Here is a 56361-nt window from a genome sequence, read left to right on the forward strand (position 1 = left end):
CCGATGCCGGCGAGGTAGTCGATCCGCTCGATCAATCCCGCGAGGTCGCCGTGCCCGTCGTCGTTCCAATCGAGGAAGGTCTCGACGTCGAGGCAGTACAGCACCGCGTTCTTCCACCAGAGGTCGCTCGTGCGCGCCAGCGTCATGGGGCGACCTCGGGCAGCACGTGCTCACCGAACGCGTCGATGAACCGATCCTGGTCGGTGCCGACGTGGTGCAGGTAGATCGACTCGGGCTCGAGCTCCATGAGCTCGTGGATCCACGCGACGTAGCGTCCGGGATCCGCGGAGACCATCACGGGCCCGCACACGTCGTCGGGGCGCACGAATCGGGTGGCGTCGTCGAACTGTTTCGGCAGCTCCAGGTTCCACGCGAGATCCGATCCGAGCACCCCCGTGCGCCACTGATCGTGGGCGACGGCGATCGCGGTCGCCTCGTCGTCGGCCCACGACAGATGGGCCTGGAAGGCGACCGGCTTGCCGTCACCGCCGGCCTCCCTGAACGCGTCGACGACGGGGCGCAGGGCATGGACGGGCCGCGCGACGGTGATGAGTCCGTCGGCCCACGTGCCGACCACGCGGGCGGTCTCGGCGGAGACGGCCGCCCCGATGAGCGGCGGCGGGGTCTCGGGCAGGCTCCAGACGCGGGCGCGATCCACACGCACGAGACCGTCGTGGGTCACCTCCTCGCCGCGCAGCAACGCGCGGATCACGTCGACGCATTCCAGCAGCCTGGCGTCCCTCTCGGCTTTCACCGGCCACCGGTCGCCGGTCACGTGCTCGTTCACGGCTTCCCCCGAGCCGAGGGCGGCCCAGAAGCGACCGGGGAACATGTCGGCCAGCGTGGCGATCGCCTGGGCGGTCACGGCGGGGTGGTAGCGCTGCCCCGGGGCGGTCACGACGCCGAAGGGGAGGTCGGTCGCCTGCAGGGCGGCGCCGAGCCAGGACCACGCGTGGCCGGAGTGACCCTGGCGCTCGCTCCAGGGCGCGAGATGATCCGAGCACATCGCTGCGCGGAACCCGGCCTGTTGCGCGGCGTTCACCGAGCGCAGCAGCGCGCTCGGTGAGAGCTGCTCGTGGGAGGCATGGAATCCGATCGTGGCCATCGGACCGGTTCCTACCCCGACGCGGGGTCGCGCACGCCTCCCGGGTCCGTGCGTCTCGTGGCGGGTGTTCGCATCGCAGGCTGAGCGCGTCAGTCGTCGCCGAACGCCATGTAGAGCGTGAGCACGCCCACCGTCGTCGCCACCAGAGCAAATGCGATCTGTTCCATCGAGTACCACCGCCTACGCCGCACGACTACCCCGAGCAAGGTCCAGGGAAACGTCGGTGCGGGCTTCCGGCGGGCACGACGGACGTGACGTCATGTGGTCACGCGTCCGGGAAGCTGGCTGCTCTACCGAGCGACGTGGATGCTGCCGGCTTCCGGCGTGAAGAGACTCTCGTGTCCGTCGTCCCACCTGACCCGATACGACACTCGGATCGAGCCTTCGACGACCTCCACGACCTCGCCGTCGCGCGGGGGCGTCCCGACGTGTTGGGAGTCGACGACGATGCGATCGCCGGGCTTCGCCCGATCGCTCGTCGCCTCGCTCCGATCGGCTGACCGTTGCTTCGCTGGCACTTCCGTCACCTCCTCCCTGGGTTCCGGGACTCACTCCGGTTCGGACGCCGGCTCGAGCTCGAGCGCGACCGAGTTCATGCAGTACCGATCGCCGGTGGGTTCGGGGCCGTCGTCGAAGACGTGCCCGAGGTGTCCTCCGCACCGCGCACAGACGACCTCGGTCCGCACCATGCCGAGACTGTCGTCGAGGTGCAGCATCACCGCTTCCCGCTCGATCGGTTCCCAGAAGCTCGGCCACCCCGTACCGGACTCGTACTTCGTCTCCGAGCTGAACAACGGTGCGGCGCAGCCGGCACAGCGATACACGCCGGGCTCCGTCGACGACGCGTGGACGCCGCTGAACGCCCGCTCGGTGCCCTTGTTGCGGAGCACTTCGAACTGCTCGGGCGTGAGACGGCGGCGCCACTCCTCCTCGGCGCGCGGCAAGGACGTCTCGGCCCGCTGCCGGTCCGCCGTGCTCGAGTCGTCGTTCGACATGGCTCCGACGCTACAACGACCTTCGCGGTAACGCCTCGTGCATCGAGTCCGCCCCGATCGAGCCGTTCGTGTCGATGATGATGTTCGCCATCGTGTTCGGCCTGTCCATGGACTACGAGGTGTTCCTGCTGTCTCGGATCCGAGAGGAGTATCTGCGAACCGGGGACAGCAGGCTGTCCGTCGCGGACGGCCTGGCGGCCACCGCACGGGTGATCACCGCCGCAGCCGCGATCCTGGTCGTGGTGTTCGGCAGCTTCCTCGGAGAGAGATCCTTGACGCCGTGATCCCGAACGGTTGAGATGAGTAGGTCAGGTCGGCCGGGCATCCCGCGAGATCTCGCTCGGCTCGAATCGGACCGAAACGACCCTGTTTTCATATGGTTTCGTCTCCAACCACCGCATGCCTTGCGTGTCGATGTCGGTGAAGAGGCTCCTGCCGTGGCCGAGGAGGCCCGCGCACACCCACAGCCGGTACTCATCGACGAGGCCTTCCGTCATCAGCGAATGCGCGAGTGAGAGGCTGCCCCAGAGCACCATGTCCTTGCCACTCGTTCGCCTGAGGCGCCTGACCTCCTCGGTCGCGCTGCCGCTCACGACCCGGGCGGGCTCCCAGGTTCCCCACGGTGCCTGTTCGATACGTCGCGAGAAGACCACCTTGGGCGTCGAGTTCAAGGCGTCCGCGATCCGTTCCGTCTCGGGGGTCTGGCTCGGCCAGTACTCCGCGAACATCCGGTAGGTGACTGCGCCGAGCAGGATCGTGTCGATCGTCTCGAGGAACCGAAGCTGATCGTCGACGTGCTCTCCGGCGGTGGGATCGGCCGCCGCGAACTCCGCGATGAAGTCGAGCTCCCCGTTCGGACCTGCGGCGAACCCGTCGATGGTCGTGAACTCCTGGACGATGACCTTCCGCATCGACGCTCCTCCTCCCCTCAGCATCTGCTCATCGGGCTAGGACATCACGTCCGTCAGGATCGAGCGAGCCCGGCCATTCATGGCGTTGTGCGTACTAGTTCCTTCGGTCTAGCATCAGTGCACTACGTCGGCGCCGGAGGCCTCGATGGCACGCAGGTTCGTCTCAGGTTCCGCGACGGTCGGTGCCGTCGCCTCGCTCTCGCTCTCGGTCGCGTTGGCGACCGCGCCGTCGCCGCCGTCCGTTCCCACCGCCGCGCGAGCGGAACGTATGGAGCTTGCCGTTGCGACCGCCGACCGGCTGCAGGCGCGCGACCAGGCGATCGCCGCCGGCCGGTTCGGCACCCGGCAGCCTGTCGTCAGGGAACCCGCGCCGGGCTGGGAAGGCGAGCGACTCGTGAGCGGGGTCCGCGACGACTGGGAGCCCGCGGTCGCCACCGACCCCTCGGACCCGTACGTCTACATCCTGACGACCAGGTTCGGCTACCCGAAGCCGTGCCCCGGCAACTGCCCCATACCGCACATCTCGCTGCACGTGTCGCCGGACGGCGGTCGATCGTGGGATCCCTCGACGCCGTTGTGCGCCTGCAAGGGCTCGTGGCAGTACGACCCGATCATCGAGGTCGTGCGCGACACGGGAGACGTGTACGCGGTGTACCTGAACGGATTCAACGTCCTGTTCCTCAAGTCCGACGATCACGGCGAGACGTGGAGCGATCCGGTCAAGACCTATGGCAACGTCTCGTGGAACGACAAGCCCGCGCTGGCCACGAGCGCCGACGGGCGCCACATCTACGTGTCGTGGAACGGGCCCACGGGCGGCGACCCGTGGATCGCGCAGTCGCATGATTTCGGCGAGACGTGGACACAGACGAAGCTCGTCGACGGGCCTCGGTACTTCTTCGCCTACGACGGCGTCGTGCTCGACGACGGCACCGCGATCCTGACGAACTCGAGCCTCAGCTACACCGGTCCCGGCGGCGCCGCCGAGGGCGCCGTCAGGCAGCATCTCTTCATCTCGCGGGACCGTGGTCGCACGTGGACGAACGTCGTGGTGGACCGCGTGCAGCTCGGTCCGCCGTGCGTCACCGAGGGTTGCTACGCCGACTTCCACTCGGGGCATAGCGCGCTCTCGGCCGACGACGACGACGACCTCGTCTACGTCTACGACGGGGCGCTCGTGGCCGGCGGTCCGCAGCGGGCGTGGGTACGCACCTCCATCGATGGTGGCCGCTCATGGTCCGGGCGCACGGCGTTGTCGAGGCCGGGCACCCACACGACCGGACCGGTCGTCGAGGCGACGGGCGACGGGGATTTCCGAAGCTGGTTCGTGGAGCAGAACGACACGGGCCGCTGGAACGTGTTCCATCGGCGCTCGACCGACGGTGGGGACACGTGGACGCCATCGGTGCTCTTGTCCGACGCGACCTCGGGCGCCGACTACAAGAACGCGGACGGCTTCCTCGAGTTCTACGGCGACTACGGCGGTATCGCGATCACGAGCAGCGGGAAGACGATCGGCGTCTGGGGCGAGGGCTTCAGCTGGCTCGGCCCGGGAGGGGTCTGGTTCAACATCGGCGCCTGATGGGCGACGGCCTACGGCTTCCTCCTCATCGCCGTCGAGATGTCCGAGACGCTGTCGGGATCGATCACGGCCGGAGCTCCGGCGAGCAGCGTCGCGAGAGGCCCGCCGGCGGCCATGAGGTCGTCGAACGGACCGGCCTCGACGACGCGGCCTTTCTCGAGCACGACCACCCGATCCGCGGTTCGGATCGTCGAGGGACGGTGGGCGATCAGCAGCGTCGTGCGGTCCCTCGCGACCGCCGCCATGGCCGCCTGGAGCGCCGCTTCGGTCTCCGCATCGAGGTTGGCGACCGCCTCGTCCATCACGAGGATCGGCGCGCGGCGCAGGAGCGCCCGCGCGATCGCGAGGCGCTGGCGCTGGCCGCCCGAGATCGACGCGCCGCGCTCGCCGAGGACGGTGTCGTACCTGTCGGGCAGCCGCTCGATGAACACGTCGGCCTGCGCGAGCGACGCGGCCGCGCGCACCGCCTCGACGCCGGCGTCGGGGTCGCCCAGGCGGAGGTTCTCAGCGACGCTCGCGTGGAACAGGTAGACGTCTTGCGGCACGACGGCGATCAGCGAGCGCAGGTCGCGCTGGGTGAGATCGCGGACGTCGGTGCCGCCCACCGTCACCGCGCCCTCGCGCACGTCCCACAGGCGTAACAGCAGGTTGGCGCACGTCGATTTCCCGGCGCCCGAGCGCCCGACGAGCGCGACCCGCTCCCCCGCCTCGACGGCGAACGCCACGTCGGTGAGCGCGTCGGGCAGGTCCTCGTCGTAGCGGAACGACACGCCCTCGAACGCGACGCGGAGCGGCCGTCCAGCCTCGGGCCGTCGAGCGGCTGAGGCCGATACGTCGACTCGGTCGGTCACGAGCGGCTGGGCGGCCATCAACGCTTCGATCCGCTCAGCGGCGGCGCTCACCTGGCCGACCTCGCGGAACGTCCCGGTCAGCGAGGCGAGCGGTGCGAAGGCGCCGGCCGCGAGGATCAGCGCGACCGGGATGGACGCGGCGTCGAACGAGCCGTCCGTCGCGAGCACGGCGGTCGTCGTGATCACCGTGATCGCCGCGAGCGAAGTGATCGCGTCGGTCGCGGCATGCTCGATCCCGGATCGGCGCCCGTGCGAGATGCTCGTGGCGCGGATCCGCTCGTGCTGGCGCTCGATCCGGTCGAGCATGACCTCCTCTCCGCTGGCCGCCAGGACCTCGCGGGTGCCCTGGACGACGTCGACGACGTTCGCGCCGAGCTGCCCGAGCTCCTCCCGTAGGCGCTCCCCCTCGTCCTGGGCGCGGCCCAGCAACCACGACGGCACGCTCGCGGCCGCGACGACGAACGGCAGCACCACGACCGCGAGGATCGGCTCGACGATCCACAGGCCGATCTCGGCGAGCACGGGGATCACGAACGCCACGACGAGCGGCGGGGCAAGGTGCGACGTGAAGAGCTCGAGCAACTCGACGTCGGCCATCGATGCCCGCGCGACGTCGCCCGAACGACGCGACAGGAAGTACGCGGGCGAGAGGACCCGGAACCGCTCGTACAGCGCGGTGCGCAGGTCGTCGATCAACCGGAACGACATCACGTGGACGACGACGACCTCGAGCCAGCCGAACAGCGCGATCGGGACCGCCAAGATGACGATCACCCACACGAGCGGCCGGAGCTCCGAGGACGGGGAGCCCTCGAGCGCCTCGCCGATCAGCACCGCGCCGGCGACCGCGGCGCCGAACGTGCAGACGTGCACCATCAGGTTCGTCGCCACCCCGCCGACGAACAGGGCCCGGTACGGGCGCAGCAGCCCCGCGACCGGCCGGAGGCTCCGCACGAGGCGCCGCACCGGACCCACGTCGCGCACCAGCGCCGGCGTCGCCACGGCACTCATCCGGCGTGCTCCTGTGCCTCGACGAGCCTCGCGTACCGGCCGCCACCCGCCACCAGCTCCTCGTGCGTCCCGGCCTCGGCCAACCGCCCGTGGTCGAGCACGAGGATCCGGTCCGCTCCGCGCACCGTCGACAGTCGGTGGGCGATGATCACGGTCGTCCTGCCTCGCCGGAGCTCGTCGATCGAGTCCTGGATCCCCACTTCGCTCGAGACGTCGACGTTGGACGTCGCCTCGTCCAGGATCAGGATCGGGGCGTCCTTCAAGAGGGCGCGCGCGATCGCGATCCGCTGCCGCTCGCCGCCCGACAGGCGGAACCCGCGCTCCCCGACGACGGTGTCCACCCCTTCGGGCAGCGCCGCGACGAATGCGGAGGCGCCCGCCGACCCGAGCGCGTCGCCCAGGTCGTCTTCGGTGGCGGTGGGCCGCGTCAGCCGGAGGTTCCCGGCGACCGTCTCGTGGAACAGGAAGGTGTCCTGCGGCACTAGCCCGATCGTGCGCCGGAGCTCCCGCGGATCCACCTCGCGGAGGTCCGCGCCGCCGATCCGGATCGTCCCGGCCTCCGGATCTGCGAACCGCAGCAGGAGTGAAGCGAGCGTGGTCTTGCCGGCGCCCGACGGCCCGACGATGGCCACCGTCTCGCCGGCCCCGACCGAGAAGCTCACGTCCTGGAGCGCGGGCGCATCGCCCGGTCGGTAACGGAACGTCACGTCCTCGACGACGATGCCGGCCCCCGCGGGCTCGACCGGCTCGCGATGCGGCGGCGGTCCCACGGCCGGCTCGGTCTCGAGCACCGCGAACGCGCGCTCGCACTTCGACATGCCCCACACCGCCAGGTGCATCGCCTCGTTGATCTCGCGGGCGGGCAGGAAGCATTCGCCGGTCAGCAGCAGGATCAGCATCAGCTGCCGCGGGGTGATCGCGCCGTCGGCGAGCCGGAATGCGCCGGCAGCGAGCGCGACCGCGACGCCGGCGCCGGCGATGAACGCCATGATGCCCCAGAAGACGGCCGACACATTGGTCAGCCGGATCGCCGAGTCGCGCACGTCGTGGGCACGGCGGAACAGATCCTCACCCCGCCGGCCCGCCGCCCCGAACATCTTCAGGGTCGCCATCCCCTGCAGCCCGTCGACGAACTCCGCGGCGAGCGGCCGGTAGCTGTCGGACCAGAAGCGCATGTGGGACTCGAGCGCGCGGTACTCGACCGGCGGGATCGCCACGAGCGCCGCGGCGAACAGCGCCACCAGCACGCCGACGACCGGGTCGACGATCCAGATCACGACGACGATCGCGACCGCCGAGATCCCCGCGACGATCACCTTCGACAGGAACAGCCGGAAGTACACGTCGAGCCGCTCCACACCGTCGACGAGCACGGCCTCGAGCTCGCCGCTGCGCTCACTCGTCGCCCAGGCGGGCCCGAGCCTGAGGATCCGGTCGACCAGCCGACGCCGCAGGTCCGCTGTGATCCGGACCGAGGCGCCGGCCATCATGCCCTCCTGGAGCGCCGTGCAGACGGCGCGGAAGCCGACCAAGGCAACCGCGAGGACGAGCGGCGGCACGACATCGGTCATCGGAGCGCCGTCGAAGACGCGGCCGATCGCAACCGCCAGCGAGACCCCCGTGGCGATCCGAGCGGCGGCGACGCCGAGCCCCAGCGCGACCGATCCGGTGAGGGTGCGCCGCTCGGTCGACGCCAGCCGCATCAGCCGCCGGTCGAAGGCGCGCGCGGACCGGTGAGTTCCCGCCATGGCGGCACCTTAGCGTGGGTTCAGATCAGGTCGGAGATGACCCGTCGCCAGTGAGGGACAACGCGGCCTGCACGCCGAAGACGACGCTCACCGCGATGACGACCCAGTTGAGGAAGGTGAAGCCATCGTTTGCTCCCTCGATGATCGTGAGGATCCCGATGACGGCGAATGCGATGAGGAACAACCATGCCTTCGTTCGGTTCACGTGCCCTCCCCCGGGTCAGGTCGACGACTTCTACCACGAGAGACGCTTCGGGAGTGTCGGTGGCCCCGAGCGACCCCTCACTGTTCACGGCGAGGCAGCATGGGTATGTCGTCCCTGGAGTCCCGCCGCTCCGGCGGTCACGAGTCCCCACCCTGGGAAGCGCCTCACCATTCGGTGCGGATGACCCGCTCACGGCGGCATCGCCTGCCCGCACTCGGCGGAGCGCGAACAGGATCGGCGTGGTAGGTTCGAAAGAACGCTCGCCCGTGCGCTGAGACCTCGGCCGACACCGACACGATGGCCCTCCACGACCTCGCCACGCTCGCCGATGCCCTGACCTTCGCGTTGCTCACGGCGGTCTCGGGCGCGATCGCGTGGGGCGTTTTCAGGGTCGCGGCACGTCGGTACGGGTTCCGCCGAACCACGAGCACCGTCTCGGCCGCCGCGGTCCTGACCCTCGCCCTGGGCACCATGGCGTTGTGGCCTGCTGCTCGTGGCGGGACGGAAGGGAACACGGGGGTCGCGATCCCCGACGGATCCGCGCCGGAAGCCCAACGCACGACGACGCCTGCGTTGCCGGCGCCCGAGCCGGTAGCGCCGCCTTCGACGGAGGAGCGGTTCGTCGACGCGAACTCGGCGCGGGTCGGTCGTGATGGTTCGCAGAACGAAGGCCCGAACCCCCAGCCGACCGAAGACGCACCGGGCGGCTCAGGCTCCGGGCCCGGAGATCCCGGAACGACCCCCGACCCCCCGCCTTCCCAGACCCCGCCGCCCGACCCCCCGCCGTCACCGGACGAGGGCGATGACGACGAGGGCGATGACGACGAGGGCGATGACGACGAAGGCGATGACGACGAAGGCGATGACGACGAAGGCGATGACGGGGGCGATGACGGGGGCGATGACGAGGGCGAGGGCGAGGGTTGGGCGACCTCGTGAACTTCATCGGGTCGGCTTTACAGATCCCGTGACCGAACCGCGGTTGTCGCGTCACCGCTCGTAGAACATCTCGCCACGTGTACCGTGCGCTCGATGGCTGACGACGACGATCAGCTCCCGCTCTACACGGAGCTCGCGCCGTGGTTCCACCTGCTGACGGCGCCCGAGGACTACGAGCTCGACGCCCGGCACGCGCTCGACGTGCTCACCCAGGCGATCGGCGAGCCGCCGCGAGCGATCCTCGAGCTCGGATCGGGAGGCGGCAACAGCGCGTCCCACATGAAGGCGCACGCGACGCTCACGCTCACCGATCTCAGCGAGCAGATGCTCCAGCTCAGCCGCACGATCAACCCCGAGGTCGAGCACGTGCAGGGCGACATGCGCACGCTCCGCCTCGACGGTCGCGAGTTCGACGCGGTGTTCGTGCACGATGCGATCAGCTACCAGCTCACCGAGCAGGACCTGCGCGACACGCTCGAGACGGCGTTCGCACACCTGCGGCCTGGTGGCGCGGCGATCTTCGAACCCGACATCACGCGCGAGGCCTATGCGGACGCCACGCACCAAGGCGGTCACGACGGCGCCGACGGACGACGGCTCCGCTACCTGCAGTGGCGCAACGATCCGGACCCGAGTGACACCTGGTACGTCGACGAGTTCGCGATCCTGCTGCACGAGGCCGACGGCACGAGCCGCATCGCCCACGACACGCACCGGCTCGGCATGTTCCCGCGCGCGACGTGGTTCGAGCTGCTCGCCGACGTCGGGTTCGTCGACGAGCACGCCGTGCCGAGCCCGTACGAGGACGAGGGGGTCGGTGCCGAGAGCTTCGTCGGCCGGCGCTCCGCCTGATCGACCCGGCATCGGTTGACCGGTTCCGCCTGGTTCCCCTAGCGTCGGTAGTTCGCCGATCGAGCCTGGGAGGTCAGCACGATGCCGTCTCGTCTCAACCCGTACATCAACTTCGATGGCAACACCCGCGAGGCGATGGAGTTCTACCGGGACGTGTTCGGGGGTGACCTGGTCATCAATACCTTCGGGGAGTACGGGAACCCCGATCCTTCGGTCGCCGACAAGACGATGCACGCGCAGCTCGAGACCGAGCGCGGCTTCACGCTGATGGCGTCGGACGGCCCTCCCGGCAGCGAGCTCACGGTCGGGGACAACATCTCGATCTCCCTCAGCGGGGACGACGCTGACGAGCTCCGCGGCTACTGGGACAAGCTGTCCGACGGCGGCACGGTCACGATGCCCCTCGAGAAGCAGATGTGGGGCGACGAGTTCGGTATGTGCGTCGACCGTTTCGGTCTCTCCTGGATGGTCAACATCGCCGGGTCGCCGCCCTCCTGACCAGCGATCGCAGACAGGGACCCGGACAATGCTCCGGCGTCTGCCCGGCCGAGTACCGTGGAGTGCATGATCACTCGAGACGATCTGGAATCGCTGTCCTCGCACCAGCTGCACGACCGAGCCGTCGACATGGGGAAGGCGGAGGGCGACATCGACTGGCTGTGGGGCCTTCTCGGCTCGATCCCCGCTGCGGAGGGGCAGCTCGGCGAGCTCGACGACTCCGGACTCGACATCTCCCACATCGTCAGCGCGATCAACGGCTACGTCCGCGCCGACCGCTCGACGGAAGAGACGCTGCGTCCGCAGTACGTCGACTACCTGCTCGAACACCTCGAGACGAGTTGCCACCAGGGCTGAAGGCGGACGTCGTTCCGTTCATCCACCACGTCCCGAGAGCTCGATCGGGGCCATCCGCTCCGCGTCACCCGAGCCCGCCTCCCCACCGATGAGCCGCATGAGCCGCGAGGCGTCGCGAGGGGCGGCGCCTCCAGGGTCGTTGTTGAAGTAGACGAACACCTCGCGGGCGTCGAGTGATCCGATCCTGCGCGCCCACCGACGGAGCTTCGCGCCGCGGTATGCGGACCCGTACCGGGTTCCCTGATGGAAGCGGATGTAGCTCCACCCGCCGACGACGTGCAGCGGCACCCGCGCACCCGGTCCGTCGGCGAGCACCCACGCCGCCCCGGCTCCGTCCAGCAGCTCCAGCACGTCGTCGCCGAGCCAACTCGGGTGCCGGAACTCGAACGCGGCACGCATGCCGGTGGGAAGGATGTCCACGAGCTCGCGGAGCAGCCCCAGATCCTTCTGGAACGTCGGCGGCTGCTGGAACAGCACGGGTCCGAGCGCAGCGCCGAGACCGCCGGCCCGCTCCCAGAAGCGCTCGAGGGGCTCCCCCGGGTCGCGGAAACGTCGAAGGTGCGTGAGATACCGGCTCATCTTCACCGCGAAGCGGAAGCCGGTGGGCACCTGTGCGGCCCACCCTTCGAACGTCGATCGCAACGGCAGCCGGTAGAACGACGCGTTGACCTCGATCGTCGGGAATCGGCGGCTCAGGAACTCAAGCCACGATCGTTGGGGAAGCCCCTCGGGGTAGACGTCGGCCCGCCAGTCCCGGTAGACCCAGCCACTCGTGCCGACCCAGACCTCGGTCACTCAACACACCCGGACGTTCTTCATGGTTGCGACATACCCGAGCGAGCGCGTCTCACTCGGGTGAGCTCGGGTGAGGGTCCTCACCTCGGGCAATGTACGTGACCCAGCCGTCACGCTCGTGCCGACGTCGGCCGGGATCGTCGCCGTCGGCCCCCCAACCACGGGTCGAACGGCGCCGGTCGCGGGGAGTCGTGTGACTACCGTGAGACCAACGACACAGGAGGGCAGCGACATGGCCACCACCACCACCAGAACCAGACCCCAGCGGATCGAGGAGCGCAAACAGCAACCATCGGCACGCGCACAGGATCGTGGACGACGAGCAGCCCGCGAACGCGATCGCCGCACGGCGGGAGCGCTGCTCGCATCCGCGGGTGCCGCGGTCCTCATGGCGATCATCACGGCCGAGGCTCTGTATCCGGCCCCGTTCAACACCGCTGACAACACGATCAGCGATCTCGGCGCGACGATCCCTCCGGACAGCGTGATCCTGCAACCGTCGGCGACGATCTTCGACGTCTCGATGATCGTGGTCGGCCTGATGATCGTGGCCGGCGCGTTCTTCGTGCACCGGGCGTTCGCCCGCAAGGCGGTGACGATCCCGTTGGCGCTCTTCGGCATCGGCGCGATCGGCGTCGGCGCCTTCCCGGGGAACCACTTGGCGCCCCATCAGCTGTTCGCGATGACGGCGTTCATCAGCGGCGGCGTCGCTGCGGTGCTCGCGGCAAGGGTCCTGGTGGCTCCGCTCCGACAGATGTCGGTCGCCATCGGCGTGATCTCGCTCGTGAGCTTCGTCCTGGCCATGTTCATGTTGGAATGGGCTCCGGTGGCGGAGCTCGGCGAAGGTGGGATCGAGCGATGGATCGTGTATCCGGCGATCCTTTGGCTCACCGTGTTCGGCGGCGCGCTCATGGGCACGGGAGCGTCGCAGCAGGACGGCTGACCTGGGTTCCCCTCCTGCGCCGGACCTACTACCCTGACCCCGCGGTGTTTACGCGGAACGCGCGGAGGGAAGGCCGAGGCTCATGGCTTATGTGATCGCTGAGCCGTGCATCGACGTGAAGGATCGGGCCTGCGTCGATGAGTGCCCCGTGGACTGCATCTACGAGGGCCCCCGCATGCTCTACATCCAACCCGACGAATGCGTGGACTGCGATGCGTGCGTGCCGGTGTGTCCCGTGACGGCGATCTTCCCGCAGGACGACGTTCCGTCGGAATGGAAGAGCTTCGCCGAGGTGAACGCCGCATGGTTCGCCGACGTGACGGGGCTCGGATCCCCAGGAGGGGCCGCACAGGTGGGACCACAACCCACCGATCATCCGACCGTGGCTGCCTGGGAGCCCGCCTGACGCCGGGACGTCATTCATCCCTTCCGGCGCCGCGGCCCGCCGCTCCGCTCCCTATGTCGGCGGCACGAACTTGCTCGCCGTGAACACCGCCCCGTGAGGATCGGTGATGACCGTCATGCGGACCCACGGAGCATCCATGGGTGGCACGAGGACCTTCCCACCGAGTTCGGTCGCGCGGCCGGCGATCGCATCGGCGTCGTCGACCGCGAACGTGATGCTCCAGTGCGCCGGGGCCTCGCCGTCGGATCGCTCCTCGGACGATGGAAGGAGCCAGGCGACGGCGTCCGCGAATCCCTCGGGCGCACCGAGGTCGGCCTGACGCTCCCACAGCGTGGGATCGCGCTCGGCGAGGAAGTCGCCGTACCCGGGCATGCGCCACAGGCCCGAACCACTCCCCTCGTCACCGAAGCCGCTCAGCTCCCACCCGAACACCGCGCCGTAGAACGCCTCCGCTCCGTCACGGTCGTTGGTGTTCAGTTCGCTGAAGTTCCACGTTCCGGGCTCGTTGACGAGCTGCGCGCCCGTCCGGCGTCCGGCTTGCCAGATCGAGAACGTGGCGCCGGACGGATCCGAGCAGACGACACTGCGGCCCGCGTCGCCGACATCGACGGGGTCGACGAGCACGCGGCCGCCGACCTCGCTCACCCGCCGTGCGGTCTCATCCGCATCGTCGGTCGCGATGTACGTCATCCATGCCGGGGATGAAAGACCCTCCGACATCTCGGAGCCGATGCCGGCGACGGCGCGACCGCGGAGGCGAGCGATGAGAGAGCGAGCCGAGCCGGGGGGCGACTGCTCCTCGAACCGCCAACCGAACAGACCACCGTAGAAGTCGGCGGCGGCGTCCGGGTCTCGTCGAGCGATATCGATCCAGCAGGGAACGCCGGCTGGGTATCGGTCACGCTCGAACGCCTGGGTCTCGCTCATGTGCTCATTCCTTTCGGGACGGCGAGACGTACTCGATCGTGAGCCTACCGGCGGTGCCCCACGTCGTTCACCGATCCGGGTGGTAGGTGAGGAGGATCCCGCCCGTGCTCGTCGGCTTCGAGTCGACCAGACGCAGCCGCCGCAGCACCCCGTCGTCAGCGAACAGGCGCTTGCCGCCACCGAGGGTCAGCGGGAACACGGCGAGTGCGTACTCGTCGACCAGGTCATGGGCGGTGAGCGTTTGCACGAGCTTCCCGCTCCCGAGCACCGTGATGGTGCCGCCCTCTTGCGCCTTCAGTTCGGACACCTCGGTGGGGACGTCGCGGATCACGGTCGTGGGCTGCCACGAGGGGTCGCTCGGCGTCGTGGACGCGACGTACTTCTGGACGCCGTTCAGATGCTGCGCGAACGGGTCGTCCTTCGGGGCGTTCGGCCAGTAAGCGGCCATCTTCTCGAACGTCATGCGACCGAACAACTGCGCGTCGGTGGCAGCCATCCCCTCGGCCGCGGCCTGCCCCATGACCTCGTCGAAGTAGGGCATCTGCCAGCCCCCGTGCTCGAACCCGCCCTCCCGGTCCTCGTCGGGATGCCCCGGCGCCTGGTACACGCCGTCCACGAGAGGAACTCAACCACCACCAGCTTCCGCATCGGGCCCCGCCTCCTTCTGGATCATCCTGCCCGTCAGTCGATCACCGAATGATGCACTTCCGAGGCCGATCGGGGGATGCGAGGTATCACCCCAACACCTGACTACATCCGGCGAGCCGGACGGCCTACGGTGGCTCCCTCAGGGTTCTCGTCCCGAAGGGATCTGGTTCAGGCATGGACGACGTCGGAGCCGCGCGTGCAGAGGATGGAACGAGCGGAGCTGCTCCACCCGTCTGGCACCGATCCTTCGGGTCTCGTCGGTTCGCTGCCGACGCCCGCGCGCCTCCGCCTCACTCCTCGGGCGATCTTCCTCGATCTCGACGCTCGGCCTAGCGAAGAGATCGACGTCGGGAGTACGTTGGAACGTGGGTCACCGTACAGCTCAACCCCCGAAGGAGCCGATCGATGGGCACACCCCAGACCGATGTCGACATGTGGTCATCCTCCCCCAGCGCGATCCGGGGGCCGGTCTTCAAGACCACCAGGCGCGGGTACGACCAGACCGAGGTGATGGAGTACATCCGAGACCTGACCGCACGCCTCGAGACCGTCGAGAAACAGGCGCGAACACTGCAGGCCGACGTTGAGCGGGCGCGCGAAGACCGGGACGTAGCGTTCGGCGAGCGGGACGAGGCACTGCGGGGGCGAGCCGGCGACGCCTACGAGCGGACCTCCGCCCGCGTCGCCGAGCTCCTGATGGGGGTCGACCGGGAGGTCGAAAGGATCCAGGCGGAGGCGCGAGCGGAGGTGGAGCGGATGTTGGCCGACGCCGAGACCGAAGCCTCTCGCATACGGGCGGAGGCAGCGGAACAGCGCCGTGCTGCCGATCAAGCGAAGCGCCGGGCCCGGGAAGAGGCCGAGCGCTCCGTCGCCGATCTGACGTCACAGCGCGAACGCATCCTCGAGGAGCTTCGACTCGCAGGCGCCAGGATGCTCGATGTCATCGCCGGCCTGGAGACACCCACCGAGGACCTCGACACGAGACCGACGGCGAGAGACGACGCTCATGGATCGAAGGGGGAAGCCCCGCCTGTCGCGATCCCCGACCTCCAGACCGAACGCCCGACGTAGGCGCCTCCATCGGGCGTCACGCGAGGGTCACCGCTGGCCTTCGCGTCGCGTCGCCGGCCGTCGCCTGAAAGCCTCGACCGCCAACTCGGGGTCGATGCCCCGACGGGCGGCGTCGGCCGCGACCTTGCTGCAATCCTCGCACACCATGGCCTGCTGAAGGTCGACGAGAGCGTGCCCGTGCGCAAGGCACTCTTCCCCGCCGACGGCGATGGCTACCGTGAAGGTGCGCTCATGTTGTTGCCCGTCCATGCCGCCTGATCCTGTCGTGTCCCGTACCCGCGAGCGATCCTGGGGCGCATCAGAGGTATCGGCAGGAGACGGCGAGCTGCGCAGTCGCCCGAACGACGGACCCATCGGTCGCTCCTCCGGACCCGGTCCACCGCCCAAACGACGGTCACCTGCGCGTCCGGTGGCCGAGACCAACGGGCCGACCCTTACCATTCCGTATGAGCTCCACCCCGATCGCGGAGCACGCACTGTTGTCGGATTGTCACTCGGCGGCTTTGACCACGCGGGATGGTTCGATCGACTGGCTGTGCGTGCCGAGGTTCGATTCGCCGTCGGTCTTCGGCCGACTCATCGGTACCGACGCCGGACATTGGGCCATCACCTCGGTCGAACGAGCCGAGCGGACTCGACGCTACCTCGACGGGACCATGGTGCTCGAGACGACGGTTCGAACAGGCACCGGTCTGGCCCGAGTGACCGAGGCGATGGCACTCGATCCTGATGAACTGGGGCACGACCTCGGTCGCGACGCGCCGGGCATCGTGGTGCGCGAGATCGAAGGCGTCGAGGGCGCGGTCACGTTCGACATGGAGTTCGCTCCCCGTCCCGACTACGGACGGGTCCGTCCGCTCCTCGCCGGCGTCGACGGTGGGCTGCTCGTGCGCGGTGGAGCCTGTGTGTTGGCACTGTCGTTCCCGGGGGCGCTGCACCCGGGTGACTCGTCGGTTTCGGCGCGGATCGTCGTTCGGGCGGGGGAACGGGTCAACGCCGCCCTCCATCACCAGCCCGAGGGTGGACGTCCGACGGTCTTTCAACCCGCCGAGATCACCGAGCGGCTCCGCGGCACGATCGCGGCCTGGCAACGCTGGTCTGCCGTGCACCAAGCGTACGAGGGGCCCTCGGCCGACCTTGTCTACCACAGCGGCCGGGTGCTCCAGGCCCTCATGTACCAGCCGACGGGTGCCATCGTGGCGGCGCCGACGACCTCGCTCCCGGAGCACGTCGGGGGCGACCGCAACTGGGACTACCGGTTCGCCTGGGTGCGAGACGCGAGCCTGACCCTCGACGCCCTGTGGGTCGCCGCATGCCCCGACGAGGCACACAAGTTCTTCAGCTGGATGGCAGGAGCGGTGGCCTCGGGCGTCGATGCCCACGGCGAGCTGCGGGTGATGTTCGGGGTGGGAGAGGAACACGACCTCAGCGAACGCGAGCTTCCGCATCTCGAGGGATGGCGTGACAGCCGACCGGTTCGCATCGGCAACGACGCCTGGAGGCAGCGACAGCTGGATGTCTACGGGGAGCTGCTGGGTGCGGCTCACCGCCTCCGTTCGTACCTCGGCGCCCTCGACCCATCGACGAAGAGATTCCTTCGCGGGGTCGCCGATGTGGCCGCACAGAACTGGCGATCTGTCGACAACGGGATCTGGGAGGTGCGCGGTGAGCCGCGGCACTTCCTGCATTCCAAGGTGATGTGCTGGGTCGCGCTCGATCGCGCCATCGAGCTCGCACCGACGATCGAAGCCGGCCATCGTCTGGACGATTGGACGGCATCACGCGACGAGATCCGTTCGGCGATCCTCCGCGACGGGTGGAACGACGACGCCGGCGCGTTCACGCAGACCTTCGGTTCCCGCCAGCTCGACGCCTCGAGCCTCGTGATGCCCATCGTCGGGTTCCTCCCTGCCGACGACCCTCGCATGCTGACCACCATCGATGCCATCGAGCGGCACCTCACCGATGAGCGCGGCCTCGTCTTGCGGTATCGCGTCGAGGAAGCTGATGACGGCCTCGAGAGCGACGAGGGCTCGTTCCTGCTCTGCACGTTCTGGCTGGCCGAGGCGCTCGCACTCGGAGGCGAGGTCGAACGAGCTCGAGGCGTGTTCGAACGAGCAGCCGCGTATGCGAACGACGTGGGGCTGATGAGCGAAGAGGTCGACGGTCAGACCGGAGAGATGCTCGGCAATTTCCCACAGGCATTCAGTCACGTCGGGCTGATCAACGCGGCGTGGGCCATCGCTCAGGCAGAGGGCGTGGGTTCGAGCGAGCCCAGATCAGGATGAGGGCGACGACCTCGCGGTGGCGGGAGGGGGGTGGTGGGGATATGCCCGGGTCGGCAGGGTGGCGGGTGGCTGCGATCGTCGTGCTCGGGCTCTTCCTCCTCGGTCAACTCGTGTTCACCCTGATCGGCTTGCTCGGCTTCGGCTTGGGAGGCGGCAGTGGCCCGGAGATCGGGCTCTTCGGGGTCGTTGCGGTCGGTGCGCTCCTGGCACTCCTGTGGCTCTTGACCGCGGTCATCGGCAGGCGCGTCCGACCGGCGACAGCGCTCTTCGCGCTCGTCGCCCCGGTTCTCGACGTCGCGCTCGCCGTGCTCATCCTCTCCGGCTCGTTGAGGCCCGCATGCACGGAACAGGAGCTGGCGATCATCGCGGAGGTCCCCACGTTCGCGGGTGCGGAGATGACGTTCGAACACGAGTCCTCGAGCGGTGCCTGCAGCGGCTCGCTCGACGTGACGGCGACGGCCGACGAGGTCGTGGCGCACTACCGGAACGAGCTCGAAGGGGGCGGTTGGACGGTCGCCATCGACGACGTGCCAACGGAAGCCCCGGAGGGCGAAGTGGTCGACGCGCGAGAACTCCGGGCCGAGCGTGACGGCGCGGTATTCACCATCGCTCTCGAGTCGTGGTCGGGCCGAACGAGCGCCGCCATCCGAGTCGACGCCTCGGCCGCACAGGCGGCGTGAGCCTCCTCGGCGCCGCTCGCTCGTTCGCTAGTGAACGTCTCGCTCGACGACGCTTCGACGTTCGACGACGTCGGCGGAGTACCCAGCCGCGATCTCTCGATCGGCTCGCGTATGCATCCGGGTCCCCCAGATCCCGCCGAGCACCGCACCCAGGACCATGAGGACGGCGAACGCGACCGAACTGATGATCGCCTCGATCGTCACGTCCTCGCCGGAGAACCAGTTCGGCAGGGAAGCCTTCGCGACGCGCAGGTCGTCGAACAGGTTGTACGTGTTGCCGGCGATCGCTCCGACAGCCGCGAGCACCACGCCCAGCACGATGAACCACAGGGCGACCATGAACCCGTTCAGCGCGCCGTTGTATCGCGCCATACGGCCGGCGGCCCAGCCCCCCAGCAGGAAGGCGAGGAAGATCACCACGCCCGCGGTGATCAGCGCCCCGAGCGACAGCTCTTCCTCGTTGCCCTCGACCCCGGTCTGGAAGGCGATGGCCCCGATCGCCGCGGAGGCGAGCCCGGCGAGCAGGAGGAGCGCCGCCAAGGCGACGAGCATCCCCGCGAGGCTCGCCGGCAGATCCTTGCCGCCGAACCGCTCTCGAGCTGCATCCACGCCACCGATATCGCGGCGGTCACGTTCGAGATCGGACATCGTCCCGTCCTTTCGGTCTTCGTTCCTGGCCGTGCGGCCGCCAGATGTCCTACCCGCGGATATCAAAGCTCAATCCGCGCGCGACGGTGGGACTCGCCCACGTTCGTCGCTGCGCCTTGAGCGCTGCTGCCCCGCAAGGACGAAAACGATTCGAGCGCAAGAGCCGAGGGCGCGCCGCGGTGTGGGGAGAACTTCCGACTCGCGCATGACGGCGCACCGCGCTACCGTCCGACGGGTCGGCACCTGTCGCGATTCGCGCGAAGTGACTGACCCCGGCGGCCCGCCTCCTGGGCCTTCTTGCTCCCTCGGATCGCTGATCCAGCGAACGGAGGAGCACCATGAGGAGTCGCACGATCCTCGCGATCGTCGCGGTGACGATCGCGGCAGCGTTCCCAGCATGGACGACGGCAGCGGCCCCGCTTCGGCTCCTCGGCTCGCCTCGCCAAGGATCGACAGCCGATGCGGTCATCACCTGGAATGAGAATGCCGGACAGGCAGCGATCGCGGCGTGCATCGCTCCTACCGGCAACCCGCTCCACGAGTCGCGCATGTACGCCATGATGCATGTGGCGATCCATGACGCCCTGAATGCGATCGACCGACGATCTCAGCCATACGCGTTCCGTGGTGGTACGAACCGTCCGGTGTCTCCCAACGCCGCAGTCGCCACGGCCGCGCGAGATGTCCTCGTTCCCCTCTTGAGCGAACTCCCTGACCCGTTCCCTCAGGAGTGCATCGACGCGGGCGTCGCGAGCGTGGAAGCGGACTATGCGGCCGCGCTCGACGCTATCCCGGATGGGGCGGCCAAGAGCAGGGGAATGAGGAAGGGGGCAAAGGCAGCCGCGGCCATCCTCTCGCTCCGAGCCTCGGACGGGTCAGACACTCCGCTGTTGGACACCGCGTATCCTCAGGGCACCGATCCCGGCGAGTACCGGTTCACGCCCGGAACCCCGTTCGCCTTCGCTCCCGGCTGGGCCGACGTGACCCCGTTCGTGCTGCGAGAGAGCTCGCAGTTCCGCCCGAGTGCGCCGTACCGAGTGACCAGCGAGGGATACACGAAGGACTTCCGTCAGGTGAAGCGGCTCGGTGGCGACAACACCTCCACACCCAGCGACCGCACAGCCGCGCAGACCGAGATCGCCTTGTTCTGGGTCGAGAGTTCACCGTTGCAGTGGAACCGGATCGCCAGAACCGTGTCCGCCGACAGGGACCTCGACCTGTGGGAGAACGCGCGACTGTTCGGTCTGCTCAACCTCGCCATGGCCGATGGCTACATCGGCTCCTTCGAGACCAAGTACCTCTACAACTTCTGGCGTCCCGTCACGGCGATCCGAAACGCCGATACCGACGGCAACCCCAACACCAACGTCGACGCGGACTGGACCCCGCTGGTGCAGACTCCTCCCATCCCTGATTACGACTCGGCACACAGTGTCGAAGGCGGTGCAGCGGCCCAGGTCCTCCGTCGGTTCTTCGGGACCGACGAGATCAACTTCGAGACCTGCAGCTTGACGCTTCCTGCCGGAAGCACGTGCGATGACATGGCGTCGGTGACGCGTTCGTATTCGAGCTTCTCCGAGGCAGCGGACGAGAACGCGTTCGCCCGCGTCCTGGTGGGTTTCCATTTCCGGAAGGCGTGCCAGGTGGGCGTCCAGCACGGCCGCGAGATCGCCGACCGCGCTTTCAGGCTGTTCTTGCGTCCCGTCCACTAACACCCGTCTCCGAGGCACTCCTCCTGGAAGACCTCGTCGCCGTCGGCGGTGCCCACGAACGAGCCGCGCACCGCGTTGCCGATCTCCGCCGACCCCGTCGTCGCCTCGCCTTCCAGCACGAGCTCCTCACCCTCGGTCGACGATCCGGTGCATCGCACCTCGATGCGCTCCGCGCCCCCACTGGACGAGGCCTCGCAGTCGAGGGTCCCGTCCACCTCGAAGCTCTCGCGCTCGAAGGCTCCGGCACCCGCGGCGGCGGCGATGTTGCGAACCACCGCCTCGGTGCCCTGGTCGACGAGGTCACCTCGCTGATCCTCGGTGCACGAGATGCCGGCGAACCCCAACAGCACGACGGCAGACACGACAGTCACCCGTCCGATCACGAGTCCATCTCCATCCCTCTCGCCCTCCAGGTTGTCGATGTGGCCATACCCAGATGGGTCGCGGCTCACTCGGACCAGAGGATCCCGCCGCGACCAGGACCGCCATGGGCGAAGGATGAGATGACGACTCAACCCGTGTGCCCGTGCGAACGCCCGCCGCCCAGGCGCGCCTGTTTCGCGTCTTCCACGCTGCGCTTGAGCGCCTCCATCAGCTCCTCGACCCGTGAGGGCGGAGATGTCGTATCCGTCTCGGTCTCAGCCGTCTCGACAGGCGCCTTCTCCGCGATGAGGCGCAGGAGCTCGTCGCGGTACTCGTCGGCATACCGATCCGGATCCCACGACGTCGCGAGCATCTCGACGAGCTGCTCCGCCAGGCGCAGCTCTCGTTCCGAGACCTCCCCGTCGAGGGGTGACAGCACCTCTGCCGGCGCTCGCACCTCGTCACCGAAGTAGAGCGTCTCGAGCACGAGCGCTTCCTCGGTGGAACGCACCGCGACGAGGTGTGGCTTGGTTCTGAGCACGAAGCGGCCGATGCCGACGCGCTCGGTCCGTTCGAGCGCGAGCTGCAGCAGTCGGTACGGCTTCGAGGCGTCTCGACGAGGAGCGAGGAAGTAGCTCTTTTCGAAGAACACGGGATCGATCGCCTCGAGCTCGACGAAGTCCTCGAGTTCGATCGTCGAGCTCCTCGATGGACGGACCTGCTCGATCTCCTCCTGCTCGAGCATCGCGAACCGTCCAGGTTCCACCTCGTAGCCACGGACGAGTTCGCCGTAGGCGAGCTCACGGTCCGATCGTTCGGCCTCGGCACCCGTGGCCGGGGAGACGTCTCCTCGCGACCCAGCGACTCCTGGCATCGGGACGTCCGCGCCGCCCGCCTCGACGTCCACGAGCCCGCCTTCCGGTGGCAGAGCGCCGGTCCCGGAGAGCGGCTCCTCCGCGAATCTGCGGTAGCGGACCCGGCGACCCTCTCGATCGAAGAGGTGGAAGCGGACATCTTTCGGACTCGTCGCGGGATAGAGGGCCACGGGGATCGACACCAATCCGAACGAGAGGGTCCCGGTCCACACGGCTCGAGGCATGTCCGACCCTTACCCTCCCCCGGTTCTGCCCACGCCGTCATGAACGACGGGAAGGGTGAAGCTGATCGTCGTTCCTGGCGAACCTTCCCTCGCGTTGTCCGAGGCCACGGAGATCGTGCCCCCATGCGCCTGCACCAGACCGCGAGCGATCGCCAAGCCGAGACCGGTGCCGCCGGAATCGGACGTCTTGACGAAGCGGTCGAAGACGACGGGCAGCATCTCGTCGGCGATCCCGGTTCCGGTGTCGGCGACGCGAAACATGATCGCCGCGGCGTCGCCGAGCGATGCCTGAGACGCTGCAACCTCGATGCGTCCTCCTCGCGGCGTGTGTCGTAGCGCGTTCTGCAGCACGTTCGAGAGCACCTCGCCGATCCGTAGAGCATCGACCTCGATCGTCGGCAGGTCGCCCGGGATGTGTGACACGAGCGCGACCCCGCGCTCCTCAGCCTCACCGATGAACGATGCCATCGCATCATCGATCAGCGCGCGAGGCGCGATCGACTCTCGGTGGAGCACGAGTGCGCCGGCCTCGGCTGTCGACAGCGTGCGGAGATCGTCCAACAACCTCCCGAGGACGTCGGTCTCGGCGAGCACGGTGCGCAGGTGATGCGGATCCGCCGGATAGAGGCCGTCGAGCATCGCCTCGACGTTGCCGCGGATCACGGCCAGCGGGGTCCGCAGCTCGTGCGCGAGGTCGGCGAGCAGCTCACGACGCCGCTCCTCATCGGTTTCCAGACGCCCGGCCATGCGATTGAACGCCTCCGCGAGCTGTCGATCGTCTCTCCCGCCCCGAACCTCGACCCGAGCGGAGAGATCGCCGTCCGCGACGCTGCCCACGGCCTCCATCACGTCGCCGACCGGACCGGCCGTCCGGCGCACCCCGCGCATCACGAAGACGAACGCGACGACCAGCCCCACCAGCACGAAGAGCGGGAAGGGGAAGAACGCCGGAGGCCCGTCTCCCTGCCCCCGATCCCACCCCCCGCCGAAGATCCATCCGAGCACCCAGCCGGAGACGACCAAGAGCAGCACGAGCGCTCCGACACCGATCAGCACCCGTCGCACGAATCTCCGGCGCATGCCACCCCACGATCCCCACCCCCCGTGCGGTGGGAACGGCTCTCCCTCGGGCCACCAGGGTGGCCGTCCGCCGCCCCACGGCGGCTCGCCTGCGCCGCCGCGTCGCCCGCTGTGACGCTCACCCATCGGCGAACCGGTATCCGATGCCGTGCACGGTGAGCACGTAGCGCGGCTTTCTCGTGTCGGGCTCGATCTTGCGGCGAAGGTTCTTCACGTGCGCATCGATCGCCCGCTCGTACGACTCGATCGCCATGCCATGGATCGCATCGAGGAGCTGGCCGCGGGTGAACACGCGTCCCGGTTCGCGCGCGAGGGTCACCAGCAGGTCGAACTCCGTCGGCGTGAGCTCGACCGCCTCGCCCCCGACCGCCACTCGCATCCGCATCAGGTCGACCTCGAGATCGCCCACGCGCAGCAGCTCGGCCTTCGTGCCGGTGACGGGGTCCGTTCGGCGCAGGACCGCCCTGACGCGAGCCACGAGCTCCTTCGGGCTGAAGGGCTTCACCACGTAGTCGTCGGCCCCCAGCTCCAGCCCCGCGATGCGATCGGACTCCTCGCCGCGGGCCGTCACCATCACGATCGGCACCGAGGAGCTCCGCCGAAGCTCGCGGGCGACGTCGAGCCCGTCGATGCTCGGGAGCCCCAGGTCCAGCACGACGAGATCCGGCCTCTCGCCCCGCGCCGCGGCGAGCGCAGCCGAGCCGTCGGCGACCAGCGTCACGCGGAACCCGGCGTCCTCGAGGTAGTCGCGCACGAGGCGCGAGATCTTCATCTCATCGTCGACGACCAGGATGTGGCGGGGCACGGCGTCGTCCTCCTGTGGGACGGTGCTCAGTCTGACATCGAACGCGAGGCGGGAGCGGAGCCGTGTCCGGCCTCCGCTCCGGGGCGCCTTCCTCGCGTTCGTGAGAGCCGTCGAGCGATCAGGCGGCCGCCGTCGGGGACGGCGGCGCCTCCGGGTCGGGCCGAGACGCGCTCCCGCCCGACTCGTGCATCTCCCTGTGCCAGGCCTCCGCCCTCGAGCGCCATTCGTCACGCGGACCGCCCGGCCCCCAACCGCCGGGGCCGTCTTGGGGTCCCCAACCACGGCCGGGCCCCCAACCGCCGCCACGCCACACGAGGGCGCGTACGAGCAGGATCACCCCGATCACGAACAAGGGGAAGAGCAGGAACCCGAAGGGGAAGAACCCGCCGTGACCCCAGCCCCCGTAACCGAAGCCGGGACCGACCACGCGAACGACGTCGGAGCCGTCGGGCGCCGTTGTCTCGAGCGTTTGGATCTGTTGCGCCACACCGTGAGCTTCGCCGGCGTTGTACGCGCCGACCGCGATGCCGACCCCGGCCAGCACGATCAATGCCGCCGCGAGGATCATCGTTCCTCGTCTCATCGTTCCGACCTCCTCCGCGGGCTGATCGTGCGTCGCTGCCCGCACCCCCGATGCTGGCGCCGGCGTGTGAATCTCGCGTGAAGGCGGTGGGGAGGAATCGCGACCCGTCCGACGTGCCCCGCGGGAGGACTCGGCCGTCGGGAATGGTGACGTCCGGCGATGAGTTTCGCCCTCTGAACCCGTCCGCACCGACGACGGCATCCGGAGGGCCCTCCGTGTTCACCTCGAATCGCCCGATCCCACCGGCGACCCCGGCGTCGGTGCAGCGCACGTACCTCGTGCTCCTGCTCGGCAACACGCTTGCGGCCTCGCTTATCTGGGGGATCAACACGATCTTCCTGCTCGATGCGGGACTGTCGAACACACAGGCCTTCACGGCGAACGCGTTCTTCACCGCTGGGATGGTCCTGTTCGAGGTGCCGACCGGCGTGATCGCCGACACGGTCGGCCGCCGTGCCTCGTACCTGCTGGGATCGCTGACGCTTGCCGCGTCGACGCTGCTCTACGTGTTGCTCTGGCAGATCGAGGCGCCGTTCTGGCAGTGGGCCGTGGTCTCCCTGCTGATCGGCCTGGGGTTCACGTTCTTCTCAGGTGCGGTCGAGGCATGGGTCGTCGACGCGATGACGGCGACCGGCTATACGGGCACGATGGAGTCGGTCTTCGGACGCGGTCAGATCGTGAGCGGCGTCGCGATGCTCGTCGGCTCCGTCGCCGGCGGATTCATCGCCCAGCAGATCGGGCTCGGTGTGCCGTTCGTCCTGCGCGGGCTGGTCTTGTTCGCGATGTTCGCGGTGGCGTTCCGGTTGATGCACGACGTGGGATTCACACCGCACACGCGAGGACGTCTGGTCCCGGAGATCCGCAGGATCGTCGCGGCCTCGGTCGACCACGGGCTGCGCGTGCCGGCGATACGGTGGCTGATGCTCGAGAACCTCTTCACGGGTGGCGTCGCGTTCTACGCCTTCTACGCGCTACAGCCCTACTTGCTCGAGCTCTACGGTGATCCCGAGGCGTACCAGATCGCCGGGCTCGCCGCCGCGATCGTCGCAGGGGCACAGATCCTCGGCGGAGCCGTCGCTCCCCGATACGGCCGGTTGTTCCGCCGGCGGACGTCGGCGTTGCTCCTGTCGGTCGCCGCGGGCACGGCCTCGTTGGCGCTGATCGGCGTCGTCCGATCGTTCTGGGGCGTGGTCGCGCTGATCGTCGTGTGGGCATTGACGTTCGCGGCGTCGTTCCCGATCCGGCAGAGCTACATGAACGCGCTGATCCCGTCGAGCGAACGCGCCACGATCCTGTCGTTCGACTCCCTGATGGACTCGGCGGGCGGCGTGTGGGCGCAGCCGATGCTGGGTCGCGCCGCCGACGTGTGGGGATACGCGTCGTCCTACCTCATCGCCTCGGCGATCTCTTCGCTCGCGATCCCGTTCATCGCGCTTTCCCGCCGCGAGCGCGCAGAGGCCGACGTGTACACGGAGGCCGATCCAGCCACATCGGGCTGATCGGCGCAGCGGGGGGACCGTCGCCACGGCGGAGGAAGGACGGTCGGGCCCGCCAGGAGCATCCGGACTCAGGTCACTCGGGTCTCGCGGAGGTCAAGCCGAAGGCTTCAGCGGTCCCGAGGCGCGGAGAGCTGTGTAGGCGATCGTGGCGATCGACCACACGATCAAGAGCAGTGGCGCTGCGAGGCCGGCAGGAAGGTGCGGGAGCGAGAGTTCCACGGAATGCAAGAGTAGGAACGGGCTCGCACCCGCTGAAGGGTCTCCTTCCCGACGTCAAGTGCGGCAGTGCCCGCTGCGCCCGATGCCCGATCACAGGTCGATCTGTGGAGCGACCTCCTGCAGCCCTTCGATCGAGACCGCGAGGAACTCGTCCAGCGGCAGGCCGATGCTCGGCTCCACGCCAGTGACCTCGTCGCGGTTCACGCCCGGCGCGAACGATCGCTCCTTGAGCTTCTTCTTCACGCTCGAGACCTTCATGCCGGCAGAACGCTCGGGGCGGACGAGCGCCGACGCGACGAGCAGGCCGGCGACCGCGTCGGCATGGACGATCGCCGTCGACATCCGGTCGGAGCGGTACTCATCGTAGGCGTGGGCGAGGACGCCGTTCACGACGCGCTCGTCGACGCCGGCCTCGCGGAGCCAGCCGGCGGCCAAGCGGGCGTGCTGCGCGCCGTCGTCACCGGTGTGGTCCTGATCGAGGTCGTGGAAGAGACCGGTGAGGCCCCACAGGTCCTGGTCTTCGTCGAACCGGCCAGCGAGCGAGCGCATCACGCCCTCGACCGAGACTAGGTGTCGGTAGGTCGTCTCCTTGAGGCACCGCTCGCGGGCGAACGCGTGGGCGGTCTCGCGGTCCATCAGCTCGTCGGTCACGACTGGATGATAGGCAGCTCGGAGCCGAGGCGAAGCCGTCCCGTCACTCCCGACAGGGGCCTGGCCACCCGACCGCGATGACACAGCGCATAAGATGAAGTTGGGCAAGCCGGAGGCGACGCATGACGACCGTTCGAGAGGTCATGAGCACCGATCTGGTCACGGTGAAGCCCTCGACGATGACGGTCGAGGCCGTCGGGGCCATGGGGAAGGCGGGGGTTGGTTCCGTCCTCGTGGTCGAGGACGATGCGTTGCTGGGCATCTTCACCGAACGGGACGTCCTCCGTGCGTTCGATCAGATGCATGCCGACCCCGCTCGCGTCTCTCCTATCTCGAAGGGCATGACCAGGGAGCCGCAGACCATCGACCCCGATGCCACCGTGGGTGAGGCGATGGACCGGATGCTCGACGGAGGCTTCCGGCATCTCCCGGTGATCGACGGCGACTCTCTCGTCGGCATCGTCTCCATGCGCGACCTCGCACGGAGCATCTCGAAGGCTTGAGCGGAGCGGGTGCGCCCGGTGATCCTGGCAGCCCAGGTCGACGTCGCCTCACTCGCCGACGTGATCCGTTCCAGGAAGCCGCCGGTCCAAGAGTCCTAATCACAACCGGGTATCGGGGGGTCGGGAAACCGGTCGTCGGCCCGATGCCAGCGGGTGCGTCGTTCGGCACACTGGCGTCCATGAGCGACCCGGTCCCCTTCTGTGAGCAGTGCGGCCGGCCCGGACCGTCGCTGTCGGGCATGCACGTGGGCGACGACGGCACCGTGCGATGGACGCTCTACCGGTGCGGCCACGTGATCACCCACGTCGTCCTCGACGACGCACCGCAGCCCGGACCGCAGCCGGAACCGCAGCCGCTCGGCTCCTAGGCCGGCGGCCCTCAGGCGCCGAGGTTCTTGAAGACCTCGTAGACCATGAAGGCGGGCCAGAAGAGTCCCGCGATGAAGGCGAGCACGTACTCCCAGAACTGGTCGGCCGCCTGCCAGTAGTAGACGAACGCACCGAAGATGCCGAGGCCGTAGATCGCGCCTCCGCCTGCCGCCGCCCCTGCGTTGCTGTTGCCCATGGCTACCCACCTTTCCCGTCGGCGGGCCGATCGGGATCCGCCGGAACCGATGATGGCACACGGACGAGCGGTCTTTCCGCATCGGCGGTGCGCGGAACGGGTTGACCGAACGCCACCGGATTCGGCACCCTCGTCGCGTGGAGGGGATGCAGCACCACACGGCGACGCAGGCGGGCCCGTTCTCTCGGGACACGTCCGGGCTGCCGACGGCACACGAGACCGAGAGCGTCCGGCTGGCCGACGGGGACGAGCTCGACCTCACGATCGCGCCGGTCGCGAATCGGATCGGCGACGACCTGGTCCGGATGCTGGCCTACAACGGCTCGATCCCGGGACCGAGCCTGCGGGTGCGGCAGGGCGACGAGATCGTCGTACACGTGACGAACGATGCCGACGTCGAGGCGACCGTGCACTGGCACGGGCTGCGGCTCGAGAACCGCTACGACGGCGTGCCCCACGACACCCAGAAGCCGATCCCCATCGGGGGGAACTTCACCTACCGCGTGCGGTTCCCCGACGAGGGCCTGTACTGGTACCACCCGCACATCCGCGAGGACTCCACGCAGGACTCGGGGCTGTACGGGACGATCGTCGTGGAGCCGAGCGACCCCGACTACTGGCCGCCGTGCGATCGCGAGGTCGTGCTCACGGTCGACGACGTGCTGATGGAGGACGGACGGCTCGCCCCGTACGACCAGGCCGGCCCCGATCACACGGCCATGGGGCGGTTCGGCAACGTGCTGCTCGTCGCCGGACTTCCGGACTGGCGCATGGAGGTCGCTCGAGGCGAGGTCGTGCGCCTGTTCCTCGTCAATACGGCCAACACGAGGGTCTTCAACGTCGGCGTGTCGGGCGCACGCATGAAGCTGGTGGGGGGCGACAGCGGTCGCTACGAACGGGAGACGTTCATCGAGGAGACGCTGATCGCCCCCTCCGAACGGGCGATCGTCGACGTGCTCTTCGACCGCTCAGGTGAGGTGGTGCTCGAGCACCGCACGCCCGATCGCACGGACGAGTTGGGCCGCATCACGGTCGGCGAGGGAACCCCGACGCCCGCCGCCGGCGCCTTCGACACGCTCCGCCGCGCCCCCGAGCTCGAGGCGGAGCGCGCCCCGGCTACAGCACGACCTCGAGCGAGAGCCCGACAAGACCCTCGCGCTCGTCGCCGAGATGGACATGGTGGCGACGCCCCGTGCCGCGTCCGACGAGGGGCCACGTTTCGCATGCCCGATGGACCCCCAGGTCGTGAGCCTCGAACCGGACCGCTGCCCGATCTGCGGCATGAAGCTGCTGCCGATCGAGTTCGTGCCGGCGGCGCTCGAGCTCCTAGAGACGGGGTCGGGCGGCGGCCACCCCGCCGACGACGATGCGCACGCCGATCACTCGGAAGGAAGCATCGAGTGGGAAGACACGATGGAGGAGATCAACCGCTCGACGGACCCGTCCAACATGCGATGGGTGCTCGAGGACCGCGCGACGGGCAAGCGCAACGCCGGGATCGACTGGGCGTTCACGGTCGGCGACCGCGTCAAGATCCGTCTCGAGAACGAGATGGACTCGGACCACCCGATGCACCACCCCTTCCACATCCACGGTGCGGGGCGGTTCCTCGTGGTCTCGCGCGGAGGCGTGACCGAGCCGAACCTGGTCTGGAAGGACACGGTGCTGATCAAGACCGGCGAAACGGTCGACATCGTGCTCGATGTGTCGAATCCGGGGCTCTGGATGGCCCACTGTCACATCGCGGAGCACGCCGAGAGCGGCATGATGTTCAGCTTCGACGTGGCGAGGAGGTAGCGCATGGCGATGGTGACGGACCCGGTCTGCGGCATGAGGATCGACGACGACGACGCGGCGGCGACCGCCGAGCACGACGGCGTGACGTACTACTTCTGCTCGCAGGCCTGCCACGACGCCTTCGTCGCGGACCCAGCCTCGTATGCCCGATGACCTCCTGACGGAGGTCGAGCTCGCCGAGCGTGGCGGCACGACGGTCGGGCGTATCCGGGAGTTGGTCGACCTCGGCATCGTGCGGCCCGACAACGGCATGTTCCGCCGGCGGGACGTGATGGTGGTCCGCGTCGTGGAGACGCTCGAGGCGAAGGGCATCGACGCGGGCTCGGTCGCGGTCGCGGCCGCCTCGGGCGATCTCACGCTCGGCTACCTCGAGAGCGCCGGACGCCGGCACCCGCGGTCCGACACCACGTACGAGCGGCTCGCCGTGGACATCGGCATCGACGTCGAGATGCTCGAGCGCACCTACGTCGCGTTCGGGCTTCCCGCTCCGGCACCCGACGAGCACGTCCGCTCGGAGGACCTCGAGGTGCTGCGGATGCTGCCCGTGCTCATCTCGGCCGGGGTGCCCGAGGGCGAGGTGCTGCGTCTGGCCCGGGTCTGGGGCGATGCCGCGCGGAAGGTCGCGCAGTACCTGACGCACTACATGCACCACGCGATCGAGGAGCAGTACCGGCGTCGTGGCCTGCGGGACAACGAGGCGTTCGAGGCCGCCCTCGCCGAGGTGGGCCTGCGCGCGGGACGCTCGGGCGAGGACATGCTCTCCTGGCTGTTCCGACGCCACTCCGAGACGTTCATGACCGAGCATCAGTTCGAGCACGTCGAGATGGCGCTCGAGCAGGCGGGTGTGCGGTTGCGGCCCGCGAAGACCGTCGGCGCGATCGTTTTCGCCGACCTGACCGGGTACACGCGGCTCACGGAGGAGGCGGGCGACGAGGTGGCGGCCGCCATCTCCGTGAAGCTCGCGGCGCTCGTGAAGGAGGTCGCGGTGCACCATGACGGCGAGGTCGTGAAGATGCTGGGCGACGGCGTGTGCTTCCACTTCCGCGACCCGCGCGACGCGGTGCTCGCGTCGCTCGAGATCGTGCGGAGCGTCGGCCCTCGCGGCCTGCCCCCCGCGCACATCGGGGTGAACGCGGGGCCGGTGATCTACGACGAGGGGGACTACTTCGGCCGCACGGTGAACATCGCCGCGCGCATCGCGTCGGAGGCCGGGCCCGAGGAGGTGCTCGTGGGCGAGGCGGTCCTCGCCACCGGCGGTTCCGACGGGGTGAGCTTCGAGGAGCGAGGCGCGGCCGATCTCAAGGGCATCGCCGACCCGGTTCCGCTGTACCGCGCCGTCACGGCGGAAGGTCTCGGCCGAGGCTGAGTTCCCCGCCGTTCACGGGACTTTCGCCCGTGTGGCATCGACTCCCCCTGTCGCATGCTCGAAGTGCGGGCGAACCTGATGCCTCGGGAGGGTGGCGTGCAACGACGACACGACCTCGACTGGCTCCGGGTGATCGCGGTCTTCTTGTTGCTGCCGTTCCACTCCGCGCGCGTGTTCGATCCGTTCGAGGACTTCTACGTGCACTCGGCCGAGACGAGCGAGGCGCTGTTCTGGTCGGTGATCGCGTTCATCGCCGTGTGGCAGATGGAGCTGTTGTTCGTGCTCGCGGGCGCGGCATCGTGGTACGCGTTCGGTCGCCGAACCGCCCACGAGTACCGCCGCGAGCGCGTGAAGCGGCTGCTCGTGCCGTTCCTGTTCGGGCTGGTCGTGATCGTGCCGATCCAGTCCTACCTGGCGATCGTCTGGCGCGACGGCGGCGGGTCGATCCCCGCCTTCACCGCCGATTACTGGACGATGCACCGGGAGTTCGGCGGCTACGACGGCGGGTTCACGCCCGGCCACCTGTGGTTCATCCTCTACCTGTTCCTGTACTCGATGGTGGCGGCGCCGCTGTTCGCCCGCTGGCGTGCGCGAACCGGGCCGCGACGGTGGGTGCTCTGGTACCTGGCCCTGATGCCGCTCGTGCTGTACATCGGCGACGCGGTGCCGTGGCCCGAGGACGGCCCGCAGAACCTCTTCTACTCGTTCGCGCTGTTCGTCGGAGGATTCCTGCTCGTGTCGGAGCCGCGGCTGGAGGCCGCGATCGACGACGCCTGGCGGTGGCTGACGCCGGTCGCCGGGGCGTTGATCGCGGGGCAGCTGTGGCTCTGGATCTCGGGGACCGGCGAGCGGTGGGACACGGGCGCGACGTCGGTCGTGCTCGACCTCTGGTCCGCGACCGTCACCTGGGTGAGTGTGCTCGCGCTGCTCGCCCTGGGGAAGCGTTACCTCTCGTTCGAGACCGCGTTCCTGCGCTGGGGGAACGAGGCCGCCTACCCGATCTACCTGCTGCACCAGAGCGTGATCATCGTGGTCGCGTGGTCGGCGTTGACCGCGTTCGCGCTGCCGGCGCTGCCGGGGTTCATGGTGGTGTCCGTGGGCTCGCTGCTCACGACCGTCGCGCTCTACGAGCTCGTCGTGAAGCGCACGAACCTCACGCGGTTCCTCTTCGGCATGAAGCCGCTCGCGCGCCTGCCGCGTGAACACCGGGCCCACGTCCCCGCCGTCAGGTGAGCGGCGAACGATCGCGCTTGCGCCCGAGGCCCGCCCTCCGGGACGATGGCGGCGCTGTCGGCCTGAGGGGGTCCTGATGCAAAGGAAGCTGATCGCGTTCATCGCCATGCTGTCGCTCGTCGTCGGTGGCTACGTTGCGGGCCAGGCGGGAGCTCGCAGGGGTGGCGACGACTCCACGACGCTGCCGGGCTTCAGCCGGGTCGTGAGTCTCAGCCACACGAACTCGCCGGCTCGGACGCCGCTGTTCCCGGGCGACCCGGCGTTCACGCTCACCACGGTGGCGACCGTCGAGGACGACGGCTTCTACATGCAGTACGTGCGCGAGGGTGAGCACACGGGCACGCACTACAGCGCCCCGTGCCACTTCCGAGACGGGAAGGCGTGCGCCGAGGATCTCGACGCCGCCGACTACGTGCTGCCGGCGGTGGTCGTCGACGTGCGGACCGAGGTCGCCGCCGACGCCGGTCACGTCGTCACGAAGGCCGACCTGCAGGATTGGGAAACCGCGCACGGGGAGATGCCCCCGGGCGCCGCGGTGATCCTCTGGACGGGGTGCGACGAGTTCTGGGGTCCCGAGCTCACGAAGGACGAGCCCACGTACTACAACTGCGGGCAGGCGGGCGCGAAGTTCAGTCAGCCCGGTTTCTCGAAGGCCGCCGTCCGGTGGCTGATCGAGACCGGCGTGCTGGCGAAGCGCGGCGCCCTCGGTACCGACACGTTCGGCCCCGACCCGTCCGCCGACGCGAGCTTCTCCGAGTCCTTCCTCACGCTGAACCGGCATCGGTTCACGCTGGAGAACCTCACCAACCTCGGCGAGATGCCCGCGACCGGCGGATGGATCGTGATCGGCGGTCCGGCGAACCGCCACGGATCAGGTGCGGCGAGCACGGTGTTCGGCCTGGTCCCCTGACGGGCGTCAGATCGAACGGTGCTCTTCCTCGTACTCGTAGCGCCCGCCGTCGATGCCGTCAGCACGACGGACGGTCGTGGACCGGTTGCCCATGAACGTCAGCACGAGTCCGATGACGGCGGTGACGACTCCCACCCAGAACAGGATGAGGCCGGCCGCATTGATGTCGAAGCCGTCGGCCTTGGCCGTCACGGCCCAGTACATGATCGCGCCCACGACGCCCAGCACGATGCCGAGCACCAGGATGCTGGTTCCGGTGGTACGACTCATCTGGTCCTCCTTCCGAGGTCTGGACGAGGTCTACCCCGGAAGGAGGGCGCCAAACTCGAAGCAACGACGAGGCGAGAGAGGAAGGAGGATCGTGATGAGCCAGCAGCAGCGCCGAGTCGTGGTCGTTCCCGTCGACGATCGCGTGGTCGGACCGGCGACCCCCGGGATCGAGCGCCAGCAAGCGCTCGCGACCGAGGGGTTGTGGGCGGGTTTCGTGCGGACCCGGCCCGGCATGATGTCGGGTTGGCATCACCACGGCGAGTTCGATACCGCTGTCTACGTGCTGTCGGGTGCGATGCGGTTCGAGTGGGGCTCAGCCGACGACGACGTCGCGGACGCCGGTCCCGGCGACTTCGTGCTGGTGCCGAAGCGGGTTGTGCACCGCGAGAGCAACCAGTCGGAAGGTCTCTGCGATGCGATCGTCGTGCGCGCGGGCCAAGGGTCGTCGTCGTTCAACGTCGAGGGCCCCGACGCGAGCTGACGATCGGGAGTCCTACGAGGCGGCGATAGCGCGACGACGCGCCAGGAACAACGCGACGAGGCCGACCACGACCAGCGCGAGAGCGACGATCGCAGCGGTGGCGGTGTCGCCACCCGTGAAGGCCGCACCCCCACCTACGCCCTCGACCACGTTCTCGGGCGGAGGCGCTTCCGTGTAGTCGGCGAGGGCGGTGCCGGCGAACGTGGACACGAAGGCCATCGCGCCGACCAGAACCGCGGCCAATCTCTTCATCGAACTCCCCTTCCATCGGGGCACGGACACGGGCGCCGTGTCGATATACCCCGAGCGTAAGTGGTGTCGCGTCACCGGGCCGCGGGGCGAAGGTCCCGACGGGAGCGGGACGTCGGAGTGCCTCGCCCACGGGCCGAAGGCACGGTCGGTGCCATGTCCGCACCTGATCTGTCAGGAAGCCGACCGCGTCGTGTCGCTCAGGAGACAGCGGATACGACGCTCCGGTGCGACGGTGGCGTCCACGACACCGGAGGGAGCCATGGGCCGCGAGAGCTCACGAGGTCGATCTGATGACGACCTCCACCCGAACCCGCCGACGATCCGTTGGACGAGCGCCGACCTGGAGAACGCGCCCGAGTACGTCCAGACGGCGTCGGAGGTCGGGTGGGCGATGCGGGAGAACGCGCTCGCCAAGGTGGCGCGTCGCGCCGCACATCGGCGGGGCGAGTTTCGATGGTACGAGTTCCGCGCGCGCCGCCGACACACGCGGTCGCGCTGAACGACCTCCACTCCTCATGAGGATCGGGCGACGGCCAGTTCGAGGAGCGAGTCGACCTCGGGGAGGTGCAGCTCGGCCTTGAGCGACGAGAAGACCGCCCGCGCCTCACGAAGCACCGTCAGCGACCCCGGATCGCCCATCGCGACGAGGCACCGACCTCTCCCGAGTAGCGATTGGGCTCGTTCGGGCACCGAGAACGTCCTCCAGCCTTCTTCCGCCATCGCGTAGAGCTCCTCGGCTCGGTCGAGCTCGCCGAGTGCTTCCGCGAGCTGCGCATCGACCATCTCGAGGGAGATGCGGCGCAGCGGCATCGGGGATTCCGGGATGCCGGTCATGAGCTGCTGCGCGAACTCGACACTCACCGCACCCATCGCTACCCGCGTGATCTCAGGGAAGAAGGCCATGTTGTTGAAATCCTCACGCATGTGCGGGTAGGCCTCGAGCTCGTGGAGCGCCTCGGCGGCACGATCGACATCTCCGGTCGCGAGCGCGACCTCGGCGACGACGGCCAACTCGACCACGGGCCACGGTGCATCGAACTCCTTCGTCGCCTGCTGGATGGCCAGGCTGAGTTCGGACGCGCGTGCGAGATCGCCATGCCACGTGGATACTTCGCACGCCAATACCTGACACACGAGGCGGACTTGGGCGGCGATATCCTGGCGATCTTCGGCGAGGTAGACGGTCGTCGCCTCCAACATCTCGGCCCACCGTCCCAGGTGGAAGAGAGCCTCGGATCGAGCTCCCACCTCGAGGAACTCGGTCATCATCTGCATCCCGCTCCGTCGAGCGAGGGCAGCGCCGAGCTCGATCTCGGAGAGGGCCTCGGCCGGACCCGAGGATCCCTGGAGCACCGTTGCGAGCTGATTGCGTCCCATGGCCGCAACGTTGACCGATCCCTGATCGATGGCGAGTTCGATGCCTTGATGGATGTCATCGATCCCGCCCATGTCACCGCTCCAGCAACGCGCCCCGCCGCGCTGGATCCTGGCCCACGGATGGTTCGGCAGGCCGAGCTCCTGGGCGAGGGCGAGCGACCGATCGGCCCAGTCGATCGCCTCGGCGTACTGGCCCGCTGAGGACACCCAGTTCGCCCGCAATGCGTAGGCGCTGACCAGTTCCTCCCCACGTGGAAGTCGCTCGAGCTCCGCGACAGCCTCATCGAGCAGGCGCCAATCGGTGTCCCCTGGCGCGATCGTCGTCCAGACGACGGCGAGCATCACCTTCGCATCGGCGGCTCGGGCCGGCCTGCCGGCTGCCAGCAGGGCGGGGATCGCCTCCTCGAGGAGCTCCCGGGACCGCCCGAAGTGACCACGGGACCACTCCACCCCGGCGAGATCGCGGAGGATCTCGGCACGGACCGGGTCACCTTCGGGGGCGAGTCCGAGCGCCCGCTCGTACATTGCCTGCGCTTGCGACGCCTCGAGGCCCCTCGCGCGATCGCCCGCGAGGACCAGGAAACGCAGCGCCTGTCGCTCCAAGCCCGACACCTCCCCGCCCGAGGCGCGCGTGAGCTCCAACGCTTCGAACCAGTGGTAGGCGAGCACGTCCGCGAGGTCCTCCACGCGCGCGCCGGCGCGCGCCTCGAGCCATCGCGCCACGGCGGTGTGCTTCTGGCCCCTGGCGGCCCGCGGGATCTGGGCGTAGGCGGCGTCGCGCACGAGCATGTGCCAGAAGGTGTATTCGCGCTCACCCTCCATCGACAACGTTCGCGAGGGGCGGAGGTACTGCTTCCTGGTGAGCTCGTGGAGGGCCTCGCGCACGTCAAGGCCATCGCGATCGCCCATCGCCTCGAGCGCCCCCGGCCAGAAGACCTTCCCGACGACCGAGGCATCGTGCAGAAGTCCCTTCCGATCCGGCGTCAGCGTGTCGAGCCGCGCCGAGATGATCCCGTGGATGCCTTCGGGGATCGCGACCTCGGCATCCTCGGCCAGCTCCCAGGTCTCCCCACGAGCCACCAGCAGGCCGCGGTCACGCAACATCCGGACGAACTCTTCGGCGTAGAGCGGGTTCCCTCCGGCCGCCTCCACGATCGGACGCCGTACTTCGGCCGACGGGAGGGTCGACCCGAGGAGTTCGCCGACCAGCATCGCCGTCTCCTCTCCGGAGAGGGGCGCCAGATCCACGACGGTCGCGTTGCGGAGCTCGCCGGCCCAGTGCTGGTTGCGCTCGGCGAACTCCGGACGCGCCGTGCAGACGAGGACCATCGGCACGGCCTCCGAGCGGCCCGCCACATGCTCCACGAACTCGAGGAGCGCGGGATCTGCCCAGTGGAGGTCCTCGAACACGAAGACGGCCCCACCGTGTTGGGCGAGTACCTCGAGGAATCGACCCCACGCGGTGAACGACTCCTCGCGTTCGGCGGTACTCGGCGGCTCGACTCCGACGAGCGGAGTGAGGCGGGCCTTGACCCACCCGAGCTCCTCGGACTCGAAGGGCAAGCCCTTGAGCGAGCGGTCGAGCTTCGTCTCCGCCTGTTCGGGCGAGTCGGAATCGAGGACCCCCGCCTCGGCCTTCACGATCTCGCCGAGGGCCCAGAACGCGATGCCCTCGCCGTAGGGCAGGCACCGTCCCCGGCGCCAGACCACGGTCCCGTCTCGCGCATCGACGAGGTGGGACAGCTCGTGGACCATGCGGCTCTTGCCGACACCCGGTTCGCCGACGATCGTGACGAGTTGGCGAGATCGCTGGCGGATCGCCTCGTCCAGCAGGTCCCCGAGCATCGCGCGTTCGGCATCTCGTCCGACGAGCGCGACCTCGTGTCGGCGCGTGATGTCGGTTCCGAACCGAGCACGAGCGGCGAGCGCCCTCCAGGCCGGCACGCGTCGGGCCTTGTTCTTGGCCGCGATCGCCTCGAGCGGCTCGTAGTCGAAGACGTCGCTCGTCGACAGATAGGTGGTCTCGCCGACCGCGATGCCGCCGATGGGCGCTCCGGTTTGCAGACGAGCGGCGGTGTTCACGACGTCGCCCGTGACGATGCCCTCCCCTCGCTCCGGGCGGGCTTCGAGCGCGACCACGACCTCGCCCGTATTGATCCCGACCCGAACCGAGAGGTCCGTTCCCCGGTCTCGGTTGAGTTGCTCGATCGCCTCGAGGATCCGTAGCCCCGCGTGGACCGCTCGCTCCGGATCGTCGTCGTGAGAGCTCGGCGCACCGAACACCGCCATGACGGCGTCCCCGATGAACTTCTCGACGGTCCCTCCGTACGACTCGATGTCCTTGCGGAGCACCTCGTAGTAGGGCCGCACGATCGCGCGGACGTCCTCGGGGTCGGCGAGCTCCGAGCGCGACGTGAAGCCGACCAGGTCGCAGAACAGGACCGTCACGACCTTCCGCTCTTCGGCGGACGCAAGGGGTTCGGCGAGCCGGGAGCCACACCCGTTGCAGAACTTCGAGTGCTCAGGGTTCCGGTTCCCGCACGCCATGCAGGTCGGCATGCATCGAGCGTATGCCTCGCCCGGGAACCGCGCTCGAACCGTGCACCCTCGACGCAGCGCATCGGCCACCGGTCGCGTTCGCGCATGGACGATCTCGATCGCTTCCTCGCGCTCGAGACACGCCGGCTCTCGCTCATCAGCACCCGCGTGGAGCCGTTCGACGCGGGCACCGCGTACTTCGACGACGCCTATCCGGAGCGGTTCGTCTCCAACCTGCTCGTCGTCGATGACGCAGGCGGCATCTCGGGCGACGAACTGATCGGGATGGCGGACGACATCCTGGGTCGGTCAGGATCGCTCCATCGCTTCGTGAAGGTCCTGGATGACGGGGCTCGACACCTGGCCCCGACGTTCCGCGACGCGGGGTACGAGCCCGGGCGCATCGTCGGCATGGTCCTTCGAAGGCCGCCGGATCGTCCCGCGGGCCTCGAGGTCGAGGAGTGTTCGTTCGACGCCGTCCTGCCGCTCACCGAAGAGATCTATCGGAGGGAACTGCCGTCGGCACCCGAGACCGCGGCCCGGTTCGTCGAACAACACGCGGCGTGGGATCGCATCCTCGGCACACGACGCTTCGTCGCTCGGATCGACGGAAGCCCGGCCGGGCAGTGCGAGCTGTACCTGATCGGCCCCGGCGCGCTCGTCGAATTCGTCGACACCCTGCAGGAGTACCGGGGGCGAGGGGTGGCACGGGCCGTCGTGCTCGCGGCGGCCGAGGCGGCGAGACGAGCGGGCGCGGAGCGGATCTTCATCGGCGCGGAAGAGGACGACTGGCCGAAGTCCCTGTACGAACGTCTCGGGTTCGACCACATCGGCGGGACGTGGGAGTTCATGCGCCGACCCGGCGTCTAGAGCCAGGGGATCTTCACGCCGGCACGGTACGCATCCCAGTCGGCGCCGAAGGCCTCCGCCAGCTGCGCCTCTTCCTCGGGGGCGTACCGTCGGCACGCGACGTACAGCACGATGCCGATGGCCGCCCCCAGCCACGTGTTCAGCAGGAAGCCGGCCCACGGGATCACGAGGAGCGCCACGCTCGTGTAGATCGGGTGCTTCACCCATGCGAACGGCCCCGTCGTGATCAGCTCGCCTCGGGGCACCTTGGTCAGGATCAGCATCGCCGACCACAGCCAGATCGCGACGCCGGGGATGAGCACCGCGATCGAGACCGTCCTCAGCGCATCGGACGGGCCGCCGACTTCGAAGATCGACGGGAACGCGATGTTCAGGATCACACCGACGATCACGACCGGCATCGTCGCCAGTATGATCTTGTCGCCGCTGCCGACGAGTTCCTTGAGCGTCACGCTCGATCGGCGACGGTCAGCCGGTCCGCGAACGCCTCGACCTTCTGCTGCCATCCTTCCTCCAGCGGTCCCTTGATGTCGGTCACGTAAACCCTGTCCTCGCCCACCGAGACCAGGCCCTTGCGCTGCAGCAGCTCGTGCATGATCGGCCGGACCCGTTGGTACGTGCAGATCTCCTCCTCGGTGGGCATGCGGCCGGTCTTCTTGTCGGGTTGCGGCGCCATCTCGGTGGTGAGAAGCGCATACCTCGCGCCGGAGGGCAGGCGCAGGTCCTTCAGGAAGCGGCGCATCGAGCGGATCGGCTTGCCCATACGGCCGGGCGAGCTGAACACGTACAGGTCGGCCGGTGAGAGTTCCTTCGGATTCACGTCTGCGATGTGATGGACATCGACCGTCGCGCCCCGGGTCGTCATGCGCTCCTTGAATCCCTCGGCGGCCGTGGCCCCGTTGCCGTACTTCGAAGCGTGCATGTACTCGATCTTCACGACGTTCCCCCCTTCCGCTCGAGGGCGGTCGAAGACCCTCACCCTCACGGTGGCAGGGCGCGGGGTGCGGCACCTAGGGCCTTCGGACCTCCATCGGCCGGACGTTCCGCGAGGGGGCAGCGTGCCCCCGGCGGCCGGATCAGGCCTTCGGTCGGGTGCGGCGGCGTTCCTCAGAGATCGCGTGTGCGGCGCTCGCGGCCTGGGGAAGCCCGGTCACCGTGGCGAGGAACTCCTCCTGGTCCAGAGCCCACACGGCGCCGTCGCTCGTGGCGCGCACGGTGGCGGTGCGCGGCACGTCGTGCAGCAGCGCGATCTCGCCGAAGTAGTCGCCCTCGACGGCGGTGGCGATCGCCTCGCCGTCGCGGACGATCTCGAACGACCCGGCATCGACCGCGTAGAAGCGGTCCCCGATGTCGCCCTGGCGGATCACCTCGGTTCCCGAGGGCACCCTGATCAGGTCGAGCTGCCGGGCGATGCGCTCGAGATCCAGCGGTGGCAGCGGCGCGAACATCGGGATCCGGCGCAGCAGCGCCAGCTGGCGCTCGGGCACCACGGTGCGCTCGTCGATGCGACGCAGCCCGGGGAGTGTCGCGAGCGCGGCCACGAGCATCACTCCGCCGCAGGCGGCGAATGCAGGCCCGAGCCCGAGCCATCGCTCGAGCAGGGGTGCGGCCGCGGCACCCGCACCGTACCCGAGGAGCCAGAGCGCCTCGACCGCGCCGAACACGCGTGTGAGCACGTCGCCGCGCACGGTGCGCTGCAACAGCGTGCGGCAGAGAACGTCCATCAGCGTGATCGCCGATCCGTACACGATCGAGGCGATCGTGACGACGAGCACCGTGGCCGTCACGCCGTAGAGCACCGCGCTCACCGTGAACCACGCGGCCGAAAGCACGATCGCCAATGCGAGACGCCGCCGGGCCGCGAGCACGACCGATGCGGCGGCGCCCACGAGGAGCCCGACGCTGATCATCGTCGTCACGTAGCCCACGCCCGGATCGCCGAGCGCGAGCTCCTCGAGCGCGAGCGGCACCGTGAGCACACCGACCGCCCCCACCGTCGCGGTGAGCACCGCGGTGATCGCAACGGGCGGTCGCGCGTCGGGCGACCGCACCACCGTCGTGAGGCCGTGCCACGCGTCGGTGAGCAGGGACCAGGGCCGGAACGCCTCTCGAGCACGTGCATCAGTTGGGGCGTGCACCCCGAGCGTGGTCACGACCGCGAGGAAGAGCGAGAGGGCGGCGAGCCCGTACACGGCGCCGGCGCCCGAGACCGCGAGCATCACTGTGGAGGCGATCGATCCGATCGTGCCCCCGACGCCTTCCATCAGCGACGAGACGGAGTTGGCGGCGGCGAGCTCCTCAGGCGTGCGGGCGAGCCCAGGCAGCAGCGCGTGGTGGTTCGGCCGGCCGGTCGTGTACGTGATCGCCGCGAGCGTTGCGAGCCCGTACACGAGAACAGCGGCGGCGTCGGTGGCGATCGCGATGCCGACCGCGGCGGTCGTGACCGCCTGGGCGAGGTACCCGAACCGCACGACCCGCTCCTTCGGGAACCGATCGCCGAGCGAGGCCACCAGCGGGGCGAGGATGCCGGCGGGCACCATCAGCAAGATCGTGACGAACCCGGCTGCCCGCGTGCCCCCACGATCGAACGCGTAGACGAGGATCGCCACCCACATCGCGGGTTCCGCGACGTTGAACAACAGGAACGCCAGCTCCATGCGGGTGATGGGCCTGTTCCCGAGCACGCCCCTGAGGGCGCGGAGCGGCGGACCGAGGTGCGCGAGCAGCCGGTTCACGCACGGAGGGTACGCGTCGGCGAACTCGGCTCGCAGCCGCGGGTCGGGGGCGGGATCGTCAATTCCCCGGCGACACGCAGACGTTGAGCAGCGCGGTCAGCAGGATCGAGGCGACGACCGAGATCACGATCATCGTGAGGCAGCCCAGCCCCCCTCCGAGGGGGCGGATGTCCCAGCGGCCGATGCGCATGCTGCGGGCCTCCTCTCAGCTGATGCCCTGCGACATCGGTATCACGTGATGCGGCTCGGGGTCGCACCTTGCCTCCGCAACTCGGCAGGGACCTCCGGAGTGGTACCTGCGACGGAACACGGAGGTCCTTGCCGAGTCGCCGGACGGAACCCATAGCCACCCGGCCGGAACGGGAGAGCGCCGTCCGCGGCGGCCGAGCGGGTCTTCGTCGGCGGCTACACCGACCTGTGGCGCCACGACGACTTCACGACGATCGCCTACGCCGCGTCGCAGGGAGACGCAGAAGGGCCGGGACCCTGAGGTCCCGGCCCGTTCCGTCGCTGCTTCCCCTCGAGCGCTCCCCGCCTCTGACGAGGCTTCGTCCGGTCGACCAGGCCGGAACCCGAAGGGTCGGTGAGCTGGTGTGGATTTGCCGGTCGCCCGGCATGCGGGCGGGAGGTGATCCCGGCCCGCGAGGGACGGCTCAGCAGCCAGTCACCTCGAGGGTCTCGAGCTGTTCATGCAAGCTGGACCACCTCCTTCCTCTCGTACCGCACATCGTGCCGCAGGCCTCGCGTTATGGCAATGACGTCGACCCACTCGCTTGACGCCGAGGGCCGAAGCGTCAGGCGCCGAACCAGCGCGCTCGTCGGTCGGCACCGAACGCCGCCTTCTCGGCGGCTGTCGCCGCGGTCGGAGCGGTGAACGCCGTGATCGGGTGGCCCGGCGTCGAGAAGAAGTCGACGTCGATGCGGGCGACCTCGTCGTCACCGAACTCGATCCAGCACGCGCCGGTGCCGTCGAAGCCGGCGGGCTCGTCCCACCCGCGGATGCGTGCGATCAGCTGGTCGGCAACCACGCGGGCCGCGCGCTCGGCGAAGACGCCGGCCCTGGGCGTGCCCACGCTCGTCACATCGCCCACCGCGTACACGCCGGGGAAGCGGGTCGCGAGCGTTCCCTTGTCCACGGGGATCCAGCCGTCCTCCGTCATGCCCGACGCCTCGACCACCGCGGGCGCCCGGTGCACCGGGACGCCGAGGAAGAGGTCGTAGGGCAGGCGCGTGCCGTCGTCGAGCACGGCCTCGTGCGTGGCCTGGTCGAGCGATGCGACCTTCCGGTCGGGCACGAACTCGATGCCGCGCTCGGCGAACCTCGCGAGGATCGCCTCCGAGGTCTCGGGCGCGGGTGGGATCGGCCTGCCGAACGGCATCACGACCTGGATCCGGACGTCGTGGCGGACTCCGCGCTCGCGTGCGTACTCGTCGAGAAGCAGCGCCGCCTCACTCGGCGCCGGCGGGCATTTGAACGAGGGTCCGCAGACGCCCACGATCGCCGTGCCCGACCGGAACGACGGGAGCACCTCGCGCAGAGCCTCGGCTCCCGTGAACGAGTAGAACTCGTTCCCGGCTTCGGTGAGTCCCGGTGTGGCCGGGAGGTCGTAGTCGGCGCCGAGCGCCACCACCACCACGTCGGCCTCATAGGTGTCGAGGTCGGTCACGATCCGACGGGCCTCGGGGTCGATCGCGGTGACGGTCTCCTGCCGGAATCGCACGCGCGGCGTGGTGATGTCCCCGTACCGGAGACGGACCGCGTCCGGAGCGCGGGTACCGAACATCACGTCGAGCTTGGAGAAGCCGAAGACGAACGCGTCGGCCCGGTCGATCAGGGTGACGTCGACCTGGTCGCCGAGCTCCTCCGACAGCCGAGTGGACAGTTCCAGGCCACCGAAGCCGGCCCCGAGGACGAGCACAGAAGTGGACATGCCCAGAGGATAGGCCGACGGATCAGAACCCCTCGTCGAACTCCTCGTCGGTCACGGGCTCGCCCCACTCGACCGCGCCGGCGGTCACCGCCACGTGCACCATCGGCGCCGTGCGCGATCCCCCGTGGAAGTGCCACTCGTCGGGACCGACGTGGATCACGTCGCCCGGTTCGAGCGCGTGGCCCGCCTCGCCGCGCGTGCGCACGCGGCCGCGTCCGCTGATCGCGTAGAGGAACTGCCCGGCGGGGTGGCGGTGCCAGCGCGTGCGGGCATCGGGTGCGAAGTGCACGACTCCGACGGTCGTGCCGGCCCCGTCGCCGAGCGCCGATCGGATCCACACCTCGCCGGTGAACCGGGCCTCGTCGCCCCGTTCGAACGTGCCGTCGATCGCCGGTGCGACATCCATCGCTGCCTCCTCTTCCGATCTAGCTCGTGAACACCACCGGTCGCATCGCCGGCGGTGTGTTGCGGCTCTTCGTGAAGCGCGGGACCCCGTCGATGACCGACGTGACGACTGCGGGCGTGTCCCCGATCCCGAGGGCGTCGAGCGCGTCGTCGGCCTGCGAGCCGAGCGGGGCGTCCATCACGAGCAGGTCGGCCTCCCGACCCGCCGCGACGACGCCGGTGTCGAGGCCGTGCAGGGATGCGACGTTCCCCGTGGCGGCGGCGACCGCCACCGCCGGCTCCACCCCGCCGAGCGAGGCCACCCACGAGATCGCCCTGAGCATGCCGAGCGGCTGCACGCCGGATCCAGCGGGGCTGTCGGTGCCGATCACGAGGCGGTCGAGCTCCGACCGGCTCGCGACGAGGGCCGCGGCCTCCCCGGCGGCCTTCACGTTCCCGTTGTGAACCACCTCGACCCGCGACGAGGTCTCCGCCAGGATGCGTTCGACGTGGTCGAGCGGCAAGGCGGTGGGTCCTCCGTTCACGTGGCCGGCCACGTCGGGCTGCACCGCCACCACGAAGTCGGCACCGACGATGCCGCTGCCGGGGATCGACGCGCCGCCGGTGTGCACCATGACGCGCATGCCGTGCGCCTGCGCCCAGCGGGTCATCCGGGCGGCCTCGTCGGGATCCTTCACGCCCGAGATGCCGATCTCGCCGACGAGGTCGACGCCGGCGGCGGCCATCTCCGCGAAGTCGTCCTCGGTCAGTCCCGGTTCCAGCAGCACGGCCCCCGCGTGCACCTTCACCCCCGAGGGCCGGAGCTTCGCGAACGCGTTGTGGGCGAGGATCGCGAGGGCCTTCACGCTCGCCGGATCGGTCGGACGCCCTGGCGTGTGCGGCTCCCCGGCCGAGATCATCGTCGTCGTGCCGCCGTGCAGGTAGGAGTCGATGAACCCGACCTGGGTCTGTCGCGGCGTGAAGTCGCCGAGCACCGGGTGCGTGTGATCGTCGCAGAGGCCCGGGGTGACGGTCGCGCCGGCGGCGTCGATCACCGTCGAGATGCCCGAGGGGTCGGCGCCGGCCTCGGCGCCGACGAACTCGATCACGCCGCCGCGCACGACGACCGTGTCGCCCTCGGCGATCGGGGCCGCCACGTCGCCGCTCACGATCGTGCCGGCGTTGCGGATCACCAGGTCGCTCACCGCAGGCCGTCTTCCCCCGCGATCTCCGAGACCTGCAGCCCTCCGACCCGCGGCAGCGGGCGTCCTCCGTCGGTGACGGCGACGGCGATCACCAGCTCGTCGTCGGCCGGCGCATCGACGATGCGCAGCTCGACGGCGTCGAAGTGGCTGCGCACGAACGCCGCGTCCTTGTAGTGGAGCGGCACGTCGAGCGTGACCCCGGGACCTCCCCGCTTCTTCGACGACGGGATGATCGCCTTCCCCCCGCCGCACGCGTCACGCAGCGGCGCCCCGAACTCCGGGTGCAGGAAGGCGGCCACGTGCTCGAGCTCACCCTTCATGCCCGCGATGCCGCCCTTCCCGTAGCTGTGCACCGGACGGCCGGCGAGCTGCTCGACCGCGGTGACGGAGAGCAGCCGCGAGAGCTCGACGCTGTCGGCAATCATCTCTCCGAGGTCCTCGACGTAGCGGCCGGCGAACGGGTTCTGCAGCACGGCGGCGGTGACGACCCGGCGGATCGGCGGGTCGACCGCCTGCCCGACCTCGCGCCGCACGTCCTCGACGATCGAGACGACCTTCCGGATGTCCGTCGCCATCACCCCCCGACGGCGGACGCTAGCACGGGGGTCGCGACGGTCGCGACCCGGTCGCCGAGGCAGAGCACCGCGGCGGCGATCAAGCCCCCGGCCCGCATCCGCTCGGCCTCGGTGCCGCCCGCGCGCAGGGCGCGGGCGACTTCGGCGTCGGTGAGCGCGCCCACCTCCGCCGTCACCATGGTCGAGCCGAGGTCGGTGTCCGGTTCCAGCTCGTTCGCGGGCACGCGCCGGATCGACCGGTGCCCGGGCAGATCGACCGCGTTGGCGATCAGGGTCGCGGCGGCGTCGGCCCGGGCCGCGGTGTCGGCCAGGACCGTCACGGCGTCGGCGATGCCGAGCGAGAAGCTCCGGCCGTGACGCCCGCTCGTCGCGACCCCGCGCACGGGATCGTCGTGGCGCACCGTGGCCTTGCCCAGCAGCGCCGGCCGGTCCGGCACCGGCACGAGCCCCACGTCGAGGGTCTCGCCGGGCGTCAGGAACAGGGCGATGTCGCCGCCGTCGTTCACGAAGGCGCGGCGCAGCTCGCCGCCGCTCACCATCACCGCGCAGATCTCGTCGGCGACGGCCCCCGCGACGGCCGCCATCGGCGTGATGAACCGATCGCCGAACGGGCGAACGGCCGCGGCCATGCGCCTCGCCACCCGGCCTGTGAGCGCCTCGCCCTCGCCGAGCGGTCGGCGCAGGGTGGGCAGCTCGGCGACCAGCTCGTCAAGCAGCGGCTGGAACCGCTCCCAGGCGCGCCGGTAGGCGTCGGCCACCTCGACCGGTGGACCCCACGCCTCGACGATCAGGTCGATCGGGCCGTGCTGCAGGTGCAGGCGCGACCCGTCGGGCGTCGTCGCCGCGACCGGCCCGCTCATGCGCGACGCACGTCCGGTCGCGCGAGCACGTCGTCCAGGGTGACGATCGCGTCCATGTGTCCGCCGAGCGCCGCGTAGGCGTCGCGGCGCATCGTGAACTCGAGCGGGGCGACCACCGCGGGCGTGGGCACGTAGCCGAACGCGCCCGGCGGCACGAGCGTCACGTCGACCATGAACGTGATGCCGCCCCCCGGCCAGACGTAGACGGGCGCCCCCCCGCACGTGACCCTCGTGATCGTCTGACGAACCGCGCGGGTAAGAGCCACGGGGTTCTCCGTGGCGCCGGCCCGCAGCGAGCCGCCTGCACCCGCGATGAACAAGACGGACGTCAGAGCCGGTTCGCAGTTCTCCGTGATGCGCTCGACCGACCGGCGCAGATCGTCCGGGAGCGGCGCCGGCACGGGCCGCAACTCGTCGTCGAGCACGAAGTACGCGTGGTGCTCGCCCGTCGTCCCGATCATCAGCACCGTGAGGCCCGGCCGGGCCACCTCGGGGTCGAACTCGTCGAGGATCGTGAGCGGATCCTCGATGTCGGTGCCGCCCCACCCGGTGCCGGGCTTGGCCACGTTGAAGTAGCGGCCGGGCGTCGACCGGCGTCCCTTGACCGTGATGCCGGTCGCGGGGATGTCGAGGTAGCGCCCCGCCTGGTGCTCGGAGAGCACGCCGGTGATGTGGTCGTCGAGGACCACCACCTCGTCGACGTGCTCGTACCACTGCTGCGCGAACATGCCGATCGTCGCCGAGCCGCACCCCACCCGCATGCGTTCCTCCACGACGCCGTTGATGACCGGCGGCTCACCTGCCCGCAGCACGAGGTCGGACCCTTCGTCGACCGAGAGCTCGACCGGCTCGCGGCTGCAGAGCGCGAGCAGCGTCTGCATCGTCGCCATGCCCTCGCGTTTGGTGCCACCGGTGAGGTGGTTCACGCCGCCGAGCGAGAGCATCTGCGACCCGTACTGACCGGTCGTGACGTGGCCGACGGCCTCCCCGCGAGCACGCACGAGCCGGCGCTCGGCACCCACGTGGCGATCGGTGTCGATCTTCACGTCGACGCCGCAGTAGCTGAAGATCGCCTCGGTCACGACCGTCACCGTGTCGACCCCTGCGACGCTCGACGACACGATGAACGGCGCCGGCTTGTAGTCGGGATACGTCGTGCCCGATCCGGCGCCGGTCACGACCACGTCGCCGGTCTCGACGAGCTCGCCGTCCCAGTCGGACTCGCGGGCGGCGAACGGCACCAGGGCGCCGCCCCGTTCCTGCGTGCGCTCGAGCACCAGCAGCGGGTCGAGCCGCGCGAGCACCCCGTCGACGTTGCCGTAGCGATCGCACGAGCCGGCGCGCCCGGGCTTGATCACGCACCGGATCGGGCAGGCGTCACAGACGACGGTGTCGTGGGCCGGCTCGGCGGTCATCGCGAGACGCCTCCCTGCGCGATCGCGGCGAGCACGCGATCTGGCGTCGCCGGCAGCCGACGCACCCCCGCGCCCACCGCGTCACGGATCGCGTTGAGGATCGCGGGGGCGGTCGGGATCAGCGTGTGCTCGCCGATGCCCTTCGCGCCGTACGGCCCGGCAGGGTCGCCGGACTCCACGAGGATGCTCATGACCTCGGGCACGTCGCCGATCGTGGGGATCAAGTAGTCGTGCAGGTTCTCGTTCCCGCCGGGAACGTACTCCTCCATCAGCGCCATGCCGACGCCCTGGGCGATGCCGCCCTCGATCTGGCCCTCGACGAGCGTCGGGTTCACCGCCCGCCCGACGTCGTGGGCCGCCGTGATGCGGCGCAGATGCACCGTGCCGAGCTCGAGGTCGACGTCGAGCTCGGCGAGGTGCGCGCCGTACCCGAACTGCGCGTAGGGGTCGCCCTGGCCGTCGGCGTCGAGGACCGTGGTCGGCGGGTCGTAGGTCTCGCTCGCGACCGCCACCAGACCGTCGGCGTCGGCGTCGAGCGAGGCGAGATCCATGGTCGTCATCGCCCCGCGATCGTGCACGACCAGGCGGGGACCGTCGAGCTCGAGGTGGGCCTCGTCGGTGGCGCCCGCGAGCACCAGCAGTCGCTCCCGGAGCGCCGTCGCCGCCATGAACGTCGCGTTCCCCGACACGAACGTCTGCCTCGACGCGGAGCTCTTCCCCGCGTCGGGCGTCGAATCGGTGTCGGCGCCGAGCGTGACGATGCTCGAGATATCGATGCCGAGCGCGTCGGCGCAGATCTGCGTCATGACCGTGTTGGCGCCCTGCCCCATGTCGATCGCACCCTGGAAGAGCGCTACGCGCCCGTCGCTACGGAGCCCGACCTTGATCGTCGAGGGGTTCGCGAGCGCCGTGTTCCCGCAGCCGTACCACATGCCGGCGAGCCCGACGCCGCGCCGGGCCGACGATGGCGAGGCATTCGCCTCGGTCGCCTCCGCGACGGCCCGTTCCCGGTGCGGCCGCAGGGCCTCGAGGCACTCTCGGTAGCCGACGCCCGACGCGAAGACCTGACCGGTGACCGTCGGCACCCCTTCGGTGAGCGCGTTGCGGTACCGGAACTCGAGTCGATCGATGCCGAGCGCATCGGCGAGCTCGTCGAACAGGCACTCCTGGGCGACGGTCGACTGTGGCACGCCGAACCCGCGGAACGCGCCCGCCGGCGGCCCGTTCGTGTGCACGGCGACGGTCCGCGCACGATACGCGTCGTAGACGTAGGGGCCGCCGGCGTGCACCGGCACGCGGTTGGCGACGGTCGGCCCCCACGACGCGTACGCGCCGGTGTCGAACTCGCCCGTGAAGTCCAGCGCCCTCAGGCGTCCGTCGCGCGTCGCGCCGACGCGAACGCGCAGCCGCGAGGGATGCCGCTTCGTGGTCGACATCATCGACTCGGGGCGGGTGTAGGCGAGCCGCACCGGACGGCCCAGCTTCCACGCGGCGAGCGCGAGGAACGGCTGCACCGAGAGGTCGAGCTTGCTGCCGAACCCGCCGCCGACCGCGGTGGGCTTGATCCGCACCGCGCCGTCGGGGAGCCCGAGGATCGCCTCGAGCTCGGCACGGTCCATGTGCGGGGATTGCGTCGTCGCCTGCACCTCGACCCGGTCCCCGACGCGCTCGGCGTACCCGGCCTCGGGCTCGATGTAGGCGTGCTCGATGAAGACGGTCTCGAACACGCCCTCGACCTCGACGTCCGCCGACGCGAGCGCGGCGTCGACGTCGCCGCGACGCACGTTGCCGCGCACGAGCACGTTCCGGTCGCGCTCGTCGTGCATCCTCGGCGCGTCGGAAGCCTGCGCGTCGTCGATCGACAGCAGGGGCGGCAGCTCGTGCCAGGTGACCGGGAACGACGAGAGATCCTGGGCCGCCATCGCCGCCGGCTCGCCGACGACCATCGCGACCGCTTCGCCGCGGAACCGCACCGCGCCCTCGGCGAACACCGGCTGGTCCGCGGTCGCCGGGATCACGCCGAACCGGTTGCGGCCGTCGATGTCGGCCGCGGTCAGCACCGCCTCGACGCCCGGCGTGGCGTCGGCGTAGGCCGCCAGGTCGCCGAGGGTGAAGCTCGCCCGATGGTAGGGCGAGCGCACGACGCGGATCGCGAGTGCCCCGTCGGGCGCCTCGTCGGCGCCGAAGATGTCGATGCCGCGCACCTTGCGGTCGCCGTCGACCCGCCACACACGCTGCCCCACGGCCTTGCCGACCGGAGGGGACGGCGCCTCGGAAGGCTCGTCCACCCGGGCACCGATCACGGCCGCGACGATCTTCCGGTAGCCGGTGCACCGGCAGAGCACACCCCCGAGGGCGTCCATCACCTGCGACTCGGAGGGGCTCGGCGTCGCCCGCAGCAGTGCCGCCGACGCGACCAGCATCCCCGGCGTGCAGATGCCGCACTGCGCGCCGCCGTGGGCGTGGAACGCCCACTGGAGGACCTCGATCTCGCCGCTCGCGTCGAGCCCCTCGAGGGTGTCGACGTGCCGACCCTCGAGGCTTCCCACCGACGTCATGCAGGCGGCGACCGGAGCGCCGTCGACGAGCACCGTGCACGCGCCGCAGTCGCCGGCATCGCACCCCACCTTCGTCGCCGTGAGTCCGAGGTCGTCACGCAGCGCCTCGCTCAGGCGGCGCGCGGACCGCTCGAGCGTCACCGAGGATGCGTTCACGGTGAACGTGGTGGACCCGCTCACCGGTCGTCTCCACAGCTCGCGATCACGCGACGCACGAGCACCGAGGCTGCCGCCCGCCGGTAGTCGGCCGGCGCGCGGACGTCGTCGATCGGGTCGAGGGCCTCGACGTGCCGGACGACCGTCGCCATGTCGACGTCGGCCGGCGCCCGGCCCACGAGCTCCGACTCGAGCGACCGCAGCCGCTGCGCCACCGGCGAGCACGCCCCCACGGCCACCCGGGCCTCGGCGATGGCGCCGTTCGCGTCGGGGAGGACGACGGCCGACACCATCACGACCGAGATCACGAGGTAGCGCCGCAGGCCCAGCTTGAAAAAGGCCGAACGCGCGCCGTCGGCCACGCGGGGGACGACCACGGCGGTCAGCAGCTCGTCGGGGCCGAGCGCCGTCTGCCGATAGCCGGTGAGGAACGACTCGAGCGCGAGCGATCGGGTGCCGCTCGCCGAGGTCAGGTCCACCGACGCGTCGAGGGTGAGCAGCGCGGGGACGCCGTCGGCGGCCGGCGAGGCGTTGCACAGGTTGCCGCCGATCGTGCCCGCCTGTTGCACCTGGACGGCGCCGACCTCGCGCGCGGCGGCCCGGAGGCCGTCGAACGCCGGTGGCAGCGCGGCGGCGGCCACGTCGGCCCAGCGCGTGAGGGCACCGAGGCGGACGCCGCCGGGCGTCTCGACGATGCCTCGCAGGTCGGTGAGCCCGCCGATGTCGACCACACGCTCAGGCATGGGCCGTCCGACGTGCTGCGGGTACAGGTCGGTCCCTCCGGCCAGCACCGTGTAGCCCGCGCCCCGCATCTCGAGGGCGGCGGCGAGATCGGCCGGCACCACGTAGTCCACGGGCATCGCTCCCCTCGCGGAGCTTACCCAGCGGGAGTCAGGTGAGGACGTGCTCTCGATGAGGGATCCGTCAGTCCCAGAGCAGGCCGTGCTGCATCGCGAACATCGCCGCGGCTGCCCGCGTCGAGACGCCGATCTTCCCGTAGATGTGCTGCACGTGGTGCTCGGCCGTGCGCGGCGAGATCACGAGCGCCTGGGCGACCCCTCGGTTGGACTCGCCACGCGCCACCAGTCGCAGCACCTCGACCTCGCGATCCGACAATCCCGCCGGCCAGGTGTGCTGCCTCACCGGGCGTGAGCGTCCGGCCGCGGCGAGCACCGCCTCCACGCATTCGGAGTCGAAACGGCCCTCCAGCAGCTGCGAAGACACGACGTCGGCGGCCCGTTCGGGATCCAAGGCCGCGCGATAGGGGCGCGGCTGCGTCATCGCCTGGAACGCGTCGGCGACCGCGATCACCCGGGCGGCCGGGGGCGTGTCCGCGGCCGTGGCCCCGCGATGGTAGCCCGAGCCGTCCAGCCGCTCGTGGTGCATCGAGGCCGGGCGAGCGAGCGGCTCGAGCGAGCTCGAGCGCATCAGGATGCGTTCGGTGTGGTAGGGGTGCAGCCGGACACGCTCCCACTCGGTCGTGCTCAGCGGACCACGCTTCTCCCAGACGACGGCGCCGACCGCGGTACGACCGAGATCGTGCAACAGCCCTGCGAGGCGCACCGAGCCGGGATCGGGCAATCCGAGGCGTTCGGCCGCGCTCGCGGCGAGGCCCGCGACTCCCGAGGAATGCCCCAGGGTGACCGTGGACCTGAGGTCGACCATGTCGGCGAACGCCTCGGCCACGTGTTCGAGCCGGCCGGCTTCCACCGTGCGCACGGGCGTCGGCTCGGCGTCGAGCACCGCCGTCCACGGATCCTCGTCGTCGAGACGCTCCAGCATCTTCGGGCCGATCGCCCGGAAGGCCTCGACCGCCGCCGGGTCGAACATGCCGCCCGAGCGACGATCCATCATGGCGAGCGCCCCGTCGACCCCCCCGAGCCGATGGAAGATGACAGCCTGGGTCGCAGGCTCGGCGACGCGGGCCGCGAAGGCGATGTCCTCGCCGGCGAGCCCCTGTGGTGCGCCCTTGCCGTCCCAGCGCTCGATCGTTTGGTACAGGGCCTGCGTGACGTCCTCGCCGAGGTGCAGCCGCTCGGACATCTGGGTCGCCACCTCGCAGATCGCCTGGAAGATCGCCATCGTCTCGGCCCGACCCGTGGCGGTGCGGACCACGTGGCCCGTCCGCCGCAGTCCGGTGCCGCGGCCGACCGCACTCAGGAACGCGAGCAGTTCCCGCGGGTCGGCGTCGTCGGTCCGCTCGGCCAGCGGACGCATGGCGAGGTCGTCGCCGAAGAGCCTGGTTTCCTCGTGTGACGTGGCCGTGCAGCCGAGGTGCTTCAGCAACGTCGTGTAGTAGACGCATGCGACGTCGGCGTCGGACGCGTCGAGGTGCCGGGCCATCGCGGTCGCCAGCACGCATGCGCGGACCGCCTTCTCCGGCGGCTGGCCCATCGCCAGGTCCGTCGTGAGGGAGAGGGCCGCGAGCAGGTCCGCGAGACGGAGCGCGTCCGGCACGTCGACCCAGCATGGCACCCGGACCCCTTCGAGCCAAGATGGGCAGTCCTACCGATGCGCCGGCGTGCGTGCGTGCCTGACCCTCGGGACACGGAAGCCACGAGGAGGTCCCGAGATGGCACAGACCGTGAGCGCCGCGTCGAGCGAGACAACCACGGCGGCGGCCCGCCCAACCCTGTTCACGCGCTCCTTCGTCATCGTGGCGTTGGCCGAACTCGCCTACTTCACGGCCGACGGCATGCTGTTGCCGGCTCTGCCCCGTTACGTCGAGGGGCCCCTCGGCAGCGGCAACATCGCGGTCGGGCTGGTAGTCGGCGCGTTCAGCCTGTCGGCCTTCTTCCTGCGTCCGTGGGCCGGTGGGGTCGCCGATCGCCGAGGGCGACGCCTGCTGATGGTGGCCGGCGCGTCCTTGTTCGCCGTGTCGGTCGCCGGCTACTTCTTCGCGACGTCGGTCGAGGTGCTGGTGGCCATGCGGCTGCTGACCGGGGCCGGCGAGGCGCTGTTCTTCGTCGCCGCGCTCGCCGCGAACGTGGATCTGGCCCCCCCGGAGCGCCGCGGCGAGGCGTTCAGCTTCGCCTCGCTCGCGCTGTACATCGGCCTCGGAGCGGGACCGTTCATCAGCGAGGCAGCGATCGAGACCCTCGGCTTCGACGCGGTCTGGATGGGTGCGATCGGCCTCGCTGCGGTCGCGGTCGGGCTCGCACTCCTGCTCCCCGCGATGACGCCCAGCGACAGCGGCGCCCTCGAGCGGCACCGGCTGATCCACCCGGCGGGGCTGCTGCCCGGCGTCGTGCTCGCCGCGACGATCTGGGGCATGGCGGGGTTCCTGACGTTCGTGCCCCTGTACGCGCTCGACCTCGGCATGAGCGGCGCGGGACTGGTGCTCGGACTCTTCTCGGGCATCGTCGTGGTGATCCGCAGCATCGGCGCGCGCATCCCCGACCGGCTCGGCGCGGCGCGCTGTACCCGGAGTTCCCTGGTGCTGACGGCGTTCGGCCTGGCCACGATCGGCATGTGGCAGGCGCCCACCGGACTCGTCGCCGGCGCGGCGATCCTCGGCGTCGGCATCGCGCTGTTCACCCCGGCGCTCTTCGCGCTCGCCGTGGAAGGGATCGCCGAGAACGAACGGGGCGCGGTGATGGGCACGACGAGCGCGTTCCTCGACGTCGGGTTCGGCCTCGGCCCCGCGACGCTCGGCTTCGTCGCCGCCGCGTTCGGCCGGAGCGGCACGTTCATCGCCGGTTCGATCGTGGCCGTCGCGGGACTGGCGGTCGTGGTCTCGACCAACCTGGGGAGGAGTGCCTCTAGCATGCGCGGGTGCGCATCCTGATCTGGCACGGCTGGTTGCTCGAGGGTTCCGGATCGAACGTCGTCACTGCCCGCACCGCGGAAGCGTGGCGGGCAGCCGGCCACGACGTCGTGCTCCTGTGCCAGGAGCGTCACCCCGAGCGCCACCCGTGGATCGATGCCGACGGCCTGATCGACGGGGGCGGCCCGAGCGAGCTGACGGAGCGTGGCTCGACCCCCGGCGCGGATGTCGGGCGATGCGCACTGCTGCGACCGGTGATCGGGGCGATGCTGCCGGTCTTCGTCGTCGACCGCTACGAAGGGTTCGACGACGTGCGCCGGTTCCCCGACCTGTCGGACGAGGAGCTCGAGCGCTATCTGCGGGCGAACGTCGATGCGCTGCGGGCCGCTGCCGAGTGGCAGGGCAGCGAGATCGTCGTGACGGGCCACGCGATCCCGGGAGCCGCGATCGGGCGTCGGGCGCTGGGGGCCGGGCGCTACTTGGCCAAGATCCACGGCAGTGACCTCGAGTACGCGGTCCGCTTGCAGGATCGCTACCGCGATCTGGCCGGGGAGGGGCTCGGCGCCGCCCGGGCGGTGCTCGGATCCGGCAGCGAGGTGCTCGAGCGATGTGCCGGCCTCGTCCCAGAGATGCGCGACCTCGGTCGCGTCGTCGCGCCCGGGGTCGACGTGGACGCCTTCCGGCCTCGCCCTCGCGTCGAGGCGCTGGTCGACGTCGCCGGCCGGCTCGCACGCGACCCCGACACGGCCCGCGGCCGGCCCTCGGTCACCGACGCGCTGGTCGAGGGGGCGCTCGAGGGGAGGGACGCGGCGGCGCTCGATGCGATCGCGGGAACGTACGACCAGGCCGTGCCCGAGCCCGATGCGGCTGCACGGCTGCGCGAGCTCGCCGACGGCGACACGCCGATCGTCGGCTACCTGGGGAAGCTGATCCCGCAGAAGGGCGTCGAGCTCGCACTCTGTGCGCATCGGGGGTTGGCGCACGACACCGAGATGCTGGTCGTCGGCTTCGGCTCTCACCGGGAGTGGCTGGCGGCCCTCGTGAGCGCGCTTGGCCGGGACGACCGGGCGGCGCTCGGGTGGTTGCGCGATGTCGGCGGCATGCCGCTCGGCGACACGCGCCCTGCGGTCGAAGGCGCCCATC

59 protein-coding genes and 1 pseudogene (1 of these 60 only partly in view) are annotated in these 56361 nt (G+C 69.9%); 24 read left to right on the plus strand and 36 right to left on the minus strand.

The genetic code is table 11. The annotated features are described in order from the left end of the window. Positions 1–142: 142 nt before the first annotated feature. From VFI59_06730 to msrB, 3 genes are all read right to left on the minus strand, one after another. The gene (locus VFI59_06730) at positions 143–1105 is read right to left on the minus strand and encodes a TIGR03885 family FMN-dependent LLM class oxidoreductase (protein HET6713386.1); all 963 of its coding nucleotides are present in this window, start codon (positions 1103–1105) and stop codon (positions 143–145) included. A gap of 290 nt (positions 1106–1395) precedes the next feature. Beyond that, positions 1396–1623: a DUF1918 domain-containing protein gene (locus VFI59_06735; protein ID HET6713387.1), complete on the minus strand. Its 228-nt coding sequence runs from the start codon at positions 1621–1623 to the stop codon at positions 1396–1398. Positions 1624–1653: 30 nt separating this feature from the next. Then, positions 1654–2100: a peptide-methionine (R)-S-oxide reductase MsrB gene (gene msrB / locus VFI59_06740; GenBank protein ID HET6713388.1), complete on the minus strand. Its 447-nt coding sequence runs from the start codon at positions 2098–2100 to the stop codon at positions 1654–1656. Positions 2101–2153: 53 nt separating this feature from the next. Here msrB and VFI59_06745 point away from each other — a divergent pair. Then, a pseudogene (locus VFI59_06745) lies at positions 2154–2360 on the plus strand (MMPL family transporter). 48 nt (positions 2361–2408) lie between these two features. Here VFI59_06745 and VFI59_06750 read toward each other — a convergent pair. Further along, on the minus strand, positions 2409–3011 hold the full coding sequence (locus VFI59_06750) for a dihydrofolate reductase family protein (protein HET6713389.1): 603 nt from the start codon (positions 3009–3011) through the stop codon (positions 2409–2411). A 145-nt stretch (positions 3012–3156) separates the two neighbouring features. On the opposite strand from VFI59_06750, the gene VFI59_06755 reads away from it, so the two are divergent. Beyond that, positions 3157–4593, plus strand: coding sequence for a sialidase family protein (locus VFI59_06755; GenBank protein ID HET6713390.1), 1437 nt, complete (start codon positions 3157–3159; stop codon positions 4591–4593). Positions 4594–4604: 11 nt separating this feature from the next. Here the strand turns inward: VFI59_06755 and VFI59_06760 are convergent, their stop codons facing one another. From VFI59_06760 to VFI59_06770, 3 genes are read right to left on the minus strand one after another with little or no spacing between them, the layout of a single operon-like run. Then, the gene (locus VFI59_06760) at positions 4605–6455 is read right to left on the minus strand and encodes an ABC transporter ATP-binding protein (protein HET6713391.1); all 1851 of its coding nucleotides are present in this window, start codon (positions 6453–6455) and stop codon (positions 4605–4607) included. Continuing rightward, on the minus strand, positions 6452–8203 hold the full coding sequence (locus tag VFI59_06765) for an ABC transporter ATP-binding protein (GenBank protein HET6713392.1): 1752 nt from the start codon (positions 8201–8203) through the stop codon (positions 6452–6454). Before VFI59_06765 ends, VFI59_06760 begins: the two co-directional genes overlap by 4 nt. Before the next feature lie 25 nt (positions 8204–8228). Beyond that, on the minus strand, positions 8229–8408 hold the full coding sequence (locus VFI59_06770) for a hypothetical protein (protein HET6713393.1): 180 nt from the start codon (positions 8406–8408) through the stop codon (positions 8229–8231). 297 nt (positions 8409–8705) lie between these two features. Between VFI59_06770 and VFI59_06775 the strand changes: the two genes are divergently transcribed. The 4 genes from VFI59_06775 to VFI59_06790 all read left to right on the plus strand — a co-directional run bounded on the left by VFI59_06775 (position 8706) and on the right by VFI59_06790 (position 11054). Further along, entirely contained in the window at positions 8706–9347 is a 642-nt protein-coding gene (locus VFI59_06775) for a hypothetical protein (GenBank protein HET6713394.1), read from the plus strand. Positions 9348–9440: 93 nt separating this feature from the next. Continuing rightward, entirely contained in the window at positions 9441–10199 is a 759-nt protein-coding gene (locus VFI59_06780) for a class I SAM-dependent methyltransferase (protein ID HET6713395.1), read from the plus strand. Positions 10200–10280: 81 nt separating this feature from the next. Then, complete coding sequence (locus VFI59_06785; GenBank protein ID HET6713396.1) at positions 10281–10697, plus strand: VOC family protein; 417 nt, start codon at positions 10281–10283, stop codon at positions 10695–10697. Positions 10698–10763: 66 nt separating this feature from the next. Then, positions 10764–11054 carry a hypothetical protein gene (locus VFI59_06790; GenBank protein ID HET6713397.1) on the plus strand — a complete coding sequence of 97 codons (291 nt, stop codon included), beginning with the start codon at positions 10764–10766 and terminating at the stop codon, positions 11052–11054. An 18-nt stretch (positions 11055–11072) separates the two neighbouring features. Here VFI59_06790 and VFI59_06795 read toward each other — a convergent pair whose 3' ends face one another. Continuing rightward, on the minus strand, positions 11073–11849 hold the full coding sequence (locus VFI59_06795; protein HET6713398.1) for a DUF72 domain-containing protein: 777 nt from the start codon (positions 11847–11849) through the stop codon (positions 11073–11075). A gap of 232 nt (positions 11850–12081) precedes the next feature. On the opposite strand from VFI59_06795, the gene VFI59_06800 reads away from it, so the two are divergent. Next, on the plus strand, positions 12082–12792 hold the full coding sequence (locus VFI59_06800) for a DUF998 domain-containing protein (GenBank protein HET6713399.1): 711 nt from the start codon (positions 12082–12084) through the stop codon (positions 12790–12792). Between the two features lie 82 nt (positions 12793–12874). Then, positions 12875–13198, plus strand: coding sequence for a ferredoxin (gene fdxA, locus VFI59_06805; protein HET6713400.1), 324 nt, complete (start codon positions 12875–12877; stop codon positions 13196–13198). Between the two features lie 51 nt (positions 13199–13249). Here the strand turns inward: fdxA and VFI59_06810 are convergent, their stop codons facing one another. After that, positions 13250–14125, minus strand: coding sequence for a VOC family protein (locus VFI59_06810; GenBank protein ID HET6713401.1), 876 nt, complete (start codon positions 14123–14125; stop codon positions 13250–13252). Positions 14126–14192: 67 nt separating this feature from the next. Beyond that, positions 14193–14741: a dihydrofolate reductase family protein gene (locus VFI59_06815; GenBank protein HET6713402.1), complete on the minus strand. Its 549-nt coding sequence runs from the start codon at positions 14739–14741 to the stop codon at positions 14193–14195. 437 nt (positions 14742–15178) lie between these two features. On the opposite strand from VFI59_06815, the gene VFI59_06820 reads away from it, so the two are divergent. Then, entirely contained in the window at positions 15179–15844 is a 666-nt protein-coding gene (locus VFI59_06820; GenBank protein ID HET6713403.1) for a DivIVA domain-containing protein, read from the plus strand. Between the two features lie 27 nt (positions 15845–15871). On the opposite strand, the gene VFI59_06825 is transcribed toward VFI59_06820, so the two are convergent. Further along, on the minus strand, positions 15872–16093 hold the full coding sequence (locus tag VFI59_06825) for a hypothetical protein (GenBank protein ID HET6713404.1): 222 nt from the start codon (positions 16091–16093) through the stop codon (positions 15872–15874). Positions 16094–16290: 197 nt separating this feature from the next. Between VFI59_06825 and VFI59_06830 the strand changes: the two genes are divergently transcribed. Then, positions 16291–18132 (plus strand): glycoside hydrolase family 15 protein, encoded by a 1842-nt coding sequence (locus VFI59_06830; GenBank protein ID HET6713405.1) that lies wholly within the window; start codon positions 16291–16293, stop codon positions 18130–18132. A gap of 65 nt (positions 18133–18197) precedes the next feature. Further along, positions 18198–18812, plus strand: coding sequence for a hypothetical protein (locus VFI59_06835; protein HET6713406.1), 615 nt, complete (start codon positions 18198–18200; stop codon positions 18810–18812). A 27-nt stretch (positions 18813–18839) separates the two neighbouring features. Here VFI59_06835 and VFI59_06840 read toward each other — a convergent pair whose 3' ends face one another. Further along, complete coding sequence (locus tag VFI59_06840) at positions 18840–19460, minus strand: hypothetical protein (protein ID HET6713407.1); 621 nt, start codon at positions 19458–19460, stop codon at positions 18840–18842. Positions 19461–20350: 890 nt separating this feature from the next. On the opposite strand from VFI59_06840, the gene VFI59_06845 reads away from it, so the two are divergent. Continuing rightward, positions 20351–21172 (plus strand): vanadium-dependent haloperoxidase, encoded by an 822-nt coding sequence (locus tag VFI59_06845; GenBank protein ID HET6713408.1) that lies wholly within the window; start codon positions 20351–20353, stop codon positions 21170–21172. Here VFI59_06845 and VFI59_06850 read toward each other — a convergent pair. The 5 genes from VFI59_06850 to VFI59_06870 all read right to left on the minus strand — a co-directional run bounded on the left by VFI59_06850 (position 21169) and on the right by VFI59_06870 (position 25102). Then, the gene (locus VFI59_06850) at positions 21169–21534 is read right to left on the minus strand and encodes a hypothetical protein (protein HET6713409.1); all 366 of its coding nucleotides are present in this window, start codon (positions 21532–21534) and stop codon (positions 21169–21171) included. The genes VFI59_06845 and VFI59_06850 overlap by 4 nt on opposite strands. Positions 21535–21683: 149 nt before the next feature. Continuing rightward, positions 21684–22634: a Ku protein gene (locus tag VFI59_06855; protein ID HET6713410.1), complete on the minus strand. Its 951-nt coding sequence runs from the start codon at positions 22632–22634 to the stop codon at positions 21684–21686. A 9-nt stretch (positions 22635–22643) separates the two neighbouring features. Next, a complete protein-coding gene (locus tag VFI59_06860; GenBank protein HET6713411.1) occupies positions 22644–23714 on the minus strand; it encodes an ATP-binding protein in 1071 nt (356 codons plus the stop codon). Positions 23715–23832: 118 nt separating this feature from the next. Then, complete coding sequence (locus VFI59_06865) at positions 23833–24519, minus strand: response regulator transcription factor (protein ID HET6713412.1); 687 nt, start codon at positions 24517–24519, stop codon at positions 23833–23835. Positions 24520–24637: 118 nt separating this feature from the next. After that, on the minus strand, positions 24638–25102 hold the full coding sequence (locus VFI59_06870) for a hypothetical protein (GenBank protein ID HET6713413.1): 465 nt from the start codon (positions 25100–25102) through the stop codon (positions 24638–24640). Positions 25103–25317: 215 nt separating this feature from the next. Here VFI59_06870 and VFI59_06875 point away from each other — a divergent pair, with 215 nt between their 5' ends. After that, entirely contained in the window at positions 25318–26601 is a 1284-nt protein-coding gene (locus VFI59_06875; protein ID HET6713414.1) for an MFS transporter, read from the plus strand. A gap of 93 nt (positions 26602–26694) precedes the next feature. On the opposite strand, the gene VFI59_06880 is transcribed toward VFI59_06875, so the two are convergent. Both VFI59_06880 and VFI59_06885 read right to left on the minus strand, forming a co-directional pair. Then, positions 26695–26820: a hypothetical protein gene (locus VFI59_06880; protein HET6713415.1), complete on the minus strand. Its 126-nt coding sequence runs from the start codon at positions 26818–26820 to the stop codon at positions 26695–26697. Positions 26821–26910: 90 nt separating this feature from the next. Then, the gene (locus tag VFI59_06885) at positions 26911–27471 is read right to left on the minus strand and encodes an HDIG domain-containing protein (GenBank protein HET6713416.1); all 561 of its coding nucleotides are present in this window, start codon (positions 27469–27471) and stop codon (positions 26911–26913) included. Positions 27472–27593: 122 nt separating this feature from the next. Between VFI59_06885 and VFI59_06890 the strand changes: the two genes are divergently transcribed. Continuing rightward, entirely contained in the window at positions 27594–27974 is a 381-nt protein-coding gene (locus VFI59_06890) for a CBS domain-containing protein (GenBank protein HET6713417.1), read from the plus strand. A gap of 179 nt (positions 27975–28153) precedes the next feature. Further along, positions 28154–28342, plus strand: a complete 189-nt coding sequence (locus VFI59_06895; GenBank protein ID HET6713418.1) for a hypothetical protein — start codon at positions 28154–28156, stop codon at positions 28340–28342. 11 nt (positions 28343–28353) lie between these two features. Here the strand turns inward: VFI59_06895 and VFI59_06900 are convergent, their stop codons facing one another. Beyond that, the gene (locus tag VFI59_06900; GenBank protein HET6713419.1) at positions 28354–28539 is read right to left on the minus strand and encodes a hypothetical protein; all 186 of its coding nucleotides are present in this window, start codon (positions 28537–28539) and stop codon (positions 28354–28356) included. Positions 28540–29769: 1230 nt separating this feature from the next. Here VFI59_06900 and VFI59_06905 point away from each other — a divergent pair. The 5 genes from VFI59_06905 to VFI59_06925 all read left to right on the plus strand — a co-directional run bounded on the left by VFI59_06905 (position 29770) and on the right by VFI59_06925 (position 33845). Then, a complete protein-coding gene (locus tag VFI59_06905) occupies positions 29770–30336 on the plus strand; it encodes a multicopper oxidase domain-containing protein (protein ID HET6713420.1) in 567 nt (188 codons plus the stop codon). 3 nt (positions 30337–30339) lie between these two features. Next, entirely contained in the window at positions 30340–30489 is a 150-nt protein-coding gene (locus VFI59_06910) for a YHS domain-containing protein (GenBank protein HET6713421.1), read from the plus strand. Next, positions 30479–31702, plus strand: a complete 1224-nt coding sequence (locus VFI59_06915; protein HET6713422.1) for an adenylate/guanylate cyclase domain-containing protein — start codon at positions 30479–30481, stop codon at positions 31700–31702. Before VFI59_06910 ends, VFI59_06915 begins: the two co-directional genes overlap by 11 nt. A gap of 54 nt (positions 31703–31756) precedes the next feature. Beyond that, complete coding sequence (locus tag VFI59_06920; protein ID HET6713423.1) at positions 31757–32935, plus strand: acyltransferase family protein; 1179 nt, start codon at positions 31757–31759, stop codon at positions 32933–32935. Between the two features lie 76 nt (positions 32936–33011). Next, on the plus strand, positions 33012–33845 hold the full coding sequence (locus VFI59_06925; protein HET6713424.1) for a cyclase family protein: 834 nt from the start codon (positions 33012–33014) through the stop codon (positions 33843–33845). A 6-nt stretch (positions 33846–33851) separates the two neighbouring features. Here VFI59_06925 and VFI59_06930 read toward each other — a convergent pair whose 3' ends face one another. Next, positions 33852–34115 (minus strand): hypothetical protein, encoded by a 264-nt coding sequence (locus VFI59_06930; protein ID HET6713425.1) that lies wholly within the window; start codon positions 34113–34115, stop codon positions 33852–33854. Positions 34116–34209: 94 nt separating this feature from the next. Between VFI59_06930 and VFI59_06935 the strand changes: the two genes are divergently transcribed. Next, positions 34210–34596 carry a cupin domain-containing protein gene (locus VFI59_06935; GenBank protein ID HET6713426.1) on the plus strand — a complete coding sequence of 129 codons (387 nt, stop codon included), beginning with the start codon at positions 34210–34212 and terminating at the stop codon, positions 34594–34596. Between the two features lie 12 nt (positions 34597–34608). On the opposite strand, the gene VFI59_06940 is transcribed toward VFI59_06935, so the two are convergent. Together VFI59_06940 and VFI59_06945 are read right to left on the minus strand one after the other, a co-directional pair. Continuing rightward, complete coding sequence (locus tag VFI59_06940; GenBank protein ID HET6713427.1) at positions 34609–34848, minus strand: LPXTG cell wall anchor domain-containing protein; 240 nt, start codon at positions 34846–34848, stop codon at positions 34609–34611. Positions 34849–35361: 513 nt separating this feature from the next. After that, the gene (locus VFI59_06945; GenBank protein HET6713428.1) at positions 35362–38784 is read right to left on the minus strand and encodes an adenylate/guanylate cyclase domain-containing protein; all 3423 of its coding nucleotides are present in this window, start codon (positions 38782–38784) and stop codon (positions 35362–35364) included. Between the two features lie 84 nt (positions 38785–38868). On the opposite strand from VFI59_06945, the gene VFI59_06950 reads away from it, so the two are divergent. Next, complete coding sequence (locus tag VFI59_06950) at positions 38869–39633, plus strand: GNAT family N-acetyltransferase (GenBank protein ID HET6713429.1); 765 nt, start codon at positions 38869–38871, stop codon at positions 39631–39633. On the opposite strand, the gene VFI59_06955 is transcribed toward VFI59_06950, so the two are convergent. The 13 genes from VFI59_06955 to VFI59_07015 all read right to left on the minus strand — a co-directional run bounded on the left by VFI59_06955 (position 39630) and on the right by VFI59_07015 (position 53909). Further along, the gene (locus VFI59_06955) at positions 39630–40085 is read right to left on the minus strand and encodes an isoprenylcysteine carboxylmethyltransferase family protein (protein ID HET6713430.1); all 456 of its coding nucleotides are present in this window, start codon (positions 40083–40085) and stop codon (positions 39630–39632) included. The two genes, VFI59_06950 and VFI59_06955, sit on opposite strands and share 4 nt — an antisense overlap. Beyond that, positions 40082–40570 (minus strand): hypothetical protein, encoded by a 489-nt coding sequence (locus VFI59_06960; GenBank protein HET6713431.1) that lies wholly within the window; start codon positions 40568–40570, stop codon positions 40082–40084. The genes VFI59_06955 and VFI59_06960 overlap by 4 nt, the downstream gene beginning before the upstream one ends. 139 nt (positions 40571–40709) lie before the next feature. Next, entirely contained in the window at positions 40710–42368 is a 1659-nt protein-coding gene (locus tag VFI59_06965; protein HET6713432.1) for an MFS transporter, read from the minus strand. A 58-nt stretch (positions 42369–42426) separates the two neighbouring features. Continuing rightward, positions 42427–42558 carry a hypothetical protein gene (locus VFI59_06970; protein ID HET6713433.1) on the minus strand — a complete coding sequence of 44 codons (132 nt, stop codon included), beginning with the start codon at positions 42556–42558 and terminating at the stop codon, positions 42427–42429. A gap of 604 nt (positions 42559–43162) precedes the next feature. Then, entirely contained in the window at positions 43163–44299 is a 1137-nt protein-coding gene (locus VFI59_06975) for an FAD-dependent oxidoreductase (GenBank protein ID HET6713434.1), read from the minus strand. 22 nt (positions 44300–44321) lie between these two features. Beyond that, on the minus strand, positions 44322–44705 hold the full coding sequence (locus VFI59_06980; protein ID HET6713435.1) for a cupin domain-containing protein: 384 nt from the start codon (positions 44703–44705) through the stop codon (positions 44322–44324). 19 nt (positions 44706–44724) lie between these two features. Continuing rightward, entirely contained in the window at positions 44725–45888 is a 1164-nt protein-coding gene (locus tag VFI59_06985; GenBank protein HET6713436.1) for an amidohydrolase family protein, read from the minus strand. Continuing rightward, a complete protein-coding gene (locus VFI59_06990; GenBank protein ID HET6713437.1) occupies positions 45885–46463 on the minus strand; it encodes an amino acid synthesis family protein in 579 nt (192 codons plus the stop codon). Before VFI59_06990 ends, VFI59_06985 begins: the two co-directional genes overlap by 4 nt. Beyond that, complete coding sequence (locus VFI59_06995; GenBank protein HET6713438.1) at positions 46463–47323, minus strand: UPF0280 family protein; 861 nt, start codon at positions 47321–47323, stop codon at positions 46463–46465. Before VFI59_06995 ends, VFI59_06990 begins: the two co-directional genes overlap by 1 nt. Then, complete coding sequence (locus VFI59_07000; protein HET6713439.1) at positions 47320–48738, minus strand: 6-hydroxynicotinate reductase; 1419 nt, start codon at positions 48736–48738, stop codon at positions 47320–47322. Before VFI59_07000 ends, VFI59_06995 begins: the two co-directional genes overlap by 4 nt. Beyond that, positions 48735–51476 carry a molybdopterin cofactor-binding domain-containing protein gene (locus VFI59_07005; protein ID HET6713440.1) on the minus strand — a complete coding sequence of 914 codons (2742 nt, stop codon included), beginning with the start codon at positions 51474–51476 and terminating at the stop codon, positions 48735–48737. Before VFI59_07005 ends, VFI59_07000 begins: the two co-directional genes overlap by 4 nt. Beyond that, positions 51473–52312 (minus strand): FAD binding domain-containing protein, encoded by an 840-nt coding sequence (locus tag VFI59_07010; GenBank protein ID HET6713441.1) that lies wholly within the window; start codon positions 52310–52312, stop codon positions 51473–51475. The genes VFI59_07005 and VFI59_07010 overlap by 4 nt, the downstream gene beginning before the upstream one ends. A 64-nt stretch (positions 52313–52376) precedes the next feature. Beyond that, positions 52377–53909 carry an HD domain-containing phosphohydrolase gene (locus tag VFI59_07015; protein ID HET6713442.1) on the minus strand — a complete coding sequence of 511 codons (1533 nt, stop codon included), beginning with the start codon at positions 53907–53909 and terminating at the stop codon, positions 52377–52379. 115 nt (positions 53910–54024) lie between these two features. Here VFI59_07015 and VFI59_07020 point away from each other — a divergent pair, with 115 nt between their 5' ends. Continuing rightward, on the plus strand, positions 54025–55239 hold the full coding sequence (locus tag VFI59_07020) for an MFS transporter (protein HET6713443.1): 1215 nt from the start codon (positions 54025–54027) through the stop codon (positions 55237–55239). Then, on the plus strand, positions 55227–56361 hold the 5' portion of the coding sequence (locus VFI59_07025; GenBank protein ID HET6713444.1) for a glycosyltransferase. 386 nt of this gene lie beyond the right edge of the window; the window shows 1135 of its 1521 coding nt (coding positions 1–1135); its start codon is at positions 55227–55229; its stop codon lies off the right edge, out of view. Before VFI59_07020 ends, VFI59_07025 begins: the two co-directional genes overlap by 13 nt.

It is taken from the genome of Actinomycetota bacterium (assembly GCA_035697485.1).
GTDB lineage: Bacteria > Actinomycetota > UBA4738 > UBA4738 > HRBIN12 > JAOUEA01.

Bases quoted from the DNA above. Each gene is read 5' to 3' on its own strand.
- VFI59_06860 (HET6713411.1), bottom strand. From the start codon at position 23,714: ATGCGCCGGAGATTCGTGCGACGGGTGCTGATCGGTGTCGGAGCGCTC.
- VFI59_06760 (HET6713391.1), bottom strand. From the start codon at position 6,455: ATGAGTGCCGTGGCGACGCCGGCGCTGGTGCGCGACGTGGGTCCGGTG.
- VFI59_06785 (HET6713396.1), top strand. From the start codon at position 10,281: ATGCCGTCTCGTCTCAACCCGTACATCAACTTCGATGGCAACACCCGC.
- VFI59_06940 (HET6713427.1), bottom strand. From the start codon at position 34,848: ATGAAGAGATTGGCCGCGGTTCTGGTCGGCGCGATGGCCTTCGTGTCC.
- VFI59_06840 (HET6713407.1), bottom strand. From the start codon at position 19,460: ATGTCCGATCTCGAACGTGACCGCCGCGATATCGGTGGCGTGGATGCA.
- VFI59_06925 (HET6713424.1), top strand. From the start codon at position 33,012: ATGCAAAGGAAGCTGATCGCGTTCATCGCCATGCTGTCGCTCGTCGTC.
- VFI59_07000 (HET6713439.1), bottom strand. From the start codon at position 48,738: ATGACCGCCGAGCCGGCCCACGACACCGTCGTCTGTGACGCCTGCCCG.
- VFI59_06945 (HET6713428.1), bottom strand. From the start codon at position 38,784: ATGCCGACCTGCATGGCGTGCGGGAACCGGAACCCTGAGCACTCGAAG.
- VFI59_07020 (HET6713443.1), top strand. From the start codon at position 54,025: ATGGCACAGACCGTGAGCGCCGCGTCGAGCGAGACAACCACGGCGGCG.
- VFI59_06820 (HET6713403.1), top strand. From the start codon at position 15,179: ATGGGCACACCCCAGACCGATGTCGACATGTGGTCATCCTCCCCCAGC.
- VFI59_06980 (HET6713435.1), bottom strand. From the start codon at position 44,705: ATGGATGTCGCACCGGCGATCGACGGCACGTTCGAACGGGGCGACGAG.
- VFI59_06830 (HET6713405.1), top strand. From the start codon at position 16,291: ATGAGCTCCACCCCGATCGCGGAGCACGCACTGTTGTCGGATTGTCAC.
- VFI59_06825 (HET6713404.1), bottom strand. From the start codon at position 16,093: ATGGACGGGCAACAACATGAGCGCACCTTCACGGTAGCCATCGCCGTC.
- VFI59_06915 (HET6713422.1), top strand. From the start codon at position 30,479: ATGCCCGATGACCTCCTGACGGAGGTCGAGCTCGCCGAGCGTGGCGGC.
- msrB (HET6713388.1), bottom strand. From the start codon at position 2,100: ATGTCGAACGACGACTCGAGCACGGCGGACCGGCAGCGGGCCGAGACG.
- VFI59_06975 (HET6713434.1), bottom strand. From the start codon at position 44,299: ATGTCCACTTCTGTGCTCGTCCTCGGGGCCGGCTTCGGTGGCCTGGAA.
- fdxA (HET6713400.1), top strand. From the start codon at position 12,875: ATGGCTTATGTGATCGCTGAGCCGTGCATCGACGTGAAGGATCGGGCC.
- VFI59_06750 (HET6713389.1), bottom strand. From the start codon at position 3,011: ATGCGGAAGGTCATCGTCCAGGAGTTCACGACCATCGACGGGTTCGCC.
- VFI59_06900 (HET6713419.1), bottom strand. From the start codon at position 28,539: ATGGGCAACAGCAACGCAGGGGCGGCGGCAGGCGGAGGCGCGATCTAC.
- VFI59_06950 (HET6713429.1), top strand. From the start codon at position 38,869: ATGGACGATCTCGATCGCTTCCTCGCGCTCGAGACACGCCGGCTCTCG.
- VFI59_06890 (HET6713417.1), top strand. From the start codon at position 27,594: ATGACGACCGTTCGAGAGGTCATGAGCACCGATCTGGTCACGGTGAAG.
- VFI59_06995 (HET6713438.1), bottom strand. From the start codon at position 47,323: ATGAGCGGGCCGGTCGCGGCGACGACGCCCGACGGGTCGCGCCTGCAC.
- VFI59_06935 (HET6713426.1), top strand. From the start codon at position 34,210: ATGAGCCAGCAGCAGCGCCGAGTCGTGGTCGTTCCCGTCGACGATCGC.
- VFI59_06755 (HET6713390.1), top strand. From the start codon at position 3,157: ATGGCACGCAGGTTCGTCTCAGGTTCCGCGACGGTCGGTGCCGTCGCC.
- VFI59_06765 (HET6713392.1), bottom strand. From the start codon at position 8,203: ATGGCGGGAACTCACCGGTCCGCGCGCGCCTTCGACCGGCGGCTGATG.
- VFI59_06855 (HET6713410.1), bottom strand. From the start codon at position 22,634: ATGCCTCGAGCCGTGTGGACCGGGACCCTCTCGTTCGGATTGGTGTCG.
- VFI59_06780 (HET6713395.1), top strand. From the start codon at position 9,441: ATGGCTGACGACGACGATCAGCTCCCGCTCTACACGGAGCTCGCGCCG.
- VFI59_06920 (HET6713423.1), top strand. From the start codon at position 31,757: ATGCTCGAAGTGCGGGCGAACCTGATGCCTCGGGAGGGTGGCGTGCAA.
- VFI59_06930 (HET6713425.1), bottom strand. From the start codon at position 34,115: ATGAGTCGTACCACCGGAACCAGCATCCTGGTGCTCGGCATCGTGCTG.
- VFI59_06775 (HET6713394.1), top strand. From the start codon at position 8,706: ATGGCCCTCCACGACCTCGCCACGCTCGCCGATGCCCTGACCTTCGCG.
- VFI59_06870 (HET6713413.1), bottom strand. From the start codon at position 25,102: ATGAGACGAGGAACGATGATCCTCGCGGCGGCATTGATCGTGCTGGCC.
- VFI59_06970 (HET6713433.1), bottom strand. From the start codon at position 42,558: ATGCGCATCGGCCGCTGGGACATCCGCCCCCTCGGAGGGGGGCTGGGC.
- VFI59_06895 (HET6713418.1), top strand. From the start codon at position 28,154: ATGAGCGACCCGGTCCCCTTCTGTGAGCAGTGCGGCCGGCCCGGACCG.
- VFI59_06790 (HET6713397.1), top strand. From the start codon at position 10,764: ATGATCACTCGAGACGATCTGGAATCGCTGTCCTCGCACCAGCTGCAC.
- VFI59_06800 (HET6713399.1), top strand. From the start codon at position 12,082: ATGGCCACCACCACCACCAGAACCAGACCCCAGCGGATCGAGGAGCGC.
- VFI59_06730 (HET6713386.1), bottom strand. From the start codon at position 1,105: ATGGCCACGATCGGATTCCATGCCTCCCACGAGCAGCTCTCACCGAGC.
- VFI59_07010 (HET6713441.1), bottom strand. From the start codon at position 52,312: ATGCCCGTGGACTACGTGGTGCCGGCCGATCTCGCCGCCGCCCTCGAG.
- VFI59_06910 (HET6713421.1), top strand. From the start codon at position 30,340: ATGGCGATGGTGACGGACCCGGTCTGCGGCATGAGGATCGACGACGAC.
- VFI59_06990 (HET6713437.1), bottom strand. From the start codon at position 46,463: ATGGCGACGGACATCCGGAAGGTCGTCTCGATCGTCGAGGACGTGCGG.
- VFI59_06810 (HET6713401.1), bottom strand. From the start codon at position 14,125: ATGAGCGAGACCCAGGCGTTCGAGCGTGACCGATACCCAGCCGGCGTT.
- VFI59_06905 (HET6713420.1), top strand. From the start codon at position 29,770: ATGGACCCCCAGGTCGTGAGCCTCGAACCGGACCGCTGCCCGATCTGC.